We start from the raw sequence: 55,482 nt of genomic DNA, 5'->3' as shown, positions 1-55,482 counted from the left end.
GGGGGTGGTTCGGCTGACGGGTGCCTGGCGTGAGGGTTTCATCGCCTGTGAGATCGAGCGCCGCCCGCGCGGCGCTTCGCAGCACAAGGCTGCTCCCACATTTGTTTCGGGCCAGTGAGGCCTGTGAAGTCTGCGCGCGACCGCCTTGTTTGTCCGACTCGATATCAAGGTGGGCACCAAGGGGCCGCGCGCCCATGCCTCAGGAATAACTGGCCCGAAACAGATGTGGGAGCAGCCTTGTGCTGCGAAGCGCCGCGCGGGCGGCGCTCGATCTCATAGGCGCCACAGCCCTAACGGCATGCACCTATCAGCCGCAACCCTATCTACCCCACCACCACAAGACACCCATCCCGCCCAATGTGATACCGCTGCAGGTCCTGCGCCAAGGTCAGATGCCCGCTGTAATGCGCCAGGGCCTCCACACGTATATCGTCGATGCACGGGCTGCGCCGCGGATCGCCCTGGTAGCGTGCACTGAAATGCGTGAGCACCAGGTTGCGCACACCCGCCGCCTCGGCAAACCGTGCCACTTGCGCTGCTGTGCTGTGGCCGAAGGTAGCCCCCGTGCGCTCGACGACCGCCTGGGTAAAGGTCGCTTCATGCACCATCACATCCGCGCGCTTGGCCGCCTCCGCCAAAAGCTCGGGGTTGTCGTTGTCACCGCATACGATCACCCGTCGCGCCGGCCGCGATGCGCGCAGGTAGTCCTGGCCGTGCAGGGTCCGCCCCTCATGCTCGACCGACAGCCCTTTGGCCAGGTCGCCCCACAACGGCCCGCGTGGAATGCCTTCGGCATCCAGGCGCTGCACGTCCAGGCGCGGTTCAGGGTTGAGCTCGGTGAACACGAAGCCCACGCTCGGCACCCGGTGCGACAGCTGCACGGTACTGACCTGCAGCGTGTCGCTACGCCAGTCAGTCAGGCTTTCAACGGCGAGCAGGCGCACCTCGAAAGGCAGGTAAGTGTCGCTGGCGGTCAAGCCCAGGCGCACCCAGTCATGCAGGGCGGCGGGCAGGATGATATCCAGCGGCTGGGTACGCCCGCTCATCCCGGCGCTGGCCAGCAGGCCGGGCAGGCCGAAGCAATGGTCGCCGTGTACATGGGTGATGAAGATGCCGCGCAGGTCGCGTATCGACAGCGGCGTCTGCAGCAGCCGATGCTGCGTGCCTTCGCCGCAATCGATCAGGTACCAGTGGCTGCCGCTGGCCTCGATGAGGGCCGTGGCACTGACGTTGCGGGCCTTGGTCGGCACCCCGGCACTGGTGCCTAGAAACAGCAGGTCCATGATCAGGCTCCTTTGCTTCAGCCCAGCAGCGACAGGTCGCGCAACAACGCTTGCAGGCCCTGCGGCACAAGCGGGCCGATGCGGTCGAAGTCGGCGCTGTCGCACCACCGGGCGCGGAAGGGGCTGCCGTCGGACTCGCGGCCTTCTACCCAGGTCTGCTGGTAAAGGCTGGCGTCGTCGAAGCGTGCATCGAATACCTGCACAATCTCATGCCCCGGCGTATCGGCATAGTGGAACAAGCTCTCCAACGTGCCGAGCAACCGCACATCGCTGATCGACTGCCCCAGTTCTTCTTCGATTTCCCGGGCGATGGCGTCACGGCCCCGCTCACCAAACTCGATGCCACCTCCGAGTGGGCGGCACAGCGTCTGATGCGTCACCGGGTCGTCGAAAACGTTGACCAGAATCTTCCCTTGGTGATGGAAAACGCACAGCGCCAGCGAGCGAATGCGCGGTTCGAGCAGCGGCTTGAGGAAGCTGCGTTCATAGCTGTGGATGAACCGTTGCTCAGTGGCCAGGGCGACTGCAGCGATGCATTCCGGGTCGGTCTCTGCCTGCTTGCGGTACTGCTCGTAGGCGGCCAGGCTGGAAAAACTGAACAGGCAGTAGGCGATGTTGTTAGCACCTTCGGCAGGCAGGAAATAGCCATGGTGCTTGCCGCCCATGCGCGTGACCAGGCGCATCCACAGGCGCGAATAGGCCTCGAAGGCCGGCAGCTGGTAAGGGTCGACGGTGTATTTGACGTGGCAGGTGATCAACGGCTCGTTCCTTCGAGGGGAGGCGGGGCGCACACCTTAGCCTGATTGCCCCGCGTCGTCGACGTGCCAGCCGTGCAGCGGGCTAGCCTTCCTGGCGCCAGATCAGCTTGCTGGTGTCGTAGCCTTGCTTGCGGGCAATCGACAGCAGTTGCTCGCGTTCCTGGTCGGTGATTGCCGGCGTGCGCGAAAGCAGCCACAGGTACTCGCGGTTGGGGTGCCCGACCAGTGCCACGCGGTAGTCCTTGTCGTGGTAAAGCACCCAGTACTCACCCTTGGTCAGGCCCGGAGCCAGCCGGCTGAACCAGTTGTCGAACTGCACCCAGAGCTTGTCGGTCTTGCCCGGTTGCTGGGCTTCGGCGATGCCCTTGGCCTCGTTCCACTGGCCGTCCTTTTCCTTGCAGCGGTTGTTGACGTCGATGCGCCCGTCCTCACGCAGGCCGTAACGCGCTTCGGATTGCACGCAGTTGCGCTGGAAGAACATCGGCAAGCGCGCCAGCTCATACCAGGTGCCCTGGTAGCGTTGCAGGTCGACCTGCTGGGTGGTCGGCGGCGTGCGGTGTTCATCGTTTGAACCCGCGCAGCCGACCAGGGCAAGGGTCATGCAGGAAAGCATCAGTGCCGTGCGCATCGCCATAGCGAACCTCCTTGAAGCGGATGGGGATTTACCTTTGCTTCGATGCGGGCGTGCGGGAAAAGTTGTATCGAATATCCCCACGCCGCCAGGTTTTACAGCCAGTAAGTCACCGCCCACCAGCCCAGCCCACCCATGACCACGGTATAGGGCAGCGCCATCCACACCATGCGCCCATACGACAGGCGGATCAGTGGTGCAATCGCCGAGGTCAGCAGGAACAGGAACGCCGCCTGCCCATTCGGCGTCGCCACGCTTGGCAGGTTGGTGCCGGTATTGATCGCCACCGCCAGCGTCTCGAAATGCTCGCGGCTCATGCCGCCGTTCATGAAGGCCTGCTTGACCTCGGTAATGTAGATGGTGGCGACGAACACGTTGTCGCTGATCGCCGACAGCAAACCGTTGGCCAGGTACAGCATGCCCGGTTGTTGTTCGGCAGGCAGCGCCAGTACCCAGGCAATCAGCGGGCTGAACAACTGCTGCTGATGGATCACCGCGACCACGGCGAAGAACACCACCAACAGCGCGGTGAACGGCATGGCATCCTGGAAGGCGCGGCCCAGGCGGTGTTCGTCGGTGATGCCGGTGAACGCAGTGATCAACACGATCACCAGCAGGCCGATCAGGCCCACTTCGGCAATGTGCAGGCCCAGGCAGATGATCAGGATCAGCGCGGCGCTGCCTTGTACCCACAGCGCGGCACGCTGGGCCGGCGTACGCGCGGCGTCATCTTCCGCGGCGTAGGCGGCCAGCACCTGGCGCACGCGTTCAGGCATCAGTGTGCCGTAGCCGAACAGGCGCAGTTTTTCCAGCGCTACGCAGGTCAGCAGCCCGGCGCCGAGCACCGGCAACGACACCGGGGCGACCTTGAGGAAGAAGTCGGCGAAGTGCCAGCCCATCTCATGGCCGATCAGCAGGTTCTGTGGTTCGCCCACCAGCGTGCACACGCCGCCCAATGCAGTGCCGACCGCACCGTGCATCAACAGGCTGCGCAGGAAGGCGCGGAACTGGTCGAGGTCTTCACGGTGCAGTTGCGGGATATGCTGGTCGCTGTCGAGCGCGCTTTCTTCACGCGGGTTGGCGCCCGAGGCAACGCGGTGAAAGACCGCGTAGAAGCCTACGGCAGCGCTGATGATCACCGCCGTGACTGTCAGCGCATCGAGAAAGGCCGAGAGGAACGCTGACAGCACGCAGAACAGCAGCGACAGGGCCGCCTTCGAGCGCACACCGAGCAAGATCCGCGAGAACAGGAACAGCAGCAGCTCTTTCATGAAGTGAATGCCGGCGACCATGAACATCAACAGCAGGATCACCGGAAAGTTGTGCAGCAGCTCTTCGTACAGGGCCTGCGGGGTGGTCATCTCGAGCAGCAGTGCTTCGACCAGCAACAAGCCACCCGGCATCAACGGGTAGCACTTCAGCGCCATGCCCAAGGTAAAGATGAATTCGATCACCAGCACCCAGCCCGCCGTGACCGGGCCTGCAGTCAGCAGCAGCAATGGGTTGAGCACCAGGAACAGGCCGATGACAGCCTTGTACCAAAGCGGTGACTGGCCCAGGAAGTTGTGGGCGAGCGCACCGGGCAGGGAGCGGGGCATGAATATGTATCCTTATGATTCAGCGATGGCGCACGGTGCCGGATCGTGCCGACTTAGGCAAGATTTGCCGTCCTGCTTTTGGCACAAGTGCGGCCTCCTGGCTGGGTTAACATCCTGCGTTATGACCCTTTCCCAGCAGGAGTGCCGCCCGTGACCGAGTACAGCGCGTTCAAGGTTGAACTGACTGATAGCATCGCCCACGTCCAGATCAACCGCCCCGAGAAAGTCAACGCGATGAATGCTGCCTTCTGGGAGGAGATCATCGACATCTTCCAGTGGGTCGACGACACCGATGCGGTGCGCGCCGTTGTCATCAGCGGTGCGGGCAAGCATTTCTCTGCCGGCATCGACCTGATGATGCTAGCCTCGCTGGCCGGCCAGTTGGGCAAGGACGTTGGCCGTAATGCGCGCTTGCTGCGCAGCACCATCGTGCGCCTGCAGGCGTCGTTCAATGCCGTCGACAAATGCCGCAAGCCGGTGCTGGCGGCAGTCCAGGGCTACTGCATTGGGGGCGCCATCGACCTCATCTCGGCGTGCGACATGCGCTACTGCAGCCAAGATGCGCAGTTCTCGATCAAGGAAATCGACATGGGCATGGCCGCCGATGTCGGCACGCTGCAACGTTTGCCACGTATCATTGGCGACGGCATCATGCGCGAGCTGGCATTCACCGGGCGCAACGTCGAGGCCGATGAGGCGCTGCGCATCGGCCTGGTCAACCGGGTCTATGATGATCAGGCCGCGCTGCTTGACGGGGTCTTTGCCATCGCCCGTGAGATTGCCGCAAAATCGCCGATCGCCGTGGCCGGCACCAAGGAAATGCTCAGCTATATGCGTGACCATCGCATTGACGATGGCCTGGAATACATCGCCACCTGGAACGCCGCGATGCTGCAGTCCGAAGACCTGCGCGTGGCCGTGGCGGCGCACATGAGCAAACAGAAACCGACGTTCGCCGACTGACTGGGTCGGGGGGCGCGCAGCAAGGAACCCCGACATGTCAGCACGCTGGACTACCGCAGTACTCGACCCGCAGATCACCGGGGGCTTGGCCGTCGCCCGCAGCCCGGAAGGGTTCCTGGTGGACGACAATGGCGCGCTGTTCCCCCGCGAATGGCTCAAGCGCCAGGACCTGGACGTGCTGTGCGAGCATGGTATCGGTCACTTCGATGGCGAGCCGGTGTTCCTGCTTGAGCTGCGCAGCGCCACCGACCTGCCGGGTTGCAGCTGGCGCGGCCTGCGCGCGTTCATGCTCGAAGGCGACTTCGACCTGTACAAGGTGCTGGGTTATGCCGCGCAGATCGGTACCTGGGCACGCGAGCACCGTTTTTGCGGCAGCTGCGGCCAGGCGATGACGCAAATCCGCTGGGAGCGGGCGATGTACTGCCAGCCGTGCGACCTGCGCAGCTACCCGCGCATTTCGCCGAGCATGATCGTGCTGGTCACTCGCGGTGACGAGATTCTGCTGGCCCGCTCGCCGCGTTTCGTCACCGGTGTCTACAGCACCTTGGCGGGCTTTGCCGAGCCCGGCGAGTCGGCCGAGGATTGCCTGGTGCGCGAAGTGCGCGAAGAGGTGGCGGTCGAGGTACAGAACATCCGTTACGTCGGCAGCCAGTGCTGGCCGTTTCCGCATTCGATGATGCTGGGGTTCCATGCCGAGTACGCGGGCGGCGAGATCGTCATGCAGCCCGACGAGATCGAGGATGCCCAGTGGTTCAGCGTGCATGACCTGCCGCCGCTGCCGGCCGGGCGTTCCATCGCCCGGTACCTGATCGATTTGTACGTGGCTGAACGCTTAGGCCTGCCCGAACCAGTGCTGCCACGCTAGGCGTACGGTCAGTGCCAGCACCACGGTGATGAAGACCGGGCGGATGAACTTGCTGCCGCCGCTGATCGCCGTGCGTGCGCCGAAGAACGCACCCACCATCACCGACAGGCCCATGCACAGGCCGACGACATAATCCACCTGCCCGGAAATGATGAACACCGTCAGCGCCGCGATGTTGCTGACGAAGTTCATGCTGCGCGCCACACCGCTGGCGCGCACCAGGTCGATCGGGTACAGCAGCAGGGTGCTCACGGTCCAGAACGCGCCAGTGCCGGGGCCTGCCACGCCATCGTAGAAACCCAGGGTGAAGCCTTGGGGGACCTGCCATTTCTTCTTGATCGGTGCGTCGGCATCCAGCGGCGCCTTGGGCGTGCCGCCGAACAGCAAGTAGACGCCGCAGGCGAAGACCACCACCGGGAGCATCTTGTTCAGCCATTCGGCGGGCAGGTAGTGGGCGATCACCGCACCCAGCGAGGCGCCTACCAGGGTAGCGAACAACGCCGGGCGCCACTGCGCGGGGTGGAACAGTTTGCGCTTGTAGTAAGTGAAGCCGGCCGTGGCCGAGCCGAAGGTGGAGCTGAGCTTGTTGGTGCCCAGCACCAGGTGTGGCGGCATGCCGGCGGTGAGCAGGGCCGGGGTGGTGAGCAGGCCGCCGCCGCCGGCGATGGCGTCGATGAAACCGGCAACGAAGGCGACCAGGGCCAGGATGAGTAGTGTGAGGGGTTCTACGGTGAGTTCGAAGGGCATGGGGAGCTTTCAAGCTATAGGGCAGATTTGCGGTAAGTCGCCGCAATAGGAGGAACTATGGTAACGCTTGGAGCTTGTGGCTGTCAGGGGCTAATCCGCTATCTGGGCGACCAGCCCGAAGCCTTAATCTTCAAATGTTACCCAAGGAGACCGTATCGATGTACGTTCTGTTTGTGGGCTTGCGGCTGAGGTTTGGTGAAACGATCCATGTGATAAAGGTACGAAATTGTCGAGTATGCTTCTATACTTGATGACCTTTGAAACTAATCTTATGTATCTAAGGCTTTCATCAAATTCTAGTAATGCTCCGTAATCAAGCTTTGAAGTCCTGTTTGCTGTGTGTTCTTCGAAATTGGCTGTTGTTAGTCTATCTAAGGCAATTTCCTTTAAGTGCTCAAGTCTAGTTTCTGCTTCTGGAATTTTATAAATCGCCTTTAGCACATCTATAGACATCTCTGGGTCATCGGCGATGGTGGAGTACTTATCCAGTACAGGGTATTTGTCAATCGCGCTTCGAGCCTTAGTGCGGTAATAAGTCTTCGGCTTTGAAAATGCAACCTTGATACGCTCGAGGATATGCCCTGAAGGGTCATGACGGTTTATAGGATCCCCCTTGCAATAGGCGTACGCGTTCAGGGTGCGGCTCCCGAATGGGCTGAAGCTGTCAGGGGAGAGGAACCGCATCATTTTCGGGTTAAATCCCCGGTAACCGTTGCCAAGGAGATAGCAGTTCGTGATGTCATCGTAGCGCTGCCCTGTGAATCCCATAAGAGAGGCTGTACTGTGGAGGGGCTTGCTATGCCCGTAGGCGGTATACGCAAGCTTGTGAGTACTGTCGCGACGGGAATGGTTCAGTACCGAAGATTGTAAATCCACGGCCAATAATGAAATCCTGGCCGAGCTTCCCTCTGAGCGCTGCTCTGCCATTGGCGTTTTTGAAACTGAAAGCACCGTCACTGCATGATCACTGGCAATTTGCGAAGCCAGTTGTCCATCCTTGTAAAATAAATGCTGCTTTCTGTTCTGAGACATGGTCAGCCTGCGGCGCGGAGCGTAATTAATTGAGGCTACCCTCAGGCAAAGTGGGCTGGCGCGCAACTGGTAGAATTGCCAGTTGCCTACAGGCGCAAGATAAGTATGCCGACAGTGTTAGCCCTTTCGCGGGCAAGCCCGCTCCCACAGGTTTTCACCGGTTCGAAGGCAGTGAAAGTCGTGTGGGAGCGGGCTTGCCCGCGAAAGGGCCGCTACAGGGGATTACATCAACTCCGAATAAACGCCAGCAAATCCGCATTGATCACATCGGCATGGGTGGTCGGCATGCCGTGCGGATACCCTTTGTAGGTCTTCAGCGTGCCATTAGGCAGCAACTTTGCCGACAACGGGCCCGCGTTCTCGTAAGGCACGATCTGGTCATCGTCACCGTGCATTACCAGCACCGGCTGGGTGATGCGCTTGAGGTCCTCGGTGAAGTCAGTCTGCGAAAACGCCACGATGCCGTCGTAGTGCGCCTTGGCACTGCCGATCATGCCTTGGCGCCACCAGTTGCCGATGATGCCTTCCGACGGTTTGGCCCCGGGTCGGTTGTAACCGTAGAAAGGCCCCGTGGGCACGTCGCGGTAGAACTGCGCCCGGTTACTCGCGACCTGGGCTTGGAAGCCGTCGAAGACCGACTTGGGCAGGCCGCCTGGGTTGGCCGGTGTCTGCACCATCAGTGGCGGCACTGCTGCAATCAGTACCGCCTTGGCCACCTTGTCGCCGGGGTAGCGTGCCATGTAGCGCACCACTTCGCCGCCACCCGTGGAATGGCCGACATGCACGGCGCCCTGGATGCCCAGGTGGTCGACCACGGCGGCTACGTCATCGGCGTAGTGGTCCATGTCATGGCCATCCCACACCTGGCTGGAGCGCCCATGGCCGCGGCGGTCGTGGGCGACTACGCGAAAGCCCTGGGCCAGGAAGAACAGCAACTGGGCATCCCAGTCATCGGCACTGAGCGGCCAGCCATGGTGAAAGTGAATGACCGGCGCGTCGCGCGGGCCCCAGTCTTTGTAGAAGATCTGAACGCCATCCTTCGTGGTTACGTAGCTCATGGTCGCGTCTCCTCTGTGCAGGGGATTGCCAAGTGAGCTATTGAGAATAGGAGAGATTTCTGTGTTGTCAGTACTGGCCTCTTCGCGGAGCAAGCCCGCTCCCACAGGAATACCACCGTCTCTAACCTGCTAGTAAACCTGTGGGAGTGAGCTATTGAGAATAGGAGGGATTTCTGTGTTGTCAGTACTGGCCTCTTCGCGGGACAAGCCCGCTCCCACAGGAATACCACCGTCTCTAACCTGGTAGTAAACCTGTGGGAGTGAGCTATTGAGGATAGGAGGGATTTCTGTGTTGTCAGTACTGGCCTCTTCGCGGGGCAAGCCCGCTCCCACAGGAATACCACCGTCTCTAACCTGCTAGTAAACCTGTGGGAGTGAGCTATTGAGAGTAGGAGAGATTTCTGTGTTGTCAGTACTGGCCTCTTCGCGGGGCAAGCCCGCTCCCACAGGTATATCACCGTCTTTAACCTGGTAGTAAACCTGTGGGAGCGGGCTTGCCCCGCGAAAGGGTCGGCACTGGCAGTCAAGCCATTACAGGAACCAGCGGTACTCCCTGGCGCTGACTTCTTGCATGAATGCCAGGTGGTCTTGCCGCTTGTTCTCGCAATACACCATCACGAATTCTTCCCCCAGCCCCTCATTCACTGCGGGGTGGCTGCGCATCGCGGTGACTGCGCTGAGCATGTCCTTGGGGAAGTCGATGCCGCTGCCGCGGTCTTCGTTCAGCGGTGTGATCGGCTCCTGCGCCGCATCCAGCCCATGCTCCATCCCGCACAGGATCGCCGCCAGCACCAGGTAGGGGTTGGCATCCGCGCCAGCCAGACGATGCTCAATGCGCAAGTTGCGTACATCGGACTCGGGAATGCGTATGCACGCATCGCGGTCTTCATAGCCCCAACTCGCACGGCTGGCGGCGTTGACCATGGCGCCGTAGCGACGGAACGCATTGTGGTTGGCTGCAAAGATCGGCATGCAGTGCGGCAGGACCGCCAGGCAGCCCGCCACCGCATGGCGCAGCGGGCGTTGCCCATCGGCAGCCAGCAGGTTGTTGCCGTCGTTGTCGTACAGGCTGACGTGTACATGCATGCCGCTACCAGGGGCGTGCAGGTAGGGTTTGCTCATGAACGAAGCACGCAGCCCGTGCTTGAGCGCCACGCCACGGGTGCTGCGGCAGAACAGGGCAGCCCAGTCGGCGGCGCGCAGGCCGTCGTCGCAGTGGCCGAAATTGATCTCGAACTGGCCCGGCCCCAGCTCGGCCGTGATGACGTTGGCATCCACACCTTGCGCGTTGGCTGTTTCGACCATGTCGCGCAGCACGTCGCTGAAGCGTGACAGGCGCTCGATGTGCATGTTGGGCTGATCGTCCGGGTCATCGCTGAACGGGTCGCGGGGGAACTGCGGCAGCCCTTCCTTCAGTGCCCGCTCGAACAGGTAAAACTCCAGCTCGAACGCCACCACCGGGCGAATGCCACGTCGTGCCAGGCGTTGCAGTACGCGGGCGAGCACTTCCCGGGGCTCGAACTCGATGGGGGCGGCAGTGCCGTCGGAGCTGATCAGCATCTGCCCCAGCGGCTCGCGCTCCCAGGTGACTGGTTTGAGGGTGCCGGGGATCAGGCGCCGCACGGCATCCGGGTCACCGTCGCTGAAACAGTAGTCACCAATCTGGAACAACCCGCCCTGTACCCCTAGCAACACGCAGTTCTGCGGTAGTTTCAGCGGGCTGCCGGCGGCGACCTTTTCCAGCATGTCGACGGGGTAACGCTTGCCGTAGAAATGCCCGGGGATGTCCAGGCTCAGCAGGTCGACATGGCGTACTTCGGGGTAGCGGGCACGGAAGGCGCGTACTTCACTGAGCAGATCGGGAAAACCTGTTGTGATGGTCATGCTGTGCTCTCATCGGAAGACCCAGAGAACCCGGGTCGTCTGGTCGGTCAGGTTGGCGTAGCGGAACTGGCTGTGTGGCGGCAGCTGAAAGCTGTCGTTGCGCCGGAGCGTGACGGCCTCGGCGTGGCCATCGCGCCACAGCGTCAGCTCACCTTCGAGGACGAAACCGCCTTGCTCGGAACTGTCGTTCAGGTGCCCCTCGCCACTGCTGGCGCCGGGCGCCAAGTGGCTTTCGAGCATGGAAAAGCCGCCATTCAAGGTAGGCGACACCAGCACGTCGCTGATGCCTTCGGCGTAGTAGATGGTGCGCCGCTCGCCCGGTCGGGTAACCCAGTCCAGCGGCCGGGGTTGGCCGGCCTGGTAGAAGTAGGTGGTCGGTACGTGCAGCGCTTCACTGATTGCGGTCAGGTCGGCCACGGTCGGCCGTGACAAGCCGCGCTCGACCTGGGACAGAAACCCCAGTGAGCGCTTGACCTTGCCGGCCAGCTCGTCGAGCGTCAGCCCGCGGTGCTTGCGCAGGTCGCGAATCAGCAGCGCCAGTGTTTGAACTTCATCAGACATGGTCGCGCAACCTGTACCAAGCTTTGGCTGCGGCTTCCAGCGGTGCGGCCATCAAGTCGCCGCCTGGGAAGCGGCCGTTATCGATACCCTGGTACAGCGTCAGCAGGTCATCGTTGCCAAGGATCGCATCGCTGACCGCCCGCGCCCCGGCCAGGGTCGGCAGCACGCCGTGGCCCGAGAAGCCTTGTAACCAATAGCGCTCGCCGTCCCGGCCGATGTCGGGGGTGCGCTGGATGCTGCAGTCGATGTGGCCGCCCCAGGCATAGTCGATGGCCACGCCGGCCAACTGCGGGAACACCCGTTCAAGGTAGGGGCGGGTGGCGCTGGCCACATCCTTGGGGATGCCGCCCAGGTAGGTGCAGCCGCCGCCGAACAGTAGGCGGTTATCGGGGGTAAGGCGGAAATAGTCGGGTACGAACTGGTTGTCGATCACGCAGCTGTTGCGCGGCAACAATGACTTGGCGACGTCAGCTTCCAGGGGCGCGGTGGCGACCTGGTAGGAGCCGACAGGCAGCAAGCGGCGCGACAGGGCCGGGTCGAGGCGGTCGATGTACGCGTTGCAGGCCAGTACCAGGATTTGGCTGTGTACCTCGCCATGCTCAGTGCGGGTCACATAACCGTTGCCGGTCTGCTGGTAGCCGAGCACCTGGCTTTGCTCGAAAATGTGGCCACCGGCTGCCTCGATAGTGCTGGCAAGGCCTTGGGCGAGCTTGAGGGGGTTGAGGTGGGCGCCTTTGGCGTCATACAGCGCGGCTTGGTAGCGTGGGCTGTCGATCCACTGGGGCAGCTCGTCGCGCCCTATCAGGCGCAGGGCGTCATAGCCCCATTTGGTTTCGGCGTCGTGCAGGGCTTCTTCAATCATTTTTACGCGGCGCGGCAGCACGGCTGTCCATAAGCTGCCAAGCCGGTAGTCGATATCGAAGCCATGGCGCTGTGGCAGCTCACGCATTTCATCGGCGGCCCAGCACATGCTGTCCCACAAGCGCCGGGTGCGTTCTACACCAAGGGCCTTCTCCAGCGGTGGCATGTCGCACGACCAGCCCAGCAACGCCTGGCCGCCGTTGCGCCCGGAAGCGGCCCACGCCACACGGCTGGCTTCCAGCAACGTGACACGCTTGCCGGCCATGGCCAGTCTCAGGGCGGTGTGCAGGCCGCTGAAATCTGCGCCGACAATGAGGATATCGGTGTCGTGGCGGCCTTGCAGGGTGGGGCGCAGGGGAATGCGGGTGGGGTACGTCTGGGCGTAATAGCTGGCGATGTGTTGCGCGGATTGCTTGAACATGCCGGTGCCTCATGAAAATTATTGTGATTATTTTCATGAAAATCTAGCAGGTAAATTTCACGGCGCCAGTTTGCTGGTCGGGTTTTATGGTTTACCTGTGTTTTGGTGCTGCCTGTGCTGGCCCTTTCGCGGGCAAGCCCGCTCCTACAGATACAGCGCAGGCTTCAGGTCGCTGCCTTTTTACGAGGTTGCCTTGGCTTGCCTGCTGCTGGTTTGCTTCCGGTGGCTTTACTTTTGCCGCCGCCCCGGCGCTTCTTTTTCCAAGGTGGTGCGGCGCCGGCCGCAGGCGCGGTAATGGTCATGCGCATGCCGCTGCAGCGTTCGACCAGCTTGCCCATCCAGGCCGACTGCCGGGCGACGAACTCTTCCAGGCTCATTTCACCGCTCTGCACCATGTCCAGTGCCTGCTCCCAGATGGCCGTGGTCCCGGGGTCGGCAATGGCCCTGGGTACGGCGTCGATGAGGCTGAAGGCTGCGGGCGTCGCGGACAAGGCCTTGCCGTTCTTGACCAGATAACCACGGTCGAGCAGGCCCTGGATGATGCTGGCCCGTGTCGCTTCGGTGCCGATGCCCGTGGTTTCCTTGAGCTTCCGCTTCAACCGCGGGTCATCTACCAGTTTGGCGACGTTTTTCATGGCCTTGATCAGGTCGCCTTCGGTAAAGGGCTTGGGTGGCTGGGTCCACATGTCCTTGAGTTGCAGCCCTTGTACGTTGCAGTCCTGGCCTTCGCGCAGGGCTGGCAGAACCTGGGCCGGCGGCGCCTCGCGGCCTTTTGCCGGGGCCAGCGCCTCGGGCAAGGCACGGCGCCAGCCAGGCTCGACGATTTGCTTACCCACGGCACGCAAGGCATGGCCTGCACAGTCGAAATCGGCCTGGGTGCGGTCGTACTCGTGGTTGGGCAGGAACTGCGCCAGGTAACGGGCACGGATGAGGGTATAGACCGCCTTGTACTTGGCGGGCAGGCGCGAGGGGTCGCTGGCCGCGGCAGTGGGGATGATGCCGTGGTGGGCACTGACCTTGGCGTCGTTCCAGGCGCGGGAGCGCCGCTGGGGCTCCAGGTGAGCCTGCAGCGGCGCCAGGCTGGCATCGGCGCGCTGCAGGGCGGCAAGGATGGCGGGGGCCTCGGCGTGCTGGCTCAGCGGCAGGTAACCACAGTCGCTGCGCGGGTACGTGATCAGCTTGTGGGTTTCGTACAGGGCCTGGGCGATGTCGAGGGTTTCCTGGGCGCCGAAGCCGAACTTCTTTGAGCACAGCTCCTGCAGGGTGCCCAGGTCGAAGGGCAGGGGGGCGGCTTCGCGTACGCGTTCAGTCGCCACCTTGGCCACGCGGGCAGTGCCCGCATTGCCCATGTCGGCGGCAGCCTGTTGCGCCAGCGCCTGGTTGAGGCACCGGCCCTGGTCGTCACAGGCATCTTCCGGGGCCCGCCACTGGGCATTGAAGCTCTGGCCGGCCTGTTCGAGTTGCACGTCGATGGCCCAGAACGGCACGGGGACGAAGTCGGCGATGCTGCGGTCACGGTCCACCACCAGGCGCAGGGTCGGGGTCTGTACCCGGCCTACCGGCAGTACGCCCTGGTAGCCGGATTGGCGCCCGAGCAAGGTGAACAGCCGGCTCATGTTCATGCCGATCAGCCAGTCGGCGCGGGAGCGGCCCAGCGCCGAGTGATAAAGGCTGAAGGTTTCCTGGCCCGGCAGCAGGCGTGCCAGGGCCTTGCGGATGGAGGCTTCATCGAGGGCCGACAGCCACAGGCGCTGGATCGGCCCGCGGTAACGGCAGTGCTCGACCAGTTCGCGGGCGATCATTTCGCCTTCGCGGTCGGCGTCGGTGGCGATGACCAGCTCGCGCGCCTCGCCTAGTAGGCGTTTGACGGCCTTGAACTGGCTGGCGGTCTTGGGCTTGACCAGCATCTTCCATTTTTCGGGAATGATCGGCAGGTCGGCGAGGTTCCAGCGCTTGTAGCGTTCGTCATAACTGTCGGGCGGGGCGGTTTCGAGCAGGTGGCCGATGCACCAGGTGACGCAGACGTCGGTGCCTTGCCAGCAGCCGTCGGCCTTGCGGTTGGCGCCGAGCACTTTGGCGATGTCTTTTGCCTGGGAGGGTTTTTCGCAGAGGAACAGACGCATGGCCGAGCACGCTTCATCGGGGGTGATGGGCACTAGGATGCGCAAGCAGGGGCGCAGAGGCAAGTTTTATCTGGATGGATGTACAGGTTTTTGTCAGTGGAGATGTATTGTCTTTGCTGGCCTCTTCGCGGGGCAAGCCCGCTCCCACAAGCCCTCCACTGCATTCAGGATCAGTGCAAGACTTGTGGGAGCGGGCTAGCCCCGCGAAGGGGTCAGTGAAACCACTGCTTATGGATCAGGCGCGCGAGTCGCGCACCATGTCCACATGCGGGATACCGGCTTCAAGGAACTCTTCGCTGACTACGCGAAAGCCCAAGCGCTCGTAAAACGGCGTGGCGTGTACCTGGGCACTGAGCATCTGCTGCTTCAGGTCGCTGTTCTGGGCCTCGACTATGACCGCATTCATCAGTGCATCGCCAACCTTCAGGCCGCGCCAGTCCTTGAGCACCGAGACCCGGCCAATGGTGCCGTCAGGCAGCAGGCGGGCGGTACCGATCGGGTAGTCACCCTCCAGGGCCAAGAAGTGCACCGCGGTCGGATCGTCCGAATCCCACTCAAGCTCCGGTGGTACGTGCTGTTCGGCAATGAACACCGCCTCACGGATGCGGCGGATGTCGGCGTTGTCCTTATGCCAGTCGGCGAGGCGCACACGAATCTTATTCATTGGCGAATCCCAGGCTTCCTTGTTTGATCAGCTGCTGTACCAGCATAAGGCCATCTTCATCCTGCAGCCACTCTGCAAGGTTTTCGATGTGTAACGCATCGGCAGCACAGACCAGCTTCAGCAGCTCACGCAGTTTGGCCGGCAATGGGCAGCTGCGGCCGCTGGCGAACAGCATCAGGTCGTCGTTGAGCTCGGACCAGGCCATGCGCGCGCTTGGGTTGCGGATCAGGATGGCGCCATCTTCCAGCGCTTCGATCAGCTGTTCCTCAGTGAGCTCTTCACCCACGACCTGCTCCGGGTAGCGCGGCTCGGTCATGAACTGGCCGAACCAGGTCAGCAGCAGGTCTTTGTCACCCATGTGCTTGTCGAGCAGGCCTTTGAGGCGGTCGAGGGCGTCGTGCTGGATCTGGTGCGGGTCGCTGACCGGCTGGGCGTCGGCGTCGCTGTAGCGCTCTTCGTCCGGCAGGAACTGGCCGAGGAAGTCGGTGAAGTGGGTCAGCACTTCGGCAGCGCTTGGCGCGCGGAAGCCGACCGAGTAGGTCAGGCAGTCGTCTTCGGCTACGCCGTAGTGGGCCAGGCGCGGCGGCAGGTAGAGCATGTCGCCAGGTTCCAGGGTCCACTCACCGCTCTGTTCGAAGTCGGCGAGGATGCGCAGGTCGGCGTGCTCGATCAGCGGGCTGTCGCTGTTGCACATCTGGCCGATCTTCCAGTTGCGCTTGCCGTGGCCTTGCAGCAGGAACACGTCGTAGTTGTCGAAGTGCGGGCCGACGCTGCCACCCGGGGCTGCGAAGCTGACCATCACGTCGTCGATGCGCCAGCTGGGCAGGAAGCGGAATTCTTCCAGCAGTTCGGCCACTTCAGGGACGAACTGGTCCACGGCCTGTACCAGCAAGGTCCAGTCACGCTCGGGCAGGGTGGCGAAGACTTCTTCTTCGAACGGGCCGCGGCGCAGCTCCCACGGGCGCTCGCCGTGTTCGAGCACCAGGCGCGATTCGACTTCTTCTTCAAGCGCCAGGCCGGCCAGTTCGTCGGGCTCGATCGGGCTGATGAAGTCGGGGAAGGCCTGGCGTACCAGCAGGGGCTTCTTCTGCCAGTAGTCGCGCATGAATTCGCGGGCCGAGATGCCGCCCAGCAGCTGCAGTGGAGTATCAGGATTCATGTTCAACCTATTGAAAAAACGTAATTTTCGTACGGGAATAAAAACGCCCGGCTAAGCCGGGCGTTGAACGCGACGGTCAGCTTAGATGCGTTTGGCCTGCGCTGCCGCGTTACCGATGTAAGTGGCAGGGGTCAGCTGCTTGAGCTCGGCCTTGGCGTCGGCTGGCATGTCCAGGCCGTCGATGAAGGTCAGCAGCGCCTCAGGGGTGATGCCCTTGCCACGGGTCAGCTCTTTGAGCTTCTCGTACGGGTTCTCGATGTTGAAGCGGCGCATGACGGTCTGGATTGGCTCGGCCAGGACTTCCCAGCAGGCGTCCAGGTCGGCGGCGATACGTGCGGTGTTGACTTCCAGCTTGCCGATGCCCTTCAGGCTGGCTTCGTAGGCGATGACGCTGTGAGCGAAGCCCACGCCCAGGTTGCGCAGCACGGTGGAGTCGGTCAGGTCGCGCTGCCAGCGCGAGATCGGCAGCTTGCTGGCCAGGTGCTGGAACAGCGCGTTGGCGATACCCAGGTTGCCTTCGGAGTTCTCGAAGTCGATCGGGTTGACCTTGTGCGGCATGGTCGACGAGCCGATTTCACCGGCGACGGTCTTCTGCTTGAAGTAGCCCAGGGAGATGTAGCCCCAGACGTCGCGGTCGAAGTCGATGAGGATGGTGTTGAAGCGGGCGATCGCGTCGAACAGCTCGGCGATGTAGTCGTGCGGCTCGATCTGCGTGGTGTACGGGTTGAACTGCAGGCCCAGCTCGTCTTCGATGAAGGCGCGGGCGTTGGCTTCCCAGTCGATCTGCGAGTAGGCCGACAGGTGGGCGTTGTAGTTGCCCACGGCGCCGTTGATCTTGCCCAGCAGTGGCACGGCGGCTACCTGAGCGATCTGGCGCTCCAGGCGGTACACGACGTTGGCCAGCTCTTTGCCCAGGGTGGTCGGCGAAGCCGGTTGGCCGTGGGTGCGCGACAGCATCGGCACGTCGGCCAAGGCGTGGGCCTGGGCGCGGATGGCGTCGGCGATCTGGCGCATCAGCGGCAGCAGCACGTCGTCGCGGCCAGCGCGCAGCATCAGGGCGTGGGACAGGTTGTTGATGTCCTCGCTGGTGCAGGCGAAGTGGATGAACTCGCTAACCTTGGCCAGCTCAGGCAGTTGGGCAGCCTGCTCTTTGAGCAGGTACTCGATGGCCTTGACGTCGTGGTTGGTGGTGCGCTCGATTTCCTTGACGCGTTCGGCGTGCTCGAGCTTGAAGTCGGTGGCCAGGGTGTCCAGCAGGGCGTTGGCTTCGGCGGAGAACGCCGGCACTTCGCCGATCTGCGGGTGGGCGGCCAGGCGCTGCAACCAGCGCACTTCGACCAGGGCGCGGAAACGGATCAGGCCGTATTCGCTGAAAATGGGGCGCAAGGCCTGGGTTTTGCCGGCATAACGGCCGTCTACAGGGGAAACCGCAGTGAGCGAGGAAAGCTGCATGGGGTGTTCTCGGACAGTCAGGCTTTTGGAAGGGCGCATATCATACATGAAAAATGCGCCTGGGTCGGGTGGCTGACCAAAGGTCGGGCCTATAAAAACATCTCGCAGTGCCTTTGTGGGAGCGGCCTTGTGTCGCGAAAGGGCTGCGCGGCAGCCCCGGCAATCTTTGAGAGGCTGGGGCTGCTGTGCAGCCCATTCGCAGCGCAAGGCTGCTCCTACAAGGGTCGGCGTTGCCTTCAGGAAGGCGTACGCATCATGTCGTACAGTTCGTTTAGTAGCTTGCGACGGCTGAACACCAGCTGCCAGCGATGGCCGCCCAGCTGGCGCCACAGGCGCGCGGCGCGGATGCCGGCCAGCAGCAGGGCGCGGATTTTGGAGGCATTGCTGGCCTGCTGCAGGAAGCGCATGTCGCCGTGTACCTGGATACGCTGGCGCAAGGTGCTCAGGGTGTCCTGGTACAAGGCGCCACTGGAGGCGATGACGTTTTCATGAACCAGGCCAAAATGGTCGGCCTGTGACTGGATTTGCGGCAGGCGGTTACCGATGGTGTCGAGCAGGTCGCCGCGCTTGGCCAGTTGGCGTTCCAGGCCCAACATGGACAGGGCATAGCGCAGGGGCTCGCGCTGCAGGCTGCTGGGGTCGCGCTCCAGGGCGCCGACCAGGGCGCGGTAGCCGTCCCGCAGGTTGAGGTCGTCACCGCCGAACACCTCCAGGGTGTCCTTGGGGTCGCGCACCAGCAGGCTACCCAGCATGCAGCCGATGTTGGCCTCGCTGGCCTGGCCGGTGCGGGCGATGCGGTCGACCAGCACGGCGGCCTGGAACACGCCGCCCAGGGCAATCAATTGCTCCTGCAGGTTGCTCATGCGCGCGGGCTCCAGGGCTCGGCAGTCTCGATCACGCCGCCGCCCAGGCACACCTCACCGTCATAGAACACCACCGACTGGCCTGGGGTGACCGCGCGTTGCGGTTCGTCGAACACGGCGCGGTAACCGCTCTCGGTCAGTTCCAGGGTGCAGTGCTGGTCGCTCTGGCGGTAGCGCACCTTGGCGGTGAGCTTGCGCGGGCTGCTGAGGTCGATCGGGTTGACCCAGTAGATTTCCGAGGCGAGCAGGGCGCGGGAGAACAGCCAAGGGTGTTCATTGCCCTGGCCGACCACCAACACATTGCGGGCCAGGTCCTTGTGCAGCACGTACCACGGCTCGTCGCCAGCGTCCTTCAGGCCGCCGATACCCAGGCCCTGGCGCTGGCCGATGGTGTGGTACATCAGGCCATGGTGGCGGCCGATGACTTCGCCGTCGGTGGTCTGGATTTCACCGGGCTGGGCGGGCAGGTACTGCTTGAGGAAGTCGCTGAAGCGGCGCTCGCCGATGAAGCAGATACCGGTGGAGTCTTTTTTCTTGGCGGTGGCCAGGCCATGCTTTTCGGCAATGGCGCGCACCTCTGGCTTTTCCAGCTCGCCGACCGGGAACAGGGTGCGGGCGATTTCTTTGCCGCCAACCGCATGCAGGAAGTAGCTCTGGTCCTTGTTCGGGTCCAGCCCCTTGAGCAGTTCGGTGAGCGCGCCGGTGTCGCGACGGCGCACGTAGTGGCCGGTGGCGATCAGGTCGGCGCCCAGCGACAGGGCGTAGTCGAGGAACGCCTTGAACTTGATTTCGCGGTTGCAGAGGATGTCCGGGTTGGGCGTGCGGCCGGCTTTGTACTCTTCGAGGAAGTGCTCGAACACGTGGTCCCAGTACTCGGCGGCGAAGTTGGCGGTGTGCAGCTTGATGCCGATGCGGTCGCACACGGCCTGGGCGTCGGCCAGGTCTTCACGGGCTGTGCAGTATTCGGTGCCGTCGTCCTCTTCCCAGTTCTTCATGAACAGCCCTTCCACCTGGTAGCCCTGCTCCATGAGCAGAAGGGCGGAGACGGAGGAGTCCACGCCGCCGGACATGCCGACGATGACGCGGGTCTTGGCGGGGTCTTTGAGTGCTGGGCTGGTCATGGCTACCGATGTGTATCAGAGGGGAAAAACGCCGATTCTATCAAACCCGAGGCTGCACGTCAGTCGCGCAGCAGCGTGAGGCTGTGCAGCGGGCCGGCGAGGTAGTCGTCGAGGCAGCGCGGTACCAGCTCGCTGCGCCAGCGGGTGGGGTCGGCCAGCAGCTCGTCGCGGGTCAGCCAGACGGCGCGGACGATGTCGCTGTCCAGTGCAAGGTCGGCATGGTGGCGCACGGGGCGGGCGGCGAAGCAGATGCGCTGGTAGGTCACGCCATTGCTGGGGGCGGTGTACAGGTAGATGCCGACGACGCCGGTCAGTTCGACTTCCCAGGCGGTTTCTTCGAGGGTTTCGCGCAGGGCAGCCTGGGGCAGGGTTTCGTTGGGTTCGAGGTGGCCGGCGGGTTGGTTGAAGACGTGCTGGCCGGCTTTGAATTCTTCGACGAACAGGAATTTACCTTCGTGCTCGACGAGGGTGGCGACGGTGATGTGGGGTTGCCAGGTCATTGAAGTGTCCTTGTCGATTGCCGGGACCGCGTTGCGGTCCATCGCCGGCAAGCCAGCTCCCACAGGTGATGCATACATCTCAGGGTATGCACATTGCCTGTGGGAGCTGGCTTGCCGGCGATGGGCTGCAAAGCGGCCCCCAAGATCCAGAAAGCACAAACCCCGGTGCGTGGCCGGGGTTTGTGGGGTTACTTCAAGCGGACCTTACAGGGCGGCAATGGCGCTGTTGAAGGTCTGGCTTGGGCGCATCACCTTGGCGGTCAGCTCGGCATTCGGGGCGTAGTAGCCACCGATGTCGGCCGGCTTGCCTTGAACGGCGTTGAGCTCGGCGACGATGGTCGCTTCGTTCTCGGCCAGGGCTTTTGCCAGCGGTGCGAAGCGCGCCTGCAGGGCGGCGTCGTCAGCCTGAGCAGCCAGGGCCTCGGCCCAGTACAGGGTCAGGTAGAAGTGGCTGCCGCGGTTGTCGATACCACCGACTTTGCGCGAAGGCGACTTGTTGGTGTCGAGGAACTTGCCGGTGGCCTGGTCCAGGGTGTTGGCCAGGACTTTGGCGCGCGGGTTGTCGTAGGTGTTGCCCAGGTGCTCCAGGGAAGCGGCCAGGGCCAGGAATTCACCCAGCGAGTCCCAACGCAGGAAGTTCTCTTCAACCAGCTGCTGCACGTGCTTCGGTGCCGAACCGCCAGCGCCGGTTTCGAACAGGCCACCGCCGTTCATCAGCGGGACGATCGACAGCATCTTGGCGCTGGTGCCCAGCTCCATGATCGGGAACAGGTCGGTCAGGTAGTCGCGCAGCACGTTGCCGGTCACCGAGATGGTGTCCTTGCCTTCGCGGATGCGAGCCAGGGAGAACTTGATGGCATCGACCGGTGCCAGGACACGGATGTCCAGGCCAGCGGTGTCGTGATCCTTCAGGTACTTCTGGACTTTCTCGATCATCACGCCGTCGTGGGCGCGAGCCGGGTCCAGCCAGAACACCGCCGGGGTGTTGCTCAGGCGGGCACGGTTGACGGCCAGCTTGACCCAGTCTTGGATCGGCGCGTCTTTGGTCTGGCACATGCGGAAGATGTCACCAGCTTCGACGTTCTGCTGCAGCACGACCTGGCCTTTGCCGTCGACCACACGAACCACGCCATCGGCCTGGATCTGGAAGGTCTTGTCGTGGGAGCCGTACTCTTCGGCTTTCTGCGCCATCAGGCCAACGTTCGGCACGCTGCCCATGGTGGTCGGGTCGAAGGCACCGTTGACTTTGCAGTCTTCGATGGTGGCCTGGTAGATGCCGGCGTAGCAGCGGTCCGGGATGATCGCCTTGGCGTCTTGCAGCTCACCGGCGGTGTTCCACATCTTGCCCGAGTCACGGATCATGGCCGGCATCGAGGCGTCGACGATGACGTCGCTCGGCACGTGCAAGTTGGTGATGCCTTTGTCGGAGTTGACCATGGCCAAGGCCGGGCGAACGGCGTACAGGGCCTGGATGTCGGCTTCGATCTCGGCCTGCTTGTCAGCTGGCAGGTCCTTGATGCGGGCGTACAGGTCGCCGATGCCGTTGTTGGCGTTGAAGCCCACTTCAGCCAGTGCAGCGGCGTGCTTGGCCAGCACGTCGTTATAAAACTCTTCGACGATGACGCCGAACATGATCGGGTCGGAGACCTTCATCATGGTGGCTTTCAGGTGCACCGACAGCAGCACGCCGGAGGCCTTGGCATCGGCGATCTGCTCGGCGATGAAGGCTTTCAGGGCTTTGCGGCTCATGGTCGCGCAGTCGACGATTTCGGCAGCCTTGACCGCGGTCTTGGCTTTCAGGACGGTGGTGGTGCCGTCTTTGGCGACCAGCTCGATGCGCAGGCTGTCGTCAGCCTCGATCAGGGCAGCCTTTTCGCTGCCATAGAAGTCGCCTTGGGTCATGTGGGCAACGTGCGACTGCGAGTCGGCAGCCCAGGCGCCCATCTTGTGCGGGTGCTTGCGTGCGTAGTTCTTGACCGACAGCGGCGCGCGGCGGTCAGAGTTGCCTTCGCGCAGTACCGGGTTAACGGCGCTGCCTTTGATGCGGTCGTAACGGGCGCGAGATTCTTTTTCGGCCTCGGTGGACGGCTCGTCGGCGTAGTCAGGGATGTTGAAGCCCTTGCCTTGCAGTTCCTTGATCGCGGCCTTGAGCTGCGGTACCGAGGCGCTGATGTTCGGCAGCTTGATGATGTTCGCTTCAGGGGTGGTAGCCAGTTGGCCCAGTTCCGCCAGGTGATCGCCTACTTGCTTCTCGGCGCCCAGTTGCTCCGGGAATGCCGCGAGGATACGGCCGGCCAGGGAGATGTCGCGAGTTTCGACGGCGATGTCAGCGGAAGCGGTGAAGGCTTCGACGATCGGCAGCAGCGAGTAGGTGGCGAGGGCGGGGGCTTCGTCGGTGAAGGTATAGATGATCTTGGAACGGGTGGGCATGCGGGTTAACTCTCTATGTGCTGAGCGTACTCGAGTCTCGAGGTGCGCAGGGTAGGCGCTTCGCCCTGGCGACGCCATGAGCGGAAAGTCGAGAGGCTGCGAGCGGTGATGGTGGATGCATCAGTCGAGCGTCAAGTGCTGAGCTGCGGTAACAGCCCAGGCTTTGTGGCCGTTCTTGGCCAAGGGCGAGCCGCATTTTCCTAGGGATCGCCCCAATGACCCTTCGGTCGCGGCGGAGTATATCAAACCCTTTGGGCTAATCAGCAAGGCCAAGTGAGATCGGCGCCATTTATAAGACCAAAGACGTAGGGGCAATGTGGCGCGATGTCGCAGCCCTTGCAGGTCGGCAGATGTGGTTTAGGCTCATTGGATTGCAGGATGTCCAATCACACCCGAAAGCGGAGTAGTGCAAGCATGGGATACCAGAAAATCAAGGTTCCGACCGACGGCACCAAGATCACCGTCAATGCAGACCATTCGCTCAATGTGCCCGATAACCCCATCATTCCTTATATCGAAGGCGATGGGATTGGCGTCGATGTCTCGCCGGTGATGATCAAGGTCGTGGACGCCGCCGTGCAGAAGGCCTACGGCGGCAAGCGCAAGATTGCCTGGATGGAGGTGTACGCGGGCGAGAAGGCCACCCAGGTCTATGACCAGGACACCTGGCTGCCGCAGGAAACCCTTGATGCGGTGCGCGAGTACGTGGTGTCGATCAAAGGCCCGCTGACCACGCCGGTCGGGGGCGGTATCCGCTCGCTGAACGTGGCGTTGCGCCAGCAGCTTGACCTGTACGTGTGCCTGCGCCCGGTGGTGTGGTTCCAGGGCGTGCCGAGCCCGGTGAAAAAACCGGGCGATGTCGACATGGTGATCTTCCGCGAGAACTCCGAAGACATCTACGCCGGCATCGAATGGAAAGCCGGCTCGCCCGAGGCGAACAAGGTGATCAAGTTCCTCAAGGAGGAAATGGGCGTCACCAAGATCCGTTTCGACCAGGACTGCGGTATCGGCGTCAAACCCGTTTCCCGCGAGGGCACCAAGCGCTTGGTGCGCAAGGCTCTGCAATACGTGGTGGACAACGACCGCGAGTCGCTGACCCTGGTGCACAAGGGCAACATCATGAAGTTCACCGAAGGGGCCTTCAAGGATTGGGGCTACGAGGTGGCCCGTGACGAGTTTGCTGCCGAGCTGCTCGACGGCGGCCCCTGGATGAAGTTCAAAAACCCCAAGACTGGGCGTGAGGTCATCGTCAAGGATGCCATCGCCGACGCCATGCTCCAGCAGATCCTGCTGCGCCCAGCTGAATACGACGTGATCGCCACCCTCAACCTCAATGGCGACTACCTGTCCGACGCCCTGGCGGCAGAGGTGGGTGGTATTGGCATTGCGCCGGGTGCCAACCTGTCGGATACCGTGGCCATGTTCGAGGCCACCCACGGCACCGCGCCCAAGTACGCCGGGCAGGACAAGGTCAACCCGGGGTCAGTGATTCTGTCTGCAGAGATGATGCTGCGCCACATGGGCTGGACCGAGGCGGCCGACCTGATCATCAAGGGCACCAACGGCGCGATTGCCGCCAAGACCGTGACCTATGACTTCGAACGCCTGATGGACGGGGCGACGCTGGTGGGCAGCTCGGGCTTTGGCGATGAGATGATCAAGCATATGTGAGGCAAGAGAAAACCGGTCGCCTGGCTAAAGAGGCGACCGGTTTTTTCGTATACCCACACGGAGCAGTGGTCAGGCTCTGGCGGTTTCGCTTGCGGTCTGGCCTTGGGCCTTGGCAGCCGCAGCGGCAGCGGCGTCCTTTATGTTGACCGCGTGCAGGCCTTTGGGGCCCTGGATGATGTCGAACTCCACGGACTGGCCAGCCTTCAGCGTCTTGTATCCGTCCATCTGGATGGCCGAGTAATGAGCGAAAAGGTCATCGGATTTACCTTCCTCGTTGATGAATCCGTAGCCCTTGGCATTGTTGAACCACTTGACTTTACCGCTTGCCATCCCTATGTCCCTCTGCAAAGGACTCCATCACTGGAGTATCATCCACTTCATCCGCATACGAACCATGCGAAAAATCTGGTTGACTGCGCGGATCTTTATCGACCACGGTGGGTTCTTATTGGTTGTAACACCGTTTTGCCGATAGTCAAGGTCATGCGGCGCGTGCGCCGGAGGCTGACTTTGCGCTCAACCCACAACTTTAACCTGTCGATCATGATGAAATTCTTTCCATGCATGCACCTAGTGAGATTCGACTAACATTCAATCAGGATCGCCCGCAATCGAATGAGGACGACGGCTCAGGTCTTGCTGTCCAGGAAGCCAAGCCGATCCTGCAGGCGCCACCGATGTACAAGGTGGTTTTGTTCAACGATGACTACACACCAATGGATTTCGTCGTCGAAGTGCTCGAGACGTTCTTCAGTCTGAACCGCGAGCTGGCGACCAAGATCATGCTGACCGTCCATACCGAGGGGCGGGCAGTGTGCGGATTGTTTACCCGTGACATCGCCGAAACAAAGGCCATGCAGGTCAACCAATACGCCAGGGAAAGCCAGCATCCGCTACTCTGTGAAATCGAGAAGGACGGTTAATCGCCGACCACTTGGGTATGAGGTGAAGCTATGTTAAACCGCGAGCTCGAAGTCACCCTCAATCTGGCCTTCAAGGAGGCTCGTTCGAAGCGTCATGAGTTCATGACCGTCGAACATCTGCTGCTGGCACTCCTTGACAATGAGGCTGCTGCGACCGTTCTGCGCGCCTGTGGCGCCAATCTCGACAAACTCAAGCACGACCTGCAAGAGTTCATCGATTCCACCACACCCCTGATTCCGGTCAACGACGAAGACCGCGAAACCCAGCCTACCCTGGGCTTCCAGCGTGTGCTGCAGCGTGCCGTGTTCCATGTTCAGAGCTCCGGCAAGCGCGAAGTGACCGGCGCCAATGTGCTGGTGGCGATCTTCAGCGAACAGGAAAGCCAGGCCGTGTTTCTGCTCAAGCAGCAGAGCGTGGCCCGTATCGACGTGGTCAACTACATTGCTCACGGTATTTCCAAGGTGCCGGGCCATGGCCCCAACACCGAAGGCGACCAGGAGATGCAGGACGAGGACGGTGGCGAAACGTCATCGTCGAGCAACCCGCTGGATGCCTATGCCAGCAACCTGAACGAACTGGCACGTGCCGGGCGCATCGACCCGCTGGTGGGCCGTGAGCAGGAAGTCGAGCGTGTTGCGCAGATCCTGGCGCGCCGGCGCAAAAACAACCCGCTGCTGGTCGGTGAGGCCGGGGTGGGCAAGACGGCCATCGCCGAAGGCCTGGCCAAGCGTATCGTCGACGGCCAGGTGCCTGACCTGCTGGCTCAGAGCGTGGTGTATTCCCTCGACCTGGGTGCACTGCTGGCCGGTACCAAGTACCGCGGCGACTTCGAGAAGCGCTTCAAGGCGCTGCTCGGCGAACTGCGCAAACGCCCGCAGGCGATCCTGTTCATTGACGAGATCCACACCATCATCGGCGCCGGTGCGGCTTCCGGTGGGGTCATGGATGCGTCCAACCTGCTCAAGCCGCTGCTGTCGTCTGGCGACATTCGCTGCATCGGTTCGACCACCTTCCAGGAATTTCGCGGCATCTTCGAGAAGGACCGTGCCCTGGCACGGCGTTTCCAGAAGGTCGATGTCAGCGAGCCTTCGGTGGAAGACACCGTGGGGATCCTGCGCGGGCTCAAGGGCCGGTTCGAGAGCCACCACAACATCGAGTACAGCGACGAAGCCCTGCGCGCCGCTGCAGAGCTGGCCTCGCGCTACATCAACGACCGGCACATGCCGGACAAGGCCATCGACGTGATCGACGAGGCGGGTGCCTACCAGCGCCTGCAGCCTGAGGCAAACCGGGTCAAGCGTATCGAGGTGCCACAAGTCGAAGACATCGTCGCCAAGATCGCGCGGATTCCGCCAAAGCATGTCACCAGTTCCGACAAGGAGCTGCTGCGCAACCTTGAGCGTGACCTGAAGCTGACCGTGTTCGGGCAGGACCCGGCCATCGACTCGCTGGCGACGGCGATCAAGCTGTCCCGTGCGGGGCTCAAGGCGCCCGACAAGCCGGTGGGTTCGTTCCTGTTCGCCGGGCCTACCGGTGTCGGCAAGACCGAAGCGGCGCGGCAGTTGGCCAAGGCGCTGGGTGTGGAGCTGGTGCGCTTCGACATGTCCGAGTACATGGAGCGGCATACCGTTTCGCGTTTGATCGGTGCACCGCCTGGCTATGTCGGGTTCGACCAAGGTGGCCTGTTGACCGAGGCGATCACCAAGCAGCCGCATTGCGTGTTGCTGCTGGACGAAATCGAGAAGGCGCACCCTGAAGTCTTCAACCTGCTGCTGCAGGTGATGGACCACGGCACGCTGACCGACAACAACGGGCGCAAGGCAGACTTCCGTAACGTGATCCTGATCATGACCACCAACGCCGGGGCAGAGACTGCGGCGCGGGCTTCGATCGGGTTTACCCATCAGGACCATGCGTCCGATGCCATGGAAGTCATTCGCAAGAGCTTCACGCCGGAGTTCCGCAACCGCCTGGACACCATCATCCAGTTTGGCCGCCTGAGCCACGAAACCATCAAGAGCATCGTCGACAAGTTCCTTATCGAACTGCAGGCGCAGCTGGAAGATAAACGTGTGCTGTTGGAGGTCAGTGATGAAGCGCGCGGCTGGCTGGCGGCGTCGGGCTACGATGTGCAGATGGGTGCACGGCCTATGGCGCGGCTGATCCAGGACAAGATCAAGCGGCCGCTGGCTGAAGAGATCCTGTTCGGTGAGCTGGCCGAGCATGGCGGCGTGGTGCACGTCGACTTGCGCGATGGCGAGTTGGTGTTCGACTTCGAGACCACGGCTGAGGTGGCGTGATGGCGGGGGCCGCTTTGCGGCCCATTCGCAGCGCAAGGCTGCTCCTACAGGGTGTCACATTCCCAGGTAGGAGCAGCCTTGCGCTGCGAATGGGCTGCAAAGCAGCCCCAACCATTCTTGAAGGCACAAAAAAGCCCGGCACTTGGCCGGGCTTTTTCATGGCTTGGGCTTAGCGCGCACGATACGTGATGCGGCCTTTGCTCAGGTCGTAAGGTGTCAGTTCGACGCGGACCTTGTCGCCAGTGAGAATACGGATGTAGTTCTTGCGCATCTTTCCGGAGATGTGCGCGGTTACGACGTGCCCGTTTTCCAACTCCACGCGGAACATGGTGTTGGGCAGGGTGTCGACGACAGTACCTTCCATTTCGAAGCTGTCTTCTTTCGACATGCAGTTGAGCCCTCGGTGTCCAGTGTTGGCCCGACGCATAACCGCACCGGGCAAAAAAGTGGCGTGGATTATGCCGGAAAATAGTATTTCAAGCCAATGCTTTCAGTTGAGGGTGACCCAGCGCTGGTTGATCAGCAGCTCGATGGGGCGATACTGGGTCTTGTAGTTCATCTTCTTGCAGTTCTTGATCCAGTACCCGAGGTAAACCGCCTCCAGGTTCTGCCGAAGGGCTTCGGTGATCTGCCAGAGGATGGCGAAACGGCCCAGGCTGCGGCGCTCTTCATCGGGCTCGTAGAAGGTGTAGACCGCCGACAAGCCGTTGGGCAGCAGGTCGCATACCGCCACCGCCAGCAGGCGCCCTGCCAGGCGGAACTCGTAGAACCAGCAGAAGGGCAGGTCACGTACCAGGAAGGTGGAAAACTGATCACGGCTGGGCGGGTACATGTCGCCGTCGGCATGACGGGTTTCGATGTAGCGCCGGTACAGGTCGAAATACTCTTCCTTGAACGCCGGGCGTGCGGCGGTCACGGTCAAGTCGGCGTTGCGCTTGAGAATGCGCCGTTGCTGGCGGTTGGGGATGAAGCGGGCCGCCGGAATGCGTGCTGGCACACAGGCGTTGCAGTTTTGGCAATGGGGGCGGTACAGGTGATCGCCACTGCGCCGAAAACCCATCTCCGACAGGTCGGCGTACACGTTCACGTCCATTGGCTGGCTGGGGTCGAGAAACAGCGTGGTTGCCTGCTCCTCGGGCAGGTAGCTGCAGGAGTGGGGTTGAGTGGCATAAAACTTCAACCGCGCCAACTCTGTCATGATCAACCCCTTCGGTGAGACTTTGCCTTAAGTGTAAGCCAGCTCTGAGAACTCGCCTAGGGAACCCAGGTGGCGCTGTTGGGCTGGTCGAGGTAGCGTGCCAGGTAGTCGGCAAAGTCGGCGCGGCTGATGGCGCGCGCGCCCAGGCTGTGCAGGTGGTTGGTCGGCATCTGGCAGTCGATCAGCACAAAACCGGCCTGGCGCAGGTGTGCGACCAGCGTCACGAAGCCGACCTTGGAGGCATTGTCGGCGCGGCTGAACATCGATTCGCCGAAGAACAGGCGGCCCATGGCCAGGCCGTAAAGGCCGCCGACCAGCTCACCGTCCTGGCGCACCTCCACCGAATGGGCGTAGCCAAGCCGGTGCAGCTCGCAGTAGGCCGCGCGCAGGGTGTCGGTGATCCAGGTGCCGTCGGCGTAGTCACGCGGCGCGGCGCAGGCGGCGATCACGCCGGCGAAGTCGGTGTCGAAACTGACCTGGTAATGGCCCTGGCGCATGAACTTGGCCAGCGAGCGCGAGACGTGCAGTTCGTCTGGCAGCAGCACGGTGCGAGGGTTGGGTGACCACCAGAGGATCGGCTGGCCGTCCTGGTACCAGGGGAAGCAGCCGTGGCGATAGGCCTGCACCAGGCGCTCGGGGCTCAGGTCGCCGCCGGCGGCGAGCAAGCCGTTGGGTTCGTGCAGGGCCTTTTCCAGGGGTGGAAAGGTCAGCGAGTCGCGGGTCAGCCAGGTAAGCATGGTCTATCGTGCGGTGGGGGAGGGGAGTGGTCAGCATGGCGTGGCTGAAAAGCAGGGTCAATCACTGCGGTTCATTCGCCGTAGCGCAGGCAGCCCTTTAGGCATTTTCCTACACATTCATGAGGCCGCAGGCACCATCCGGGACATTTGCTGTCACACCTGTGCAAAAACACAGCATAAGCCTTTGTCACAAAAGAAAATGCATGCTCAAATTGCAGCTAAGTGAAAGCAGCCCCCTCAAGCCCATGTGCGGCGCGCCGCCATGGCGGCTGGCGGGCAGTAATGTTAAAAGTAGTGGTTCATTGGCCAGACACCGGCCGATCACTATTGGACGCGCAGCACGCGCAGGAATAGACGCGTTTTGAAGAAATCCACCGCAACTCCAGCTCCCTTGCCAGTGCCTATGTGGCGGCAGCAGCTGCACTATCGTCTCAAGGAAGGTGCGTTGATCGCTGTCGGCGCCCTGTGCCTGTACCTGTGGATGGCGCTGCTGACCTACGACACTTCCGACCCTGGCTTCAGCCACACCAGCAACATTGACCAGGTGCAAAACGCCGCCGGGCGAGCAGGGGCCTACTTCGCCGACATCCTGTTCATGGTGCTGGGCTATTTCGCCTACATCTTCCCGCTGCTGCTGGCGATCAAGACCTGGCAGATCTTCCGCGAGCGCCACCAACCCTGGGAGTGGAGCGGCTGGCTGTTCTCCTGGCGCCTGATCGGGCTGGTGTTCCTGGTGCTGTCGGGCGCAGCCCTGGCGCATATCCATTTCCACCCGCCGGCGAGCATTCCGTTCTCTGCGGGCGGTGCCCTCGGCGAAAGCCTGGGCGAACTGGCGCGCAGCCTGCTGAACGTGCAGGGCAGCACGTTGATGTTCATTGCCCTGTTCCTGTTTGGCCTGACGGTGTTCACCGACCTGTCCTGGTTCAAAGTGATGGACCTTACCGGCAAGATCACCCTCGACCTGTTCGAGCTGGTGCAAGGCGCCGCCAACCGCTGGTGGGAAGCCCGCAACGAGCGCAAGCGCCTGGAGGCGCAGTTGCGTGAGGTGGATGAACCGAGTTTCAACACCGCGCCAGCGGCTGCGCAGAAGCGCGAGCCGGTCAAGCCTCAGCTACGTGAGCGTAGCGTCGAGCGCGAAGAGGCGCCCGCCCGGCCTGCCCCAACACGCGAACCCGTGGTGGCGCGCGAGACAGTGGTGCCCCGCGAGCAACCTGCGGCGCCAGTGATCATCCCGCCAGCCCCGGCCAAGGCGCCAGAACCGAGCAAGCGGGTGATGAAGGAAAAACAGACCCCGCTGTTCGTCGACAGCGCTGTGGAAGGCACGTTGCCGTCGATCTCCATTCTCGATCCGGCCGAGCAGAAAAAGATCGAGTACTCGCCTGAATCCCTGGCCGGTGTTGGCCAGCTGCTGGAAATCAAGCTCAAGGAATTCGGCGTGGAAGTCTCGGTGGACTCCATCCACCCAGGCCCGGTCATTACCCGCTACGAAATCCAGCCCGCGGCAGGGGTCAAGGTCAGCCGTATCGCCAACCTGGCCAAGGACCTGGCGCGCTCGCTGGCAGTAACCAGCGTGCGCGTGGTCGAGGTGATCCCGGGCAAGACCACCGTGGGTATCGAGATCCCTAACGAAAACCGGCAGATGGTGCGTTTCTCTGAAGTGCTGTCGTCGCCGCAGTTCGACGAGTCCAAGTCGCCGGTTGCATTGGCCTTGGGCCATGACATCGGTGGCAAACCGGTGATCACCGACCTGGCCAAGATGCCGCACCTGCTGGTGGCCGGTACTACCGGTTCTGGTAAGTCGGTGGGTGTGAACGCGATGATCCTGTCGATCCTGTTCAAGTCCGGCCCGGAAGACGCGCGGCTGATCATGATCGACCCGAAGATGCTCGAACTGTCGATCTACGAAGGCATCCCGCACCTGTTGTGCCCGGTGGTCACCGACATGAAGGACGCCGCCAACGCGCTGCGCTGGAGCGTCGCCGAGATGGAGCGCCGCTACAAGCTGATGGCCGCGATGGGCGTGCGTAACCTGGGCGGCTTCAACCGCAAGATCAAGGACGCTCAGGAGGCCGGCGAGGTCATCCACGACCCGCTGTACCGTCGCGAGAGCATGGACGACGAGCCACCCGCGCTGAAGACCCTGCCGACCATCGTGGTGGTGGTCGACGAATTCGCCGACATGATGATGATCGTCGGCAAGAAGGTCGAAGAACTGATCGCCCGTATCGCCCAGAAAGCGCGGGCCGCCGGTATTCACCTGATCCTCGCCACCCAGCGCCCGTCGGTTGACGTGATCACCGGCCTGATCAAGGCCAACATCCCGACGCGCATGGCGTTCCAAGTGTCGAGCAAGATCGACTCCCGCACCATCATCGACCAGGGTGGCGCCGAGCAGTTGCTCGGTCACGGTGACATGCTGTACATGCCACCCGGCACCAGTCTGCCGATCCGCGTGCACGGTGCGTTCGTTTCCGATGACGAAGTGCACCGCGTGGTGGAAGCCTGGAAGCTACGTGGCGCGCCGGACTACAACGACGACATCCTCAACGGCGTCGAAGAGGCCGGCAGCGGCTTCGAAGGCGGCGGCGGTGGTGGTGACGGCGACGATTCGGAAAGCGATGCACTGTATGATGAAGCCGTGCAGTTCGTGCTCGAGAGCCGCCGTGCCTCCATTTCCGCTGTGCAGCGTAAGCTGAAGATCGGCTACAACCGTGCCGCACGCATGATCGAGGCAATGGAGATGGCCGGCGTGGTCACCCCGATGAACAGCAACGGCTCGCGGGAAGTGATAGCCCCAGGCGGCCCGCGCGATTGATGAACACCTTGCCGGGCGCCTGCTGGGCGCCTGGCTCATTTACTGTCCTACGAGGATTTCCATGCGCGCGATTCGCATGCTGTTGGTTTCTGCCCTGGCCATGGGCTCTGTGTCGGCCCATGCCGGCGAGTTGGACGTGAAGCGCCTGACCCAGTTGCTGGAAAAGTCGCAGACGATCGATGCCAATTTCTCTCAGCTGACGCTGGGTGCCGACGGCACTAGCCTGCAGGAGACCAAGGGCCAGATGACCGTCAAGCGCCCGGGCCTGTTCTACTGGCACACCGATGCCCCGCAGGAGCAAGTGGTGGTGTCTGATGGCAAGATGGTCACCCTGTGGGACCCGGACCTTGAGCAGGCCACCATCAAGAAGCTTGATGTACGCCTGAACCAGACCCCGGCGCTGCTGCTGTCCGGTGACGTGTCGAAGATCAGCCAAAGCTTCGACATCGCGTCCAAGGAGCAGGGCGAAGTCATGGATTTCACCTTGAAGCCGAAAACCAAGGACACCTTGTTCGACTCCCTGCGCGTGTCGTTCCGCAAGGGCCTGATCAATGACATGCAGCTGATCGACAGCGTCGGCCAGCGGACCAACATCCTGTTCAGTGGGGTGAAGGCCAACCAGGCAGTGCCTGACAGCAAGTTCAAGTTCGATGTCCCGAAAGGCGCGGATATCATCCAGGAGTAACCGGAGCCCGTGATGGACCTGTTTCGAAGCGAACCCGTCGCCCAGCCCCTGGCTGCTCGCCTGCGCCCGTCCAACCTGGACGAGTACGTTGGTCAGGAGCACCTGCTGGCGCGCGGCAAGCCGCTGCGCGAGGCGCTGGAGCAGGGGGCGTTGCACTCGATGATCTTCTGGGGGCCGCCCGGGGTGGGCAAGACCACCCTGGCGCGGCTGCTGGCGCAGTTCTGTGACGCGCACTTTGAAACGGTCTCGGCGGTACTGGCAGGGGTCAAGGAGATCCGCCAGGCGGTCGAGGTGGCCAAGCAGCAGGCGGCCCAGTATGGCCGCCGCACCATCCTGTTCGTCGACGAAGTGCACCGCTTCAACAAGTCGCAGCAGGACGCCTTTTTGCCCTACGTGGAAGACGGCACGCTGATCTTCATTGGTGCCACCACCGAAAACCCGTCCTTCGAGCTCAACAATGCGTTGCTTTCGCGCGCGCGGGTGTACGTGCTCAAGAGCTTGGACGAGCCGGCACTGCGCAAGCTCGTCGACCGTGCCTTGAGCGAAGAGCGCGGCCTGGGCAAGCACAACCTGCAGGTGGGCGACGAGGCCTTCAAGATGCTCATGGCTGCCGCCGACGGCGATGGCCGGCGCATGCTCAACTTTCTCGAAAACGCCTCTGACCTGGCTGAAGATGGCAGCGAAATTGGCGTCGAGCTGCTGCAAAGCCTGCTCGGTGACAGCCGCCGGCGCTTCGATAAGGGCGGCGAGGCGTTCTATGACCAGATCTCGGCGTTGCACAAATCGGTGCGCGGCTCCAACCCCGATGCCGCGCTGTACTGGTTCGCGCGTATGCTCGATGGGGGGTGCGACCCGCTGTACATCGCCCGCCGGGTGGTGCGCATGGCCAGTGAAGACATCGGCAATGCCGACCCGCGTGCCCTGAGCCTGTGCCTGTCGGCGTGGGACGTTCAAGAGCGCCTGGGCAGCCCCGAGGGTGAGTTGGCTGTGGCCCAGGCCATCACCTACATCGCCTGTGCGCCAAAGAGCAATGCGGTGTACATGGGCTTCAAGACTGCCCTGCGCGAGGCGGCCGAGCATGGTTCGCTGGAAGTGCCGCTGCACCTGCGCAACGCCCCGACCAAGTTGATGAAGCAATTGGGCTACGGCGACGAATACCGCTATGCCCATGACGAGCCCGATGCCTACGCGGCAGGTGAAGACTATTTCCCTGACCAACTCGAGCCTCGCCAGTATTACCAACCCGTGCCCCGCGGCCTGGAGCTCAAGATCGGCGAGAAGCTGCGGCACCTGGCCGAGCTGGATCGCAGCAGCCCTCGTCAACGGAGAAAGCCGTGATAGCACTGATCGCTGCTGTCAGTGCCGGGGGTATTGCAGGTACTCTGCTGCGCTTTGCCACCGCGAACTGGGTGGTCGCCCACTGGCCACGGCACTTCTATCTCGGTACGCTGGCGGTCAATTTGATCGGCTGCCTGTTGATCGGCCTGCTGTATGGCCTGTTTTTGCACAAGCCCCTGGTGCCGGTCGAGCTGCGCGCGGGCCTGATCGTCGGCTTCCTGGGCGGCTTAACCACGTTTTCCTCCTTTTCGCTCGATACCGTACGCCTTATGGAAAGCGGGCAGATGCCCCTGGCTTTGGGCTATACCGGTATCAGCGTGGTGGGCGGGCTGCTCGCGACCTGGGCTGGCCTGTCCTTGACCCGATTCTGAACCAACACCTACACATAACGAGAGAACGATATGCTCGATTCCAAACTGTTACGCGGCCAACTTCAGGAAGTGGCGGATCGCCTGGCCTCCCGTGGCTTCAGCCTGGATGTCGCGCGCATCGAATCACTGGAAGAGCGCCGCAAGGCCGTGCAGACGCGCACCGAGCAACTGCAGGCCGAGCGTAACGCCCGTTCCAAGTCCATCGGGCAGGCCAAGGCCAAGGGCGAAGATATCGCGCCGCTGATGGCCGACGTCGAGCGCATGGCCAACGAGCTGGCCGCAGGCAAAGTCGAGCTGGACGGCATCCAGGCTGAACTGGATGGCATCCTGCTGACCATTCCTAACCTGCCGGACGCCAGCGTGCCGGTTGGTGCCAGCGAAGACGACAACGTTGAAGTACGCCGCTGGGGCACCCCTAAGGCCTTCGACTTTGAAATCAAAGACCACGTCGCCCTGGGCGAAATCAGCGGTGGCCTGGACTTCGAAGCGGCAGCCAAGCTGTCTGGCGCCCGCTTTGCCGTGCTGCGTGGCCCGATCGCCCGCCTGCACCGCGCGCTGGCGCAGTTCATGATCAACCTGCACACCGGCGAGCACGGCTACGAAGAGCACTACACCCCGTACCTGGTACAAGCGCCGGCCCTGCAGGGCACCGGCCAGCTGCCGAAGTTCGAGGAAGACCTGTTCAAGATCAGCCGCGAAGGCGAAGCTGACTTCTACCTGATCCCAACCGCCGAGGTTTCGCTGACCAACCTGGTTGCCGGTGAAATCCTCGATGCCAAGCAACTGCCGCTCAAGCTGGTCGCCCACACGCCTTGCTTCCGCAGTGAAGCCGGCGCATCGGGCCGTGACACCCGTGGCATGATCCGCCAGCACCAGTTCGACAAGGTCGAAATGGTCCAGGTGGTCGAGCCATCCAAGTCGATGGAAGCCCTCGAAGGCCTGACCGGCAATGCCGAGCGCGTGCTGCAGCTGTTGGAACTGCCCTACCGGGTACTGGCGCTGTGCACCGGCGACATGGGCTTCGGTGCGGTGAAAACCTACGACCTGGAAGTGTGGGTACCGAGCCAGGACAAGTACCGCGAGATCAGCTCCTGCTCCAACTGCGGTGATTTCCAGGCGCGTCGCATGCAAGCCCGCTGGCGCAACCCGGAAACCGGCAAACCAGAGCTGGTGCATACCCTCAACGGTTCTGGCCTGGCAGTAGGCCGCACCCTGGTGGCGGTATTGGAGAACTACCAGCAGGCCGACGGTTCGATCCGTGTGCCTGAGGTGCTCAAGCCGTACATGGGTGGTGTCGAGGTCATCCGCTAAATGGATTACCTGCCACTGTTCCACAAGCTGCAGGGCGGCCGGGTACTGGTCGTCGGCGGCGGTGAAATTGCCTTGCGCAAAGCGCGCCTGCTGGCGGATGCCGGCGCCGCGCTGCGCGTGGTGGCGCCCGAGGTTGACGGCCAACTGGCCGCACTGGCCCGGGAAGGTGGCGGTGAGGTCTTGGTGCGCGGCTATCAGGCGCCCGACCTGGTCGGTTGCCGGCTGGTGATCGCGGCCACTGATGACGCTGGGCTGAACGCCCAGGTGTCGGCCGATGCCCAGGCGCTCAACCTGCCGGTCAATGTGGTGGACGCGCCGGCCCTGTGCACGGTGATCTTCCCGGCCATCGTCGACCGCTCGCCGTTGGTGGTGGCAGTCTCCAGTGGGGGGGATGCGCCCGTGCTGGCGCGTTTGATTCGCGCCAAGCTGGAAGCGTGGATCCCTTCGGCCTACGGCGAGCTCGCCGGGCTGGCGGCGCGGTTCCGGCACCAGGTCAAACGCCTGTACCCAGACGTCAACCAGCGTCGCGGCTTTTGGGAAAATGTCTTCCAGGGCCCGATTGCCGAGCGTCAGCTGGCCGGGCAGGGTGCCGAGGCCGAACGCCTGTTGCAGGCCATGGTCGATGGCGCGCCGGTGCAGCAGGGCGGTGAGGTGTATCTGGTGGGGGCAGGGCCGGGCGATCCGGACTTGTTGACTTTCCGCGCCTTGCGCCTGATGCAGCAGGCCGATGTGGTGCTGTACGACCGCCTGGTGGCCCCGGCCATCATCGACATGTGCCGGCGTGATGCCGAGCGTATCTACGTTGGCAAGCGCCGCGCTGACCATGCCGTGCCGCAGGACCAGATCAACCGCCTGCTGGTCGACTTGGCCAAGCAGGGCAAGCGCGTGCTGCGCCTCAAGGGTGGCGATCCGTTCATCTTTGGCCGTGGTGGCGAGGAGATCGAACAGCTGGCCGAGCAGGGCATCCCCTTCCAGGTGGTGCCCGGTATTACCGCGGCCAGTGGTTGCTCAGCCTATGGCGGCATCCCGCTGACCCATCGCGATTACGCCCAATCGGTGCGCTTCGTGACCGGGCACCTCAAGGATGGCACCAGCAATTTGCCTTGGGATGACCTGGTCGCACCGGCGCAAACCCTGGTGTTCTACATGGGGTTGGTGGGTTTGCCGACCATTTGCGCCGAACTGATTCGTCATGGGCGTGCGGCCAGTACGCCAGCGGCGCTGGTGCAGCAAGGCACTACGCGCAATCAACGGGTGTTTACGGGCACCCTGGCGGATCTGCCGGCGCTTGTCGCCCAGCATGAAGTGCATGCACCGACCCTGGTGATTGTTGGGGAAGTGGTGCAGTTGCGTGAGAAGCTGGCGTGGTTTGAAGGGTCGCAACATAGCTGAAACGGGTGGGGCCGCTTTGCGGCCCTTCGCAGCACAAGGCTGCTCCTACACAGGCGTGCGCCGGACCTGTAGGAGCAGCCTTGTGCTGCGAAGGGCTGCAAAGCAGCCCCGCTGTGTCACCGGTTAACCCAGATCCCCTGGCCCGCCAACCGCTCCCGATCATGCGCCACACCAAATTCCTGCAATGGCCCTTTAGGCACGATCCCATTCGGGTTGATGGTCTTGTGGCTCATGTAGTAATGCTTCTGGATATGCTCCATATCCACCGTCTGCGCCACCCCCGGCCACTGGTACACTTCGCGCAGCCAGTTTGACAGGTTGTGGTAGTCGCTCAGGCGTCGCAGGTTGCACTTGAAGTGCCCGTGGTACACCGCATCAAAGCGCACCAGCGTAGTGAACAGTCGTACATCCGCCTCGGTGAGGTACTCGCCAGCAAGGTAGCGATTGCGGCTTAGCACGTCTTCCAGGTAATCCAGCTCATTGAACACCTCGTCAAACGCGGCCTCGTAGGCCTCTTGCGTGGTGGCGAAGCCTGCGCGGTAGACACCATTGTTCACCGCGGGGTAGATCCGTTCGTTCAGCGCTTCGATCGCCGGGCGCAAGGGCTCGGGGTAGAGGTCCAGGCGGTTGCCGGTCAGCTCGTCGAAGGCGCTGTTGAAGATGCGGATGATCTCGGCCGATTCGTTGTTGACGATACGCTTCTCTTTTTTGTCCCACAGCACCGGCACGGTAACGCGCCCGGTGTAGTGCGGGTCATCCTGGGTGTAGCGTTGGTGCAGGAATTCGAGTGCATCGAGGTGGTCGCCGGTGGAGCCCTGCTGCTGGTCGAAGGTCCAGCCATTCTCTTGCATCAGCCAGCTCACCACCGACACATCGATGAGCGGCGACAGGCCCTTGAGGGCACGGAAAATCAGGGTGCGGTGCGCCCATGGGCAAGCCAGCGATACGTACAGGTGATAACGGCCGGCCTCGGGTGCGGGCAACGCGTTGCGGCGCTGGGCGTTTTCGCGTTTGAAGGCCCCGTCTTTGCCGGTTTCATACCACTGGTCGTGCCAGCGGCCGTCGATCAAAAGGCCCATGTTGAGCTCCTAGAACAAAGTTGTTTGTCGTTGGAGCCCAGTCTAGGGAATATCGTTCGAATAAATAGCGCAAAGACTCGGGGTCTTTAATCGATTAAATCGATGCGTTGCGTTCGCTCCAGTAGCGACGCGCTGTGGCGAAGGCGTCGTCACGGTTCTGCCCCAGCCCGCGCAAGGCCAGGGCCATGGTGGCGACCACGGCCATTTCGCCGTAGCTGTCTTCGGCTTCGCCCTGCCACACGGCGAGCAGTTGCTGCGGCTGCAGGCTCGGTGGTTTGACATGGCGGCGTTCGCTCAGGGCTGGCCACTCTTCATCCCAGGCCTCGCCCGCTGTAGTGCCATAGAGATGGCTGATGACATCGGGATTGACCTCGATCTCGCCGCCATCGCCCTTGATCACGACGGCATGGTCGCCGAGCAGGCGGCTAGCTTCACGGTGCACCGCCTGGTAGCCAGGGTGGAAGATGCTCTGCAGGCCGCAGCGTGCACCCAGCGGGTTCAGTACCCGAGCCAAGGAATGGATTGGCGAGCGCAGGCCCAAGGTGTTGCGCAGGTCAATCATGCGTTGCAACTGGGGTGCCCAGTCCTGCAGCGGGAAAAACGCCAGCCGCTGCTGGTCGAGCGCGGTGCTGACGGCCGCCCAGTCGCGGCACAGCGGAATCTGCAGCTGTTCGAGCAGTTGTTCAGTGAACATGCGCCCGGCGGTGTGGGCGCCGCCGCCATGCATCAGGATGCGCACCCCGTTGTTGGCCAGGCACTTGGCCGCCAGCAGGTACCAGGGCAGGTGGCGCTTCTTGCCCGCGTACGTGGGCCAGTCCAGGTCCACGGCAATGTGCGGCGCTTGCAAGTGCGCGCGCAGGGCCTCGGTGAAACCGGCCAGTTCATCGGCGCTTTCTTCCTTGTGCCGCAGCAGCATGAGGAAGGCGCCGAGCTGGGTGTCCTCGACTTTGCCTTCCAGCAGCAAGGTCATGGCCGCGCGGGCTTCTTCGCGGGTCAGGCCGCGCGCGCCGCGCTTGCCTTTGCCAAGGATGCGCACGAATTCGGCGAACGGGTGTTCGGCGGGTGTTTCCAGGGTGAGCGGGCGTGGTTCGATCATATGCAGTTGGTCGGCTTGGGCAGGCCCGCCAGCTTGGCGGCAAGTTTGGCAGGAGTGCCGTTGAACAGGCGGTTCAGGTGCGGGCTGTTGCCCTTTTCAGGGCCCAGCTTCAGCGCGGTGTACTTGATTAGCGGGCGTGTGGCCGGCGAAAGCTGGAATTCCTGGTAGAACTGGCGCAGCAGCTCGAGGATTTCCCAGTGGTCAGCGGTCAGCGGGATGCCTTCACGTGTGGCGAGGGCATCGGCGACGGCAGGGGACCAGTCGTGCAGGTCGACCAGAAAGCCGTCCTTGTCCAGGGCAATCGTTTGATCGCCAACGTTCAGCGTACTCATAGCCAGCTGTTGACCTTGTCGTAATGCAGCGACAGCTCGACGAATGCAGCATAGTCCACAGGCTTTGCCAGGTCGTTGGCGACCGCGCGGGCGTGCAGGTCTTCTTCGAGGGCGAACAAGCGCTGCTCTAGCGCGGCGGCTTGCAGCAGGCGCTGGGGCTCGCTACCGGCGTGCAGTGCATAGACCGCGTCACCGCACAGCAGCAGTGCATCGTCGGCGCCGAGCAGGCGCAGGCAACTGGCCAGGCGGTCGTCGCCGAAGGGCGAGTGGGCAATTACATGCAGGGTTGTCATCACAGCGTTACCACCTGGTCAAAACGGGCGATCAATGCGGTCAGTGCCGCGTCGTCTAGCACCTGCACCGGTAGCGCCAGGGTGTCGGCGGCAAGGCCGCGCTGGCGCAGGCTATGGCTGCAGGCGAAGAGCGCTTCGACGCCGAACATCGGCAAAGCCTGCAGGTTGGCCGCCAGGTTCTTCTGTTGCAAGGTTGAAGGTTGCTGGCCCGGGGCGAGCTGGAACACGCCATCGTCCAGAAACAGCATGCCCAGTGGCAGGTCGAACGCGCCACCGGCCAGTGCGATGTCCAGTGCCTCACGGGCCGATGGGCCGTTCCAGGGTGCCTGGCGGCTGATGATCAACAAGGATTTGGCCATTTCAATCGCCTCCGAAGCAGATCAGCCGATCGGCACTCTGCGCCGCCTCATGCAGTTGGCCGAGCCCGGACAGCTCCCAGGGCTTGGGCAGGTTCGCGGCCGGCCGTTGATAGCGGCTGGCTTCGGCCTCGTCGAGCACGCCACGGCGCAACGCAGCGGCAATGCACACCACCGCGTCCAACTGGTGGTGGTCGATGAAGGTGCGCCATTGGGCGGCGACATCCAGCTCGTCCTGGGGCGTAACCACGTTGGCTGAGGCACTGTGTACCCCGTCCTGATAGAAGAACAACCGGGCAATCTCATGCCCGCCGGCCAGCACCGCCTCGGCAAAGCGCAGGGCGCGGCGCGAGGAGGGCGCATGGGCCGGGGAAAAAACCGCGATAGCGAATTTCATGGACAACTCATGCAAAGGAATGCCGCCATGATAAAGCAAAAAAGCCCATCCCCGCTCATACAAGGACCTCGTGGCCTTGTGCAGAGGGGGTGGGCTTTTCAGCGAGGTGCTGAAGGGTCAGGCGCGCTCTTTGCTCTCTGGCAGGAACCAGTTCAGCACCAGGGCGCAAATACCGCCGGTGGCGACGCCCGACTCCAGCACATTGCGGATTGCCGCGGGCATGTGGGCTAGGAACTCAGGCACCTGGGCCACGCCCAGGCCCAAGGCCAGCGACACGGCAATGATCAGCAGGGCGCGACGGTCCAGCTGCGTGCTGGCCAGGATGTTGATACCCGAGGCCGCTACCGCGCCGAACATCACCATGGCCGCGCCACCCAGTACCGGCTCCGGTACCGCCTGGATTACTCCGGCAACCGTCGGGAACAGGCCCAACAGCACCAGCATCACAGCGATCCAGATGCCGATATGGCGGCTGGCGATGCCGGTCAGCTGAATAACGCCGTTGTTCTGGGCGAAGATCGAGCTGGGGAAGGTGTTGAACAAGCCGGCCAGCAGCGAGTTGGCGCCGTTCACCAGCACGCCGCCTTTGATCCGCTGCATCCACACTGGGCCTTCGACCGGTTGGCGCGAGACCTTGCTGGTGGCGGTAACGTCACCAATGGCTTCCAGCGATGTCACCAGGTAGATCACCAACATCGGAATGAACAGCGCCCACGAGAAGCTCAGGCCAAAGTGCAGCGGCGTGGGCACCTGGAACAGCGCAGCCTCGTGCATGCCAGTGAAGTCCAGGCGGCCCAGGTAGCCGGCCAGCGCATAGCCCACCGCCAAGGCGATGACGATGGCGCAACTGCGCATCCATACCACCGGGATGCGGTTGAGAATGACGATAATCGCCAGCACCACGCCCGACAGCAGCAGGTTTTCGCCATTGGCGAAGGTGCCGTTGGCCATCGCGCCAAAGCCGCCGCCCATGCTGATCAGGCCGACCTTGATCAGGGTCAGGCCAATCATCAGCACGACGATGCCGGTTACGAGTGGCGTGATCAGGCGTTTGACGAACGGCAGGATGCGCGACACGCCCATCTCCACGAAGGAGCCTGCGATCACCACGCCAAAAATGGCCGCCATCACGCCTTCTACCGGCGTGCCTTGCTTGACCATTAGCGCACCGCCAGCAATCAACGGCCCGACGAAGTTGAAGCTGGTGCCCTGAACAATCAGCAACCCCGCGCCAAACGGCCCGAAGCGCTTGCATTGGACGAAGGTGGCGATGCCGGAGATCACCAGCGACATGGATACGATCAGGTTGGTGTCCCGCGCCGAAACACCCAGCGCCTGACAAATCAGCAGGCCAGGTGTCACGATCGGCACGATGATGGCCAGCAGGTGCTGCAGCGCCGCCAGCAGGCCGATCAGCAGCCGTGGCTTGTCCTCAAGACCCAGCACCAGTTCATTGGCAGGCGCCGATGCGCCTGGGCTGTGTTCGTGTGAGCTCATTGCAGAAAGCCGCCCCGGAAGAAAAAAGGAGCGCATTCTACGGGCTGAAGCGCAATTGGGGTAGGGGCAAGCACGATGGCGGCATGATCGGTGTCTGTTCGCTCAATAAGCTGACTTTTAAGTCAGTCTTTGGCGCACAAAAAAGCCCGCCGAAGCGGGCTTTTCCATGAGGCGCAGTATCAGTCGTCGCGGCCCATGATGCCGAACAGCTGCAGCAGGCTGACGAACAGGTTGTAGATCGATACATACAGGCTGATGGTCGCCATGATGTAGTTGCGCTCGCCGCCATGGATGATTGCGCTGGTCTGGAACAGAATGCAGACCGACGAGAACAGCACGAAGCCAGCGCTGATCGCCAGTTGCAGGCCGCTGATCTGGAAGAAGAAGCTGGCAACCACCGCACCCAGCAGCACGAAGAAGCCTGCCGTGATGAAGCCGCTGAGGAAGCTCATGTCCTTGCGGGTGATCAGCACATAGGCCGACAGGCCACCGAACACCAGTGCGGTCATGGCGAATGCCGAGCTGACCACTTCAGCGCCACCGGCCATGCCCAGGTAACGGTTGAGAATAGGGCCGAGGATGAAGCCCATGAAGCCAGTGAGGGCGAAGGTGGACACCAGGCCCCAGGCCGAATCACGCAGTTTGTTGGTGAGGAAGAACAACCCGTAGAAGCCGATCAGCACCACGAACACGTTCGGGTAGCCGACGCGCATCTGCTGGGCCACAAAGGCCATGACACCGCTGAAGGCGAGGGTGAGTGCCAGCAGGCTGTACGTGTTGCGCAGGACTTTGCTGATCTCCTGCTGCTCGACCTGCTGGCCGTGGTGTACGGCGTAATCCTGTTCGCGCATGGCGAGGCTCCTTGGTAAACCTGTGGTTTCAGACGTTCAGATGCTAGGAGTCTATCAGACGTCCTGCAACCCGCGACACAGAGAGTTTGACAGCGTGTTTCATTACGGTATTATGGCGGCCGCAAAACGAGCTGGAAGCGTGGCCGAGTGGTTTAAGGCAACGGTCTTGAAAACCGTCGATGGGCAACTATCCTAGAGTTCGAATCTCTACGCTTCCGCCATATTCAAAGCCCTGATTATTCAGGGCTTTTTGCGTTCTAGGAATCTCTGAAAAACGCACATCACAAGCTTAAACGCTTCCGCATCTTTCTGGTCGTTTCCGCAATCCTGATCCTGAACAGCCTGTCCAGATATAGGCTGATGGACCGCGTGCGTCTGCAGGGCCGAATCCGCGCCCCCTTCGACAGCTGCGGCTTTCAATAGCTACGCGGGAGGGGGGCAGGACGGAAAAACCTAGGCTGTCTCTGGTTGCTTTCTCATCTATTGGGATAGAATGAGGGGTTTGTCGTGATGGCAAAAAGCTAGGATGGCATGTGTGTCCACGCCTTCTTGCGTAGGTACGCACAATTGCTATTTGGACTCGGAGAGGAACAAATGGATCAAGTGAAGATTAGATACGCAAAATTGGACGAGTTGTTCCTTGATCCATTGAACCCTAGGCTCGGTAGAAACCTCGCCAAGCCAAATACAAAGCAGGATAAAATTCTCGAGGTAATGAGTGACTGGACTCTAGACGAGTTAGCAGTTTCTTTTATCGAAAGCGGATTTTGGCCCCAAGAGGCCCTGATTGTTGTCGAAGAGCAAATCTACGGCCACGTAAGTCTGGTGGTAGTAGAAGGTAATCGTCGACTCGCAGCTCTAAAGAAACTAAGGCAAGCTGTTGATGGTAATGTTAAAGAGAGGAAGTGGAGAGAGCTAGCAGCGTCAGCTGAAACTCTCCCTGCACAATTTTTTGATGAGATCCCGTATATAAAGGTCCCTAATCGCAGAGCGGTTTCTGCCTTCCTGGGGTTTCGTCATGTTACAGGTATTAAAGAGTGGGATCCGGCGGAGAAGGCTCAGTTCATCGCCGGGCTTATCGAGCAGGAAGGTTTATCTTACGAAGAGGTGATGCGAAAGATCGGTAGCAAGACACCTACCGTAAGAAGCCTTTACATCGCATACCGTTTGCTGTTGCAGCTCGAGGACGCCGAAGGCGTAGCTATCGATAAGATTGAAGACAAGTTTAGTGTTCTTTACCTGTCCTTGCGCACAGCTGGTGTTCAGAAATATCTTGGTGTTGACATAAAGGCTGAGCCCCAGGACGCGAAGTTCCCTGTTGCCCAAGAGAACGAGAAAAATCTCACGAATTATGCAACTTGGATGTTCGGTGATGATAAGAGGCCTCCTCTCTTCTCTGATTCTCGTAACATTGATAAATTTGGTCGGATGCTTCTGAGTAGTGATGCTGTATCATATTTGGAAGGGAGTGAAAGCCCGAATTTTGAATTTGCATTAAAAAAGGCGGGTGGTGATACTGAGGAGGTTGTCAGCTTGCTCTCTCAGGCGGCCGATAGCGTGGAAATTGCCTTCAGTACGTTGCATATGCATCAAGAAGATAAGGAAGTCATCGAGATTGCAAGGAGGCTTGCTTTCCATCTGGTACAAATGACTAAAATTTTCCCTGAGCTGAAATTGTTGGTACAGGAAAAAATTTAAATGTACGTTTTGCCTGAGAAAGGGATAAGCCCAAGTAAGACTGTGCATAACTGTGATAAAGTCGCTGTTGCTGATTGGATCTTGGCTTCGTCGTTGTTTGGTGAGGAAGATGTCTCTAGGGTCGATGTGCTTGATGCTTTAATGGAAAGCCAAGTTTACTCGGACCAGAAATTTTGTCAGGAATTTGTTGCGGATATTTGGCGGTTGTTGGAGGGGTTCTTCCAAGATGTCAATTCTCCTTGTCTTGAGTATCATTCTCGAGCTATCCGCTCCAGGGCTTCTTGGAAGGATGATAAAGCACTGTCTTATTGTATAACCGCTTCACTGAGGCATTACTATGAGGCTTGGTCCAAGCAGTGTGGTAATTTCATTGTACAAGGGCAGATTCTAGAAGAGCTTACCCGCCTTTCTCTGAGTGCACATCATCCTAACATTGTGTTCAAGACCACTGGCTGGAGCGGTATAAACAATAATCAGAAGTTTAGTGAGCTTGTTAAGCAAATTTGCACCGACGCAAACTTTATGGAGCAGGGTCTAGAGCTTTGGGATACTGGAATGGTTAAAGACAAAGGCTTGGATGTCTATGGCTATTTTCAGAGTAAAGGTCGTAGGCCTAGTGCACCATTTCTAATGTTTCAGTGTGCTTCGGGCGGGAATTGGAAAGACAAGCGAGCAACCCCTGATATTCATATATGGAAAAGTATTATTCAGACATACTCTATGCCGCTTCGAGGTATGGCTATTCCATTCTTAGTTAATGAGGTTGATTTTCAGCAAAGCTTGATTATTATCCAAGGGCCGCTGTTGGATCGGCCGGTATTACTCTCGGGCATAAATGGAAATGGTGCTCTCGGTCAGGATTTGCAAAACTCTATTGAAGAGTGGGTTGAATCTAGAATTGATAAGTTAGAAGTTTTATGAGTCAGGCATTTAGATTTATTGATCTGTTCTCGGGTTTGGGAGGGTTCCACCTAGCGGCAAGTTCTCTTGGAGGGCACTGTGTTTTTGCTAGCGAGATCAATGAGAACTTGCATGGAGTTTACGAGCAGAACTATGGGGTTAGGCCGTCGGGAGACCTCCGTCTTGTAGACCCGTCGATGATACCTGATCATGACTTGCTGTGCGCAGGTTTCCCTTGTCAGCCATTTTCCAAAGCTGGCGGCCAGAAGGGTTGGCGGGATACTGTACGCGGCACGTTATTCTTCAATATCGCTCAAATTATCGAGTTAAAGTCTCCCAAATATGTTATTTTAGAAAACGTTGCGAATTTTCTGAAGCACGATGGCGGCAATACCTATCGACAAGTAATTCAGGCATTGAATGAGTTAGGGTACGAGGTAGCCGCGTCCAAGCTGTCTCCGCATCAGTTTGGTGTACCTCAGCATCGCGAGCGAATGTTCATTGTAGCGGTACGTAGTTCTCTAGGCTCTTTTACTTGGCCTAAGCCTACGCATGAGCCTACAGATATCGCCCAGGTTCTCGATGATCTACCCGCTGCAGCCAAGCCGATCCCTCCTCATGTGATCGAATGTTTAGGGGTGTGGCAAGAGTTTCTAGATGCGCTTCCGGGAAGCTTTAGAATTCCGTATTATCCTATTTGGAGTATGGAGTTTGGCGCGACATATCCGTTAGATCGGCCTCTTCATAAGCTGAAAGTAAAAGAGCTTCAGCAGTATAAGGGGAGTTTTGGTATTAGCCTTTCGGGTATGCGGCGGGAGGAAATTTATAAAAATCTTCCCAGCCATGCCTTGCGAGAAGTGGGGTTTCCGTCTTGGAAGGTTCGCTTCATTGAGAATAATAGAAGGCTGTTCGAGGAAAATCGAACGGCTCTAGAGGCATGGGTTGAAAAAATAAAGGGGTTTCATTCTTCTCTTCAGAAGTTGGAGTGGAATAATAAAGACGGAGAACGTAGCGTCTGGTCTCATCTGATTCAAGCTCGGGCCTCTGGATTGAGAGTCAAGAAAACCACTTGCGCTCCCGCACTTGTCGCGGCTTCTGATAGCCAAATTCCTATTGTTGCATGGAAGCGGCGTTACCTTTCAGTCCGAGAATGCTCCCGCTTGCAAAGTATGGAGTCACTGATAATGCCTGAGTCGGTTTATGATGCGTACGAAGCGCTAGGTAATGCGGTAAATGTTCATGTGGTTAAGCTTATTATGCAGAACTTACTATTATCTGGTGAAAGTGTAGAGCTTGAGAAGTTTTATGGCTCGGCTGTAATGTCTGTCTAAAGTTGTTATCAACCTAAGCTCGTGCTTAGGTTGATTCGCTTGAGTGCTATCGTGTAGGCTGGACTATCTCACCAACTCGCCGATAGACGGTTTCGGTGATGCGTTTGTCAGTGTGTCCCAGTAGGCGGCTTGCGTGACCCAAATCACCGATTTCGCTTGCCGCCTTGGGGCGAATGTCTCTGAACTGAAACTGGCGAATCTGCTCGGCCAGAATCTTGTCCTGGCCCGCAAGGGCAAGCTCAATTGCGGTCTTCCTAGCATCGTCGAAGCGAAGTCGAAGCATTGAGGCCGTGACAGCTCTACCGTCTTGTGTGCTGATCAGATAAGGACTGCGAACTCCGCGCTCCTTCCGCTGAGCCAGCAAGCGTTCTATGAGCAGGCCCAGGTGATTAACCTGCTCCCCGGAGCGGAGCTCAATACGCAGTTTCTTGGATGTCTTGCCCTGTGCGACCTGAAGGTATTCGTCATCGCAATCCGCGGCTCTCATGGATAGAATATCGGCCGGTCGCTGGCCTGTGAGGTAGGCCAGATCCATAGCGTCGCGTAACTCGCTGGCAGCACGATCGTAAACGGCGTTCCAAATCTCTGCTCCAGCATAGAAATCACGGGGTCGCTCTTTGTTCTTACGCACGCCAGCAGCAGGATTTTCTCTTTCGGTTATGCCCCATTCCCGCGCCATATTATAGATGTGCGATAGAAGAGAGATCTCTCGATTCGCGCGAACTTTACCTGATCGCTTGTCTCTGTACTGAGCGATGACCTGAGGAGTGATTGCGTCGATCGGTGCATCGTTGAACGCTGCGCGAAGTTGTCTCAATGAGAGCAGGTTGTCTTTTTGTGTACGTGGCATCTTCCCTGGGATGACATCTCGCTCATACCGATTAAATACGTCACCCAGCAGACGGGTAATTTTCGGTACTGACTTTCGGTCAAGCTTGGCCCATTCAATTTTCGCCACATCCAAGTCTGTACCGAGCGGGATCTCAATGCGTTTACCATTCTCATCACGACCGTCGTAGTAATAGCCCACCCATTGTTTGCCGCTTTTCAAGGTGCGCACCCGCCTTAACATGCGCGGTGGTAGGTCTCTATTACTGGCTTTCTTAAAACGCATTTATCAGCTCACTCGTGTCATGTCGAGCGTCCAGGTTTCGGCCGCCGCGTTTGCCTCAGATGCGTTAAGCCCGGCCAGCTTGAGGCGGGCATATAGACGGCCCACTACGGGGCGTCGGGCTCCACTCAAAATATGCTTCCAACCGTTCGCTGTGAGCCATTGAATTTGTCTAGAAGGAGTCAGATAGCCAGTAATGATGGCTATCTCATCTTCCGTAAGAAGCTCTCCAAGGAATGAAACGAGGGGGGCTGAATGGTCATTGGAGATCACTGCTGGGTTCGTTACCTTCATGACATCACCCCCTCACCATTGCCCTGACTCCAACCCATGGAGTGCTGCCGCTGCCACTCGTGGAACCTGGCCATTTCCAAGGGCTTTAAGTCGGTCCACCCTAAAGGCCACCCCATCAGCCACTCGACCCATATCGGGTTCAATTGGCCACCGTGAAGGGCCATCACCGCATGGTCCAACCGATCCTTCGAGCGGCTGGCGCCCGATCTGCGTTGGAGTGCGTTGGGCGACGAGCCTTTGGACATGCTCGCGACTGGGGTTGGCCAGGATTGGAGAGTGCCTGTCGTTTCTCCATCCAAGTAGCCAGATGCGGTCGCGTCTATGGGGCGCTCCGAGATCTGCCGCTGATACAAGACACCACTCCGAGTCGTACCCCATTTGGGTAAGGTCACCAACGACCATGGCAAGTCCTCGGCCCACAAGCATTGGTGAGTTCTCCAGGAGGACCTCTCCGGGCAATACTTCGCTGATGATTCGAGCCATGTCCTTCCAAAGTCCAGAGCGGGATCCTTCAATTCCAGTGCCGGGACCAGCGCTGGATATGTCTTGGCACGGAAAGCCGCCAGAAATGACATCAACAAGCCCTCGCCAGCGTCGGCCGTCAAAACTGCGCACGTCAGACCAAATTGGGAAAGGCGGCAGAACTCCATCGTTCTGTCGTTGCGCCAGAACTTGTGCGGCGTAGGCATCACGTTCAACTGCGCAGATCGTGCGCCATCCCAATATGTGTCCGGCAAGAACTCCTCCACCAGTACCTGCGAAAAGAGCCAGCTCATTCATAGTTTCTCCGCAGGTTTCAAAATTTCGCAGGTATCGTTGAGTTGGTTGAGCACCTGCTTGCTGGCAAGGCTGAACAATTCATCGGCGGAAACCGGCGTTACTGCTTGCTCGAAATTTCGCACCGCGTCAAACCGAGAGCGGTATAGCCCGGCCTGGCCGAGCCAAGCGTGAGGTCTGGCTGCGCGGCTGTTCCACAAGTCCGCGAGGCCTGCTTTCTCGCCGAACAAGACTCGGGTGCTGGCGTCGCACTTGCTGCAGGTGATCATGTCGCCCCCATGGTTCGGATCGCGCTCGTCCTCGATGGTGAGCCGAGTCGCAGGGCTGCCGCAGAACGGGCAGGGGGCAAGAGTTTCGTCGTTGTTCATGCTGCCACCTCCGCGCTTGGCGTACTTGCCGGAGTGTCGCGTAGTTGGGTGTGAATGCGTTCAGCCAGACCTCCCAGGCCGGCGGCCTGCAGCCTGGCGCGCGATGCCTGCTGGGTTGCCTTCATTGCTGTTAATGTCCGCTCCGTCAGACTCAGCGTTTCCATAGCGCTGATGAGCAGTTCGTAATCCGCCCTGGTCACCGCTAACCCGGTGTAAGACATGATCCGGGCCTCCAGCTCGCGGATGCTGTCTTTGAGGTGTGCGATAGCCGTGTGGTGCTTACGCTGATCTGCTTCGGCTTGAACACGGGCTTCATTTAAGTCGTCCTGAAGGCCTTTGATCCGCAGTTTCAGATCAGCCTTCAGGCTCTGTTTGTCTGCGTCCAAGCCTTTGCTGAAGGCGCGCTGGCGGGCTTTCGCAAAGAGGAAAGGCAGGATGGCCAGGGTGATCAGCCAGAGAATGCCAATGGCAAGAACTTGTTGATGTGGTTGCATGTGATGTGCTCCAGAGTGCTCGCCGTCGCATAGGTGAGAGGTGGGCGGCGAGCGGTTGCCCCTGAGGACCGGGGCCATCTAACTCACGTCGATTGCTTTGCTTCGTCGGCGCGGCGGTCCAGGTAATCGGCCAAGTCGTGCAGGTAGATCACGTGCTGCGCCTTTAGCGAGTTGTGCAGCTTTTTAAGCTTCAGCTGGATCTGGCCCTTCTGGACGAGTTCCTTGAACCGGCGATCAGTCTTGATGTGGGGAAAGTAGTGCTCCCGCACGGCAGTTAGCGTCGGGCAGGGGGTTGTCCACTGATTGCGCAGTTGGGCTAGCGTGTCCCTCATGAGTGTTCCTCGGCCCTCTGGTACCGGGGCCTGAGCTGGGCGCGGACAGCCTCCACAAGGTTGTTCTTGCAGTGGCCTTTTGTGTGGGCGCAAATGTCCCCAAGCTCATCCAGCACGATTACTCGGAATGGACGGGCCTTATCTGCGGTAGGGGTGATGTAGGCGACTTGGTCGGTTTCCAGCACTGTATTCACGGATTCGAGTGCCTCCCTCATAACGGCTGCTGCCTGCGACTCGGTACCAGAGTCAGCTCGGCCATTGGCCACGTCTTGCAGGAAGTCCCGCAGCGCCAAGTACTTCGCTGCATCGCGCCGTTTCAATGTGATCGAGCTATGTAGTGGCCCGAAGCGCACGCTGAGACGGTGAACCTCGTTGTCGTTCTCGACTTGAATCACTGCATCGGTGGTGGTTTCCGGCCGTTGTAGTGGGCAAGTCGTGAAGCCGCCTTCGTCCAACGTTTTCTGAAGCAGCATCACGCGCTTCAAAGAGAGCGTGTAATCGGTCATGCGGCACCCCCTGCGCATTGAGCGGGAATCGCTTGAGCTGTACCGAATTGGTTGATGATCACCTGCAGTCCGGTGCGGCGCTGGAATGCCAGAACCTTCTGCACACTGGTGCAAGCGGTGGGGTGAATCAGGACTGTGCCTGGCTGTTTGTACTGTGCTGATTTCATGGTCCGTGTCCTTTGAGTGAGAGGTGACACGGGCCAAAATTAGCAAAAGCTAAAATTTACATCAATAGCAATTGCTAAATTATTTTGGCGTGGCAGTACCTGCCTCATGGCCGGTAGCTGCGAACGGGGAAGGGGGGGTTACAGCTTTTTTGCGTTCCAGGCGAGCAGCACGCGAGCCTGAATGTGCATTCGATCAATCATGGATAGATCAATCGTAATCGGGGGGTAGATCGAGTTGTCCGAGATCATTCTGAGCTGCCCGCCAGTCAGACGCTGGAGGCGCTTTATGTATAGGTCGCCGTCCAGTGTGAAGACATAGATCGCATCTGTTTTGACCTCTGTAATCCCACGGTCGACCAGCAGTGCATCACCGTCCGCGAACGTGCCAGTCATGCTGTCGCCGTTGCCTGAGATGATCGCCAGATTGTCGACCTTTGAGAACGTTAGGCCCTGCATCCTCAGCCAGTCGAGGTGCACGGTCATGTCGCGTATCACTTCAATGTGCATATAGGGGGCTGCCTTGCCATGCCCCATCGATGCCGCGATGTCCAGGTGCGGTATCAGTATGAAATTCTTGTCCTTGGCCGCTCGGGCCGAGAGGTGAACGACATTGTCCGGGGCTTTGTGGGTGGGGCTCTCCGATGGCGGAGAGGTAAGCATCCCTGCAGTAAGCCCGATCTTGAGCTCTAGATTGAGCGCAGCCTTTTCCCCCAGCTTCCGATGGCCGTTCAACAGTTGCGACAGATACGACGCGTCCAGGTCATGAGCCTCGGCGAATTCCTTCTGGCTCATGGTCCCCATGATCTTGCGGAGGGAGGCGATACGCCTTTCGTTGATATCCATGTGGTGATGATTGCTTTCCGTTAGCAAACAGTAAATTACAAGATGCTATTGTTTTGCTGATTAGCAATTGCTAATCTCGCCGCCCATGGAGGTGTCTATGACGCTTAGCGAGTACCTGAAAACGATGGACAAGGAAAGGCTGGCAGCCTTCGCCCGCGACTGCGGGACATCTGCCGGCCAGCTGAAGCAGGTGGCTTACGGAAACCGTCGTGCAAGCGCCGGCTTGGCTGTAAGCCTGGACCGAGAAACAGGCGGAGTTATCCGCTGTGAAGAGATGCGGCCTGATATCGACTGGGCCTATCTGAGAAACGCCAGAAATTAAGGTGCTGGACCGGGGCCTCTCACCTCCCCAGTCCAGCGACGACGACGCACAGCACAGTACATCGGTCGTGGTTGTAGGATAGGTCCTACCTGTTCCTGTGACTACACCGTAAATCGAGGTTTTACGGTTATGAGTCGCATTGATCTTTTGCCGGGTGCAGGCCCGGTGCTCACCTTGCGGCAGGCGCTCTATCGCGCAGGTCGTGATTATCGCGGCGGTATCACCAAGCTGGCCTTCGACATGGGTCTTGAGGTCGACACGCTGCAGAAGAAGCTTCACCACAATGAAGAGCGCCGCTGGCCGACCCCAGACGAGCTGGAAGAGATTGTGCAGTGGACTGCCGACCCTCGCTTGCTTGACGCTCTGGTTCGCCCAGCGGGAGCTGTTTGGTATCGCCCTGAGCCGGTACCTGCTACCAATGATGCTTTGAAGGCTGTCGGCAAGTTGCTTGAAGAGTCCGGCGAGTTTGTCAGCAGCTTGCACGATGGGGCGTCCGACAACGTTTGGACTGCGGCGGAGGTTCTGGACCTGGAGCAACGGGGGATGGATGTTATCCGCCAAGTGCTTTCCATCATGGCGGGAGCACGCCAAGCGATGGAGGACCGCTGCCATGGCTGATGCAGCTGACATGGCCAATGATCAGGCCGAATACTTCCTACAGCTTTCCCTCCTGCGCCATGCCCGGGGCGACGCTAGGCCAAGCGCTCAGTATTGTGTGGACTGCGATGATGCGATTCCGCTAGGCCGCCAGCGGTCAGTTGCTGGCTGCCAAACCTGTGTGGATTGCCAAGAGCTGCGGGAGCGACGCAGATGAGCGAGCGCCCAACTCCTACCACAGCTGATTGGGCGCGGCGTTACATTCATACCTTCAACCTCGCCTTGGTTCCTATGGAGCCAGGCACGAAGGGGCCGACGCAAGAAGGCTGGAATAAGCCCGGCGGCTATTTCACTGATGTCGCAAGCGCCGAGCAGTTTTGGACCGCAAATCCGAGTCACAACCTGGGCGTTGTACTCGGTCCGAGCCGTGTCTGCTCCCTTGATGTTGACGACGTTGAGTTCACGCGGCTGGTGCTGCAGCAGACGCATGGCGTCGACGTTGATGCGCTCGCGAATTCATATCCTACCTCTGTGGGCAATCCCGCACGATTCCGCATCATGTTTCGTGTTCCTGATGGCGTAGAGCTGAAGAAGCATGCCCTTGTTTGGCCGAACAAGAATGACCCCGACGGCATTATTCACAAGGGGCTGATGGCTCAGGTAAGGGCTGCAGTCGATGCGAAAGATGAAGCCAGGGAGGCGGCACTCCGCATGGCTGCTGAGCCATTCAAAAAGCTCACCGTGTTCGAGCTTCGCGCTGGTCTAGTGCAGGACGTATTGCCTCCGTCGATCCATCCGGGTACTGGCAAGCCGTACACCTGGCGTAAGGCGCCGGACGCAAACGGTTTGCCTGATCTGCCTGGGGAGTTGCTGGCAATCTGGCAGGGTTGGGAAGAGTTCAAGCCGAATGGCGAGGCGTTGTGCCCTTGGAGGCCTCAGCCAGCTGTTCCAGTGAGTAGACCTGCTGTCGCTCCCCGCCCCGCAGCTGCCCGTTCTGGAGAGCCGCTGCCCGAGGTCATTCCTGAGTTCAACCGCATCCACGACATCGCCACGATGATCGAGGCGCATGGCTATAAGCGAGTGGGCAGCAAGTGGTTGTGCCCGCAAAGCAGTTCAGGCCTTCCAGGCGTGACGATTACTGACGACAAAAAACTGTACTCGCACCACACCTCTGACCCGCTGGCGAATGGACACAAGAACGATGCGTTCGATGTGTTCTGCATTCTGATGCACAACGGTGACCAGCGGGCAGCAACCCGAGCTGCTGCGCAGATCCTGGGCATTGACGCCAAGGCACGCCCGCCGACTCCGCCGCCATTGGGCGAACTTCCCCAAGCCCCATCAGTGGTCGAGCAGGCCGTACAGGGCGAGGCGGGTGCAGCCCCCGATGAGGCTGCCGATGTTGAGGCCCGACAAGGTGATTCCAGCACGGCCGCCTCCTCGGCCGACGGGGGGCAAGGGGGGGAGGGGCTAGTGCTAAAAAGCGCCAAGCGCCGGTTCGCCCTGGTCGAAGGCACCACGAACGTGTGGGACATGGACAAGGGGCAGTCAATGAAGCGGTCGGGCTTCGAAGCCTTAGTCGGCAAACCTCTTGCCAAGCAGTGGATGGAGAGCACCGACAAGAAGCTGGTCTCGTCCGAGCAGGTCAAGGAACTGGAGCAGGCCCGCAAAATGTCGAGCAAGAAGGGCGGGGCACTGAACCTCGCACCGCTCGACCGCTATGTGTACATCGACGGTACCAAGGAAGCTTGGGATCGGGAGAAGAAACGGCGCCTGCCCGAGGGCAGCGTGAAGATGGCTTTGGGGGATGCATATCAGCTTTGGCTGAACAGCCCAAGTCGCCGGGTGGTTGACGTCGACCACATCGTGTTCGACCCGACAATGACCAAAGACCCTGCGATCTACATCAATACCTTTGAGGGCTTGCCGCTTGAGCCGGTGCGGGATGACGCTGCCTGCGAGAACCTGCGGTGGCTGATTTCGTTCCTGTGCAACCACGACGCGGTTGCGTTGGACTGGCTGGTCAAGTGGCTGGCCTACCCGCTGCAGCACATGGGCGCCAAGATGGACACCGCGGTGTTGTTCCACTCCACGATGGAAGGCTCAGGCAAGAGCTTGCTGTTCG

The 55,482-nt window shown here is 60.7% G+C and carries 56 protein-coding genes, 1 tRNA gene and 2 pseudogenes (1 of these 59 only partly in view); 19 read left to right on the top strand and 40 right to left on the bottom strand.

Annotation, left to right across the window (positions count from 1 at the left end):
* Window positions 1-323 precede the first annotated feature (323 nt).
* The 5 genes and pseudogenes from GIB19_RS11130 to nhaB all read right to left on the bottom strand — a co-directional run bounded on the left by GIB19_RS11130 (window position 324) and on the right by nhaB (window position 4,270).
* On the bottom strand, window positions 324-1,283 hold the full coding sequence (locus GIB19_RS11130; RefSeq protein ID WP_274885964.1) for a ribonuclease Z: 960 nt from the start codon (window positions 1,281-1,283) through the stop codon (window positions 324-326).
* 17 nt (window positions 1,284-1,300) lie between these two features.
* A complete protein-coding gene (locus tag GIB19_RS28385; RefSeq protein WP_446731378.1) occupies window positions 1,301-1,747 on the bottom strand; it encodes an NUDIX hydrolase in 447 nt (148 codons plus the stop codon).
* A pseudogene (locus tag GIB19_RS28380) lies at window positions 1,742-2,041 on the bottom strand (NIPSNAP family protein); the annotation flags it as partial. The gene GIB19_RS28385 and the pseudogene GIB19_RS28380, both read right to left, overlap by 6 nt.
* An 82-nt stretch (window positions 2,042-2,123) precedes the next feature.
* The gene (locus GIB19_RS11120; protein WP_099428804.1) at window positions 2,124-2,675 is read right to left on the bottom strand and encodes a lipocalin family protein; all 552 of its coding nucleotides are present in this window, start codon (window positions 2,673-2,675) and stop codon (window positions 2,124-2,126) included.
* A gap of 92 nt (window positions 2,676-2,767) precedes the next feature.
* A complete protein-coding gene (gene nhaB, locus GIB19_RS11115) occupies window positions 2,768-4,270 on the bottom strand; it encodes a sodium/proton antiporter NhaB (protein ID WP_027592754.1) in 1,503 nt (500 codons plus the stop codon).
* A gap of 150 nt (window positions 4,271-4,420) precedes the next feature.
* Between nhaB and GIB19_RS11110 the strand changes: the two genes are divergently transcribed.
* Both GIB19_RS11110 and nudC read left to right on the top strand, forming a co-directional pair.
* Window positions 4,421-5,233: a crotonase/enoyl-CoA hydratase family protein gene (locus GIB19_RS11110; protein WP_274885962.1), complete on the top strand. Its 813-nt coding sequence runs from the start codon at window positions 4,421-4,423 to the stop codon at window positions 5,231-5,233.
* A 34-nt stretch (window positions 5,234-5,267) separates the two neighbouring features.
* A complete protein-coding gene (gene nudC, locus GIB19_RS11105) occupies window positions 5,268-6,098 on the top strand; it encodes an NAD(+) diphosphatase (protein WP_027592752.1) in 831 nt (276 codons plus the stop codon).
* Here the strand turns inward: nudC and GIB19_RS11100 are convergent.
* From GIB19_RS11100 to GIB19_RS11035, 14 genes are all read right to left on the bottom strand, one after another.
* Window positions 6,066-6,845 carry a TSUP family transporter gene (locus GIB19_RS11100; protein ID WP_027592751.1) on the bottom strand — a complete coding sequence of 260 codons (780 nt, stop codon included), beginning with the start codon at window positions 6,843-6,845 and terminating at the stop codon, window positions 6,066-6,068. The two genes, nudC and GIB19_RS11100, sit on opposite strands and share 33 nt — an antisense overlap.
* A gap of 123 nt (window positions 6,846-6,968) precedes the next feature.
* Window positions 6,969-7,877 carry an RHS repeat-associated core domain-containing protein gene (locus tag GIB19_RS11095; RefSeq protein WP_274885961.1) on the bottom strand — a complete coding sequence of 303 codons (909 nt, stop codon included), beginning with the start codon at window positions 7,875-7,877 and terminating at the stop codon, window positions 6,969-6,971.
* A gap of 227 nt (window positions 7,878-8,104) precedes the next feature.
* Window positions 8,105-8,935, bottom strand: coding sequence for an alpha/beta fold hydrolase (locus GIB19_RS11090; RefSeq protein ID WP_186681216.1), 831 nt, complete (start codon window positions 8,933-8,935; stop codon window positions 8,105-8,107).
* Between the two features lie 531 nt (window positions 8,936-9,466).
* Window positions 9,467-10,813, bottom strand: a complete 1,347-nt coding sequence (locus tag GIB19_RS11085) for a glutamine synthetase family protein (protein WP_274885999.1) — start codon at window positions 10,811-10,813, stop codon at window positions 9,467-9,469.
* Window positions 10,814-10,828: 15 nt separating this feature from the next.
* Window positions 10,829-11,380 carry a helix-turn-helix domain-containing protein gene (locus GIB19_RS11080; RefSeq protein WP_027592747.1) on the bottom strand — a complete coding sequence of 184 codons (552 nt, stop codon included), beginning with the start codon at window positions 11,378-11,380 and terminating at the stop codon, window positions 10,829-10,831.
* Complete coding sequence (locus tag GIB19_RS11075) at window positions 11,373-12,662, bottom strand: NAD(P)/FAD-dependent oxidoreductase (protein ID WP_274885959.1); 1,290 nt, start codon at window positions 12,660-12,662, stop codon at window positions 11,373-11,375. Before GIB19_RS11075 ends, GIB19_RS11080 begins: the two co-directional genes overlap by 8 nt.
* 164 nt (window positions 12,663-12,826) lie before the next feature.
* Window positions 12,827-14,785 (bottom strand): DNA topoisomerase III, encoded by a 1,959-nt coding sequence (locus GIB19_RS11070; protein ID WP_274885998.1) that lies wholly within the window; start codon window positions 14,783-14,785, stop codon window positions 12,827-12,829.
* 235 nt (window positions 14,786-15,020) lie between these two features.
* A complete protein-coding gene (locus GIB19_RS11065; protein WP_027592744.1) occupies window positions 15,021-15,449 on the bottom strand; it encodes a GNAT family N-acetyltransferase in 429 nt (142 codons plus the stop codon).
* On the bottom strand, window positions 15,442-16,608 hold the full coding sequence (locus GIB19_RS11060) for a ribosomal protein uL16 3-hydroxylase (RefSeq protein WP_027592743.1): 1,167 nt from the start codon (window positions 16,606-16,608) through the stop codon (window positions 15,442-15,444). The genes GIB19_RS11065 and GIB19_RS11060 overlap by 8 nt, the downstream gene beginning before the upstream one ends.
* Before the next feature lie 81 nt (window positions 16,609-16,689).
* Window positions 16,690-18,060 (bottom strand): adenylosuccinate lyase, encoded by a 1,371-nt coding sequence (purB, locus tag GIB19_RS11055; RefSeq protein ID WP_027592742.1) that lies wholly within the window; start codon window positions 18,058-18,060, stop codon window positions 16,690-16,692.
* A 236-nt stretch (window positions 18,061-18,296) separates the two neighbouring features.
* Window positions 18,297-18,923: a high frequency lysogenization protein HflD gene (gene hflD, locus GIB19_RS11050; RefSeq protein WP_027592741.1), complete on the bottom strand. Its 627-nt coding sequence runs from the start codon at window positions 18,921-18,923 to the stop codon at window positions 18,297-18,299.
* Window positions 18,920-20,044, bottom strand: coding sequence for a tRNA 2-thiouridine(34) synthase MnmA (gene mnmA / locus GIB19_RS11045; protein ID WP_027592740.1), 1,125 nt, complete (start codon window positions 20,042-20,044; stop codon window positions 18,920-18,922). The genes hflD and mnmA overlap by 4 nt, the downstream gene beginning before the upstream one ends.
* 59 nt (window positions 20,045-20,103) lie before the next feature.
* Complete coding sequence (locus GIB19_RS11040) at window positions 20,104-20,544, bottom strand: NUDIX hydrolase (protein WP_027592739.1); 441 nt, start codon at window positions 20,542-20,544, stop codon at window positions 20,104-20,106.
* Between the two features lie 204 nt (window positions 20,545-20,748).
* Window positions 20,749-22,974, bottom strand: coding sequence for an NADP-dependent isocitrate dehydrogenase (locus GIB19_RS11035; RefSeq protein WP_027592738.1), 2,226 nt, complete (start codon window positions 22,972-22,974; stop codon window positions 20,749-20,751).
* Window positions 22,975-23,388: 414 nt separating this feature from the next.
* Between GIB19_RS11035 and icd the strand changes: the two genes are divergently transcribed.
* A complete protein-coding gene (gene icd, locus GIB19_RS11030; protein WP_186703741.1) occupies window positions 23,389-24,645 on the top strand; it encodes an NADP-dependent isocitrate dehydrogenase in 1,257 nt (418 codons plus the stop codon).
* 71 nt (window positions 24,646-24,716) lie between these two features.
* On the opposite strand, the pseudogene cspD reads toward icd, so the two are convergent.
* Window positions 24,717-24,975, bottom strand: a pseudogene (gene cspD, locus GIB19_RS11025) (cold shock domain-containing protein CspD); the annotation flags it as partial.
* Between the two features lie 230 nt (window positions 24,976-25,205).
* On the opposite strand from cspD, the gene clpS reads away from it, so the two are divergent.
* Together clpS and clpA are read left to right on the top strand one after the other, a co-directional pair.
* Window positions 25,206-25,568 carry an ATP-dependent Clp protease adapter ClpS gene (gene clpS / locus GIB19_RS11020; RefSeq protein WP_003251220.1) on the top strand — a complete coding sequence of 121 codons (363 nt, stop codon included), beginning with the start codon at window positions 25,206-25,208 and terminating at the stop codon, window positions 25,566-25,568.
* A 30-nt stretch (window positions 25,569-25,598) separates the two neighbouring features.
* Window positions 25,599-27,869, top strand: coding sequence for an ATP-dependent Clp protease ATP-binding subunit ClpA (clpA, locus tag GIB19_RS11015; RefSeq protein ID WP_099428815.1), 2,271 nt, complete (start codon window positions 25,599-25,601; stop codon window positions 27,867-27,869).
* Between the two features lie 169 nt (window positions 27,870-28,038).
* Here clpA and infA read toward each other — a convergent pair whose 3' ends face one another.
* From infA to aat, 3 genes are all read right to left on the bottom strand, one after another.
* Window positions 28,039-28,257: a translation initiation factor IF-1 gene (gene infA / locus GIB19_RS11010; RefSeq protein WP_002553999.1), complete on the bottom strand. Its 219-nt coding sequence runs from the start codon at window positions 28,255-28,257 to the stop codon at window positions 28,039-28,041.
* 102 nt (window positions 28,258-28,359) lie between these two features.
* A complete protein-coding gene (locus GIB19_RS11005) occupies window positions 28,360-29,067 on the bottom strand; it encodes an arginyltransferase (RefSeq protein WP_027592734.1) in 708 nt (235 codons plus the stop codon).
* Between the two features lie 56 nt (window positions 29,068-29,123).
* The gene (gene aat, locus GIB19_RS11000; protein ID WP_085272999.1) at window positions 29,124-29,804 is read right to left on the bottom strand and encodes a leucyl/phenylalanyl-tRNA--protein transferase; all 681 of its coding nucleotides are present in this window, start codon (window positions 29,802-29,804) and stop codon (window positions 29,124-29,126) included.
* A gap of 403 nt (window positions 29,805-30,207) precedes the next feature.
* On the opposite strand from aat, the gene GIB19_RS10995 reads away from it, so the two are divergent.
* The 6 genes from GIB19_RS10995 to cysG all read left to right on the top strand — a co-directional run bounded on the left by GIB19_RS10995 (window position 30,208) and on the right by cysG (window position 37,716).
* Entirely contained in the window at window positions 30,208-32,619 is a 2,412-nt protein-coding gene (locus GIB19_RS10995; protein WP_172960345.1) for a DNA translocase FtsK, read from the top strand.
* A gap of 61 nt (window positions 32,620-32,680) precedes the next feature.
* Entirely contained in the window at window positions 32,681-33,304 is a 624-nt protein-coding gene (gene lolA / locus GIB19_RS10990; protein WP_027592731.1) for an outer membrane lipoprotein chaperone LolA, read from the top strand.
* Between the two features lie 12 nt (window positions 33,305-33,316).
* Window positions 33,317-34,642, top strand: a complete 1,326-nt coding sequence (locus tag GIB19_RS10985; RefSeq protein WP_085273001.1) for a replication-associated recombination protein A — start codon at window positions 33,317-33,319, stop codon at window positions 34,640-34,642.
* On the top strand, window positions 34,639-35,013 hold the full coding sequence (gene crcB, locus GIB19_RS10980; RefSeq protein WP_099428816.1) for a fluoride efflux transporter CrcB: 375 nt from the start codon (window positions 34,639-34,641) through the stop codon (window positions 35,011-35,013). Before GIB19_RS10985 ends, crcB begins: the two co-directional genes overlap by 4 nt.
* A 30-nt stretch (window positions 35,014-35,043) precedes the next feature.
* The gene (gene serS / locus GIB19_RS10975; RefSeq protein ID WP_085273003.1) at window positions 35,044-36,324 is read left to right on the top strand and encodes a serine--tRNA ligase; all 1,281 of its coding nucleotides are present in this window, start codon (window positions 35,044-35,046) and stop codon (window positions 36,322-36,324) included.
* Window positions 36,325-37,716, top strand: coding sequence for a siroheme synthase CysG (gene cysG / locus GIB19_RS10970; protein ID WP_027592727.1), 1,392 nt, complete (start codon window positions 36,325-36,327; stop codon window positions 37,714-37,716). It abuts the gene before it with no gap.
* A 116-nt stretch (window positions 37,717-37,832) separates the two neighbouring features.
* Here the strand turns inward: cysG and GIB19_RS10965 are convergent, their stop codons facing one another.
* From GIB19_RS10965 to GIB19_RS10930, 8 genes are all read right to left on the bottom strand, one after another.
* Complete coding sequence (locus GIB19_RS10965; protein ID WP_274885521.1) at window positions 37,833-38,795, bottom strand: glutathione S-transferase family protein; 963 nt, start codon at window positions 38,793-38,795, stop codon at window positions 37,833-37,835.
* A 94-nt stretch (window positions 38,796-38,889) separates the two neighbouring features.
* Window positions 38,890-39,891, bottom strand: a complete 1,002-nt coding sequence (locus GIB19_RS10960; RefSeq protein ID WP_274885520.1) for a glycosyl transferase family protein — start codon at window positions 39,889-39,891, stop codon at window positions 38,890-38,892.
* The gene (locus GIB19_RS10955) at window positions 39,888-40,223 is read right to left on the bottom strand and encodes a TusE/DsrC/DsvC family sulfur relay protein (RefSeq protein WP_027592724.1); all 336 of its coding nucleotides are present in this window, start codon (window positions 40,221-40,223) and stop codon (window positions 39,888-39,890) included. Before GIB19_RS10955 ends, GIB19_RS10960 begins: the two co-directional genes overlap by 4 nt.
* Window positions 40,220-40,516, bottom strand: a complete 297-nt coding sequence (tusB, locus tag GIB19_RS10950; protein WP_265967904.1) for a sulfurtransferase complex subunit TusB — start codon at window positions 40,514-40,516, stop codon at window positions 40,220-40,222. The genes GIB19_RS10955 and tusB overlap by 4 nt, the downstream gene beginning before the upstream one ends.
* Entirely contained in the window at window positions 40,516-40,875 is a 360-nt protein-coding gene (gene tusC, locus GIB19_RS10945; protein WP_099454724.1) for a sulfurtransferase complex subunit TusC, read from the bottom strand. The genes tusB and tusC overlap by 1 nt, the downstream gene beginning before the upstream one ends.
* A 1-nt stretch (window position 40,876) precedes the next feature.
* On the bottom strand, window positions 40,877-41,269 hold the full coding sequence (gene tusD / locus GIB19_RS10940) for a sulfurtransferase complex subunit TusD (protein WP_099428820.1): 393 nt from the start codon (window positions 41,267-41,269) through the stop codon (window positions 40,877-40,879).
* Between the two features lie 117 nt (window positions 41,270-41,386).
* The gene (locus GIB19_RS10935; RefSeq protein ID WP_085273009.1) at window positions 41,387-42,766 is read right to left on the bottom strand and encodes a nucleobase:cation symporter-2 family protein; all 1,380 of its coding nucleotides are present in this window, start codon (window positions 42,764-42,766) and stop codon (window positions 41,387-41,389) included.
* A 179-nt stretch (window positions 42,767-42,945) separates the two neighbouring features.
* The gene (locus GIB19_RS10930) at window positions 42,946-43,617 is read right to left on the bottom strand and encodes a Bax inhibitor-1/YccA family protein (RefSeq protein WP_003251184.1); all 672 of its coding nucleotides are present in this window, start codon (window positions 43,615-43,617) and stop codon (window positions 42,946-42,948) included.
* A gap of 133 nt (window positions 43,618-43,750) precedes the next feature.
* Between GIB19_RS10930 and GIB19_RS10925 the strand changes: the two genes are divergently transcribed.
* The 4 genes from GIB19_RS10925 to GIB19_RS10910 all read left to right on the top strand — a co-directional run bounded on the left by GIB19_RS10925 (window position 43,751) and on the right by GIB19_RS10910 (window position 47,546).
* A tRNA-Ser gene (locus GIB19_RS10925) sits at window positions 43,751-43,838 on the top strand.
* A 373-nt stretch (window positions 43,839-44,211) separates the two neighbouring features.
* Window positions 44,212-45,315, top strand: a complete 1,104-nt coding sequence (locus GIB19_RS10920; RefSeq protein ID WP_274885509.1) for a hypothetical protein — start codon at window positions 44,212-44,214, stop codon at window positions 45,313-45,315.
* Complete coding sequence (locus GIB19_RS10915) at window positions 45,316-46,236, top strand: hypothetical protein (protein WP_274885508.1); 921 nt, start codon at window positions 45,316-45,318, stop codon at window positions 46,234-46,236.
* Window positions 46,233-47,546, top strand: coding sequence for a DNA cytosine methyltransferase (locus tag GIB19_RS10910; RefSeq protein ID WP_274885507.1), 1,314 nt, complete (start codon window positions 46,233-46,235; stop codon window positions 47,544-47,546). Before GIB19_RS10915 ends, GIB19_RS10910 begins: the two co-directional genes overlap by 4 nt.
* A gap of 46 nt (window positions 47,547-47,592) precedes the next feature.
* On the opposite strand, the gene GIB19_RS10905 is transcribed toward GIB19_RS10910, so the two are convergent.
* The 9 genes from GIB19_RS10905 to GIB19_RS10865 all read right to left on the bottom strand — a co-directional run bounded on the left by GIB19_RS10905 (window position 47,593) and on the right by GIB19_RS10865 (window position 52,438).
* A complete protein-coding gene (locus tag GIB19_RS10905; RefSeq protein ID WP_274885506.1) occupies window positions 47,593-48,660 on the bottom strand; it encodes a tyrosine-type recombinase/integrase in 1,068 nt (355 codons plus the stop codon).
* A 3-nt stretch (window positions 48,661-48,663) separates the two neighbouring features.
* Complete coding sequence (locus tag GIB19_RS10900; RefSeq protein ID WP_274885505.1) at window positions 48,664-48,951, bottom strand: DUF4224 domain-containing protein; 288 nt, start codon at window positions 48,949-48,951, stop codon at window positions 48,664-48,666.
* Between the two features lie 12 nt (window positions 48,952-48,963).
* The gene (locus tag GIB19_RS10895; protein WP_274885504.1) at window positions 48,964-49,731 is read right to left on the bottom strand and encodes a DNA cytosine methyltransferase; all 768 of its coding nucleotides are present in this window, start codon (window positions 49,729-49,731) and stop codon (window positions 48,964-48,966) included.
* Window positions 49,728-50,096 (bottom strand): Lar family restriction alleviation protein, encoded by a 369-nt coding sequence (locus GIB19_RS10890; RefSeq protein ID WP_274885503.1) that lies wholly within the window; start codon window positions 50,094-50,096, stop codon window positions 49,728-49,730. Before GIB19_RS10890 ends, GIB19_RS10895 begins: the two co-directional genes overlap by 4 nt.
* Window positions 50,093-50,590 carry a hypothetical protein gene (locus GIB19_RS10885; protein WP_274885502.1) on the bottom strand — a complete coding sequence of 166 codons (498 nt, stop codon included), beginning with the start codon at window positions 50,588-50,590 and terminating at the stop codon, window positions 50,093-50,095. Before GIB19_RS10885 ends, GIB19_RS10890 begins: the two co-directional genes overlap by 4 nt.
* Before the next feature lie 83 nt (window positions 50,591-50,673).
* Window positions 50,674-50,922, bottom strand: coding sequence for a pyocin activator PrtN family protein (locus tag GIB19_RS10880; RefSeq protein ID WP_012270872.1), 249 nt, complete (start codon window positions 50,920-50,922; stop codon window positions 50,674-50,676).
* Window positions 50,919-51,428: a hypothetical protein gene (locus GIB19_RS10875; RefSeq protein WP_274885500.1), complete on the bottom strand. Its 510-nt coding sequence runs from the start codon at window positions 51,426-51,428 to the stop codon at window positions 50,919-50,921. Before GIB19_RS10875 ends, GIB19_RS10880 begins: the two co-directional genes overlap by 4 nt.
* Complete coding sequence (locus GIB19_RS10870; RefSeq protein WP_274885499.1) at window positions 51,425-51,595, bottom strand: hypothetical protein; 171 nt, start codon at window positions 51,593-51,595, stop codon at window positions 51,425-51,427. Before GIB19_RS10870 ends, GIB19_RS10875 begins: the two co-directional genes overlap by 4 nt.
* 138 nt (window positions 51,596-51,733) lie before the next feature.
* Window positions 51,734-52,438 carry an XRE family transcriptional regulator gene (locus GIB19_RS10865; protein WP_274885498.1) on the bottom strand — a complete coding sequence of 235 codons (705 nt, stop codon included), beginning with the start codon at window positions 52,436-52,438 and terminating at the stop codon, window positions 51,734-51,736.
* A 97-nt stretch (window positions 52,439-52,535) separates the two neighbouring features.
* On the opposite strand from GIB19_RS10865, the gene GIB19_RS10860 reads away from it, so the two are divergent.
* The 4 genes from GIB19_RS10860 to GIB19_RS10845 all read left to right on the top strand — a co-directional run.
* Entirely contained in the window at window positions 52,536-52,760 is a 225-nt protein-coding gene (locus GIB19_RS10860) for a transcriptional regulator (protein ID WP_274885497.1), read from the top strand.
* Window positions 52,761-52,889: 129 nt separating this feature from the next.
* A complete protein-coding gene (locus tag GIB19_RS10855) occupies window positions 52,890-53,378 on the top strand; it encodes a phage regulatory CII family protein (protein ID WP_012270875.1) in 489 nt (162 codons plus the stop codon).
* On the top strand, window positions 53,308-53,574 hold the full coding sequence (locus GIB19_RS10850) for a TraR/DksA C4-type zinc finger protein (RefSeq protein ID WP_446731375.1): 267 nt from the start codon (window positions 53,308-53,310) through the stop codon (window positions 53,572-53,574). Before GIB19_RS10855 ends, GIB19_RS10850 begins: the two co-directional genes overlap by 71 nt.
* Window positions 53,571-55,482 carry the 5' portion of a DUF5906 domain-containing protein gene (locus GIB19_RS10845; protein WP_274885494.1) on the top strand. 851 nt of this gene lie beyond the right edge of the window, so 1,912 of the gene's 2,763 nt are visible here — the first part of the coding sequence; the start codon lies at window positions 53,571-53,573; its stop codon lies off the right edge, out of view. Before GIB19_RS10850 ends, GIB19_RS10845 begins: the two co-directional genes overlap by 4 nt.

The sequence above is a fragment of the Pseudomonas sp. ITEM 17296 genome, from assembly GCF_028895205.1.
Taxonomy (GTDB): Bacteria; Pseudomonadota; Gammaproteobacteria; order Pseudomonadales; family Pseudomonadaceae; genus Aquipseudomonas; species Aquipseudomonas kermanshahensis.
This window is presented reverse-complemented; position numbering and strand designations above follow the sequence as displayed.

Coding starts and splice junctions, on each gene's coding strand:
- mnmA (WP_027592740.1), bottom strand. CDS start 20,044: ATGACCAGCCCAGCACTCAAAGACCCCGCCAAGACCCGCGTCATCGTC.
- nudC (WP_027592752.1), top strand. CDS start 5,268: ATGTCAGCACGCTGGACTACCGCAGTACTCGACCCGCAGATCACCGGG.
- tusC (WP_099454724.1), bottom strand. CDS start 40,875: ATGGCCAAATCCTTGTTGATCATCAGCCGCCAGGCACCCTGGAACGGC.
- GIB19_RS11080 (WP_027592747.1), bottom strand. CDS start 11,380: ATGTCTGATGAAGTTCAAACACTGGCGCTGCTGATTCGCGACCTGCGC.
- GIB19_RS10915 (WP_274885508.1), top strand. CDS start 45,316: ATGTACGTTTTGCCTGAGAAAGGGATAAGCCCAAGTAAGACTGTGCAT.
- GIB19_RS10960 (WP_274885520.1), bottom strand. CDS start 39,891: ATGATCGAACCACGCCCGCTCACCCTGGAAACACCCGCCGAACACCCG.
- GIB19_RS11060 (WP_027592743.1), bottom strand. CDS start 16,608: ATGAATCCTGATACTCCACTGCAGCTGCTGGGCGGCATCTCGGCCCGC.
- GIB19_RS10930 (WP_003251184.1), bottom strand. CDS start 43,617: ATGCGCGAACAGGATTACGCCGTACACCACGGCCAGCAGGTCGAGCAG.
- GIB19_RS10860 (WP_274885497.1), top strand. CDS start 52,536: ATGACGCTTAGCGAGTACCTGAAAACGATGGACAAGGAAAGGCTGGCA.
- tusB (WP_265967904.1), bottom strand. CDS start 40,516: ATGACAACCCTGCATGTAATTGCCCACTCGCCCTTCGGCGACGACCGC.
- aat (WP_085272999.1), bottom strand. CDS start 29,804: ATGCTTACCTGGCTGACCCGCGACTCGCTGACCTTTCCACCCCTGGAA.
- clpA (WP_099428815.1), top strand. CDS start 25,599: ATGTTAAACCGCGAGCTCGAAGTCACCCTCAATCTGGCCTTCAAGGAG.
- GIB19_RS10895 (WP_274885504.1), bottom strand. CDS start 49,731: ATGAATGAGCTGGCTCTTTTCGCAGGTACTGGTGGAGGAGTTCTTGCC.
- GIB19_RS11035 (WP_027592738.1), bottom strand. CDS start 22,974: ATGCCCACCCGTTCCAAGATCATCTATACCTTCACCGACGAAGCCCCC.
- GIB19_RS11065 (WP_027592744.1), bottom strand. CDS start 15,449: ATGAATAAGATTCGTGTGCGCCTCGCCGACTGGCATAAGGACAACGCC.
- GIB19_RS10850 (WP_446731375.1), top strand. CDS start 53,308: ATGTTATCCGCCAAGTGCTTTCCATCATGGCGGGAGCACGCCAAGCGA.
- GIB19_RS11070 (WP_274885998.1), bottom strand. CDS start 14,785: ATGCGTCTGTTCCTCTGCGAAAAACCCTCCCAGGCAAAAGACATCGCC.
- GIB19_RS10865 (WP_274885498.1), bottom strand. CDS start 52,438: ATGGATATCAACGAAAGGCGTATCGCCTCCCTCCGCAAGATCATGGGG.
- GIB19_RS10935 (WP_085273009.1), bottom strand. CDS start 42,766: ATGAGCTCACACGAACACAGCCCAGGCGCATCGGCGCCTGCCAATGAA.
- clpS (WP_003251220.1), top strand. CDS start 25,206: ATGCATGCACCTAGTGAGATTCGACTAACATTCAATCAGGATCGCCCG.
- GIB19_RS10955 (WP_027592724.1), bottom strand. CDS start 40,223: ATGAGTACGCTGAACGTTGGCGATCAAACGATTGCCCTGGACAAGGAC.
- GIB19_RS11005 (WP_027592734.1), bottom strand. CDS start 29,067: ATGACAGAGTTGGCGCGGTTGAAGTTTTATGCCACTCAACCCCACTCC.
- hflD (WP_027592741.1), bottom strand. CDS start 18,923: ATGAGCAACCTGCAGGAGCAATTGATTGCCCTGGGCGGCGTGTTCCAG.
- GIB19_RS10965 (WP_274885521.1), bottom strand. CDS start 38,795: ATGGGCCTTTTGATCGACGGCCGCTGGCACGACCAGTGGTATGAAACC.
- GIB19_RS10885 (WP_274885502.1), bottom strand. CDS start 50,590: ATGCAACCACATCAACAAGTTCTTGCCATTGGCATTCTCTGGCTGATC.
- icd (WP_186703741.1), top strand. CDS start 23,389: ATGGGATACCAGAAAATCAAGGTTCCGACCGACGGCACCAAGATCACC.
- GIB19_RS11075 (WP_274885959.1), bottom strand. CDS start 12,662: ATGTTCAAGCAATCCGCGCAACACATCGCCAGCTATTACGCCCAGACG.
- lolA (WP_027592731.1), top strand. CDS start 32,681: ATGCGCGCGATTCGCATGCTGTTGGTTTCTGCCCTGGCCATGGGCTCT.
- serS (WP_085273003.1), top strand. CDS start 35,044: ATGCTCGATTCCAAACTGTTACGCGGCCAACTTCAGGAAGTGGCGGAT.
- tusD (WP_099428820.1), bottom strand. CDS start 41,269: ATGAAATTCGCTATCGCGGTTTTTTCCCCGGCCCATGCGCCCTCCTCG.
- GIB19_RS10900 (WP_274885505.1), bottom strand. CDS start 48,951: ATGAAGGTAACGAACCCAGCAGTGATCTCCAATGACCATTCAGCCCCC.
- GIB19_RS10855 (WP_012270875.1), top strand. CDS start 52,890: ATGAGTCGCATTGATCTTTTGCCGGGTGCAGGCCCGGTGCTCACCTTG.
- GIB19_RS11100 (WP_027592751.1), bottom strand. CDS start 6,845: ATGCCCTTCGAACTCACCGTAGAACCCCTCACACTACTCATCCTGGCC.
- GIB19_RS10880 (WP_012270872.1), bottom strand. CDS start 50,922: ATGAGGGACACGCTAGCCCAACTGCGCAATCAGTGGACAACCCCCTGC.
- GIB19_RS10875 (WP_274885500.1), bottom strand. CDS start 51,428: ATGACCGATTACACGCTCTCTTTGAAGCGCGTGATGCTGCTTCAGAAA.
- GIB19_RS10985 (WP_085273001.1), top strand. CDS start 33,317: ATGGACCTGTTTCGAAGCGAACCCGTCGCCCAGCCCCTGGCTGCTCGC.
- purB (WP_027592742.1), bottom strand. CDS start 18,060: ATGCAGCTTTCCTCGCTCACTGCGGTTTCCCCTGTAGACGGCCGTTAT.
- nhaB (WP_027592754.1), bottom strand. CDS start 4,270: ATGCCCCGCTCCCTGCCCGGTGCGCTCGCCCACAACTTCCTGGGCCAG.
- GIB19_RS10910 (WP_274885507.1), top strand. CDS start 46,233: ATGAGTCAGGCATTTAGATTTATTGATCTGTTCTCGGGTTTGGGAGGG.
- cysG (WP_027592727.1), top strand. CDS start 36,325: ATGGATTACCTGCCACTGTTCCACAAGCTGCAGGGCGGCCGGGTACTG.
- GIB19_RS11090 (WP_186681216.1), bottom strand. CDS start 8,935: ATGAGCTACGTAACCACGAAGGATGGCGTTCAGATCTTCTACAAAGAC.
- GIB19_RS10890 (WP_274885503.1), bottom strand. CDS start 50,096: ATGAACAACGACGAAACTCTTGCCCCCTGCCCGTTCTGCGGCAGCCCT.
- GIB19_RS10905 (WP_274885506.1), bottom strand. CDS start 48,660: ATGCGTTTTAAGAAAGCCAGTAATAGAGACCTACCACCGCGCATGTTA.
- GIB19_RS11120 (WP_099428804.1), bottom strand. CDS start 2,675: ATGGCGATGCGCACGGCACTGATGCTTTCCTGCATGACCCTTGCCCTG.
- GIB19_RS10920 (WP_274885509.1), top strand. CDS start 44,212: ATGGATCAAGTGAAGATTAGATACGCAAAATTGGACGAGTTGTTCCTT.
- GIB19_RS11095 (WP_274885961.1), bottom strand. CDS start 7,877: ATGTCTCAGAACAGAAAGCAGCATTTATTTTACAAGGATGGACAACTG.
- GIB19_RS10870 (WP_274885499.1), bottom strand. CDS start 51,595: ATGAAATCAGCACAGTACAAACAGCCAGGCACAGTCCTGATTCACCCC.
- GIB19_RS11040 (WP_027592739.1), bottom strand. CDS start 20,544: ATGACCTGGCAACCCCACATCACCGTCGCCACCCTCGTCGAGCACGAA.
- infA (WP_002553999.1), bottom strand. CDS start 28,257: ATGTCGAAAGAAGACAGCTTCGAAATGGAAGGTACTGTCGTCGACACC.
- GIB19_RS10995 (WP_172960345.1), top strand. CDS start 30,208: ATGTGGCGGCAGCAGCTGCACTATCGTCTCAAGGAAGGTGCGTTGATC.
- GIB19_RS11130 (WP_274885964.1), bottom strand. CDS start 1,283: ATGGACCTGCTGTTTCTAGGCACCAGTGCCGGGGTGCCGACCAAGGCC.